The following is a 56,376-nucleotide window of genomic DNA, read 5'->3' as shown; positions in this document are numbered from 1 at the left end:
TTCCGGCGTCGGCCGGGCCAGGACGGGGACCGTGTGCTCCTGGCCCGTCTCCCGTGCCCGCAGGACGAGTTCGCTCTCCATCCGGCCGGTCCCCAAGCCCTGGATGTACGCGTGCCCCGTCAGCCGCAGCCGGCCGCCCTGCCAGGACATCGACGCCAGGTGGTGCCGGGTCTTGAGCCGGTCGGTCACGTCGAAGAGGACGTCCGGCAGAGCCGCCGCCGGATCCCGGAACAGCGGGTAGCAGCGGTACACCCGTCCGTTGTCCACGAGTTCCGCCGGTTCCGGCTCCTTCGCCGGGTCGTACTCGACCAGCTGCTCGAAGGCCGTGAGCGGCCCGCAGGCGAAGGCGTACAGCCGTATCCAGTCGATCCGGGCCAGCTCCCCGCCCATGTCCGGCGTCCAGTACGTCTCGACGAGCGCCCGCGCCCGCCCGTACACCTCGGCGGTGTAGCCGGGGTCCGTGTGGCGGGCCAGGACGGCGGGGCGCAGCGCCGTGCTCAGCAGGCTGCGGAAGTGCCGGCCGAGCATGCGGCGCCGGCCCACCGGGTCCTGCACCCGCTCGGCCACCAGCGCCATGACGCGCTCGATGTGCGCCACCGTCTCCTCGGCGCTCCGGGGCCGGGAGGTGATGTTGCGTCCGTCGTCGCGGCGGCGCAGGAAGTAGCAGTCGTAGTCGCCGACCACCGATATCTTGCCCGCGGCCAGGAACACGGAGGTCATGAAGATCTGGTCCTCGCCGTACCAGAGGTCCTCCGGGTAGCGCAGGTGCCCGTCCTCAAGGACCTGGCGGCGCATCAGCTTGGCCGAGTGCAGGGAGCGGTAGACCTCGGAGGTGTAGAGGTCGGCCTCCTCGGCGTGCCGGTACGCCTTCTCCGACACGGTCCGGCCCAGGCCCACCTGCCGGGCGAGCACCAGGTCGCTGCCCTGTGCCTCGGCCATCGCCACCAGCCGTTCCAGGGCCTCGGGTCCGAGGTAGTCGTCGGCGTCGAGGACGAAGACGTACCGGCCGCGGGCCAGGTCGAGGGCCCGGTTGCGCGGGGCGCCCGGCCCTCCGGAGTTCGGTTGGTGCAGCACCCGCAGCTGCGGGTACCGGGCGGCGTAGCGCTCCAGCTCGGCGCCGCTGCCGTCGGTGGAGCCGTCGTCGACGGCGATGACCTCCAGGCGCTCCATCCCGATGCTCTGCTGCACGACGGATTCGAGGCAGTCGCTGAGGTACGGCAGCGCGTCGTAGACGGCGATGATCACGGATACGTCGGGAGTGGGCTGGCGGTGCATGCCCCGAGCATAAGGTTCCTCATCCGGCGCCCCGGGGGACGGTCCGGCGCAGCGCCTCGCCGAGGAGGCCGATGCCCTCCTCCAGTTCGCTCGGCGGGCCCGCCGCGTAGCCCAGGACCAGGCCGGGGGCGCCCGGGCGGATGCGGTGCCAGGACAACGGGTGCGCCTTGACGCCCAGGGCCAGGGCCTCCGCCGCGAGGACGGTGTCCTCGAAGGCGGCCCCCTCGAAGGTGACCATCAGGTGCAGACCCGCCGCCGCGCCGTGGACCCGGGCTCCGGGCAGGTGCGCGGCCACCGCGCGCAGGGTGGCGTCCCGGCGGTGGCGGTGGCGGCGCCGGACGAAGCGCAGGTGGCGCTCCAGCTCGCCGGAGTCCATCAGCCGCGCCAGCACGAGCTGGGCGAGGACGGGGCTGCCGAGGTCCGCGTAGCGCTTCGCGGCGACCACGGCGTCCCGCAGCCTCGGGGGGACCAGCAGCCAGCCCAGCCGCAGGGCGGGCGCGAGGAGCTTGGACACGCTCCCGGCGTAGCAGACGCCCTCGGGGAGCAGGGAGCGCAGCGCCGGGACGGGAGCGCGGTCGTAGCGGTGCTCGGCGTCGTAGTCGTCCTCGATCACCACTCCCCCGGCCGCCGCCCAGCCGAGCAGCTCGCGGCGGCGCTCCCCGTCGAGTACGACGCCGGTGGGGAACTGGTGCGCCGGGGTCAGCAGCACCGCCTCGGCGCGGCTCGTCCGGAGCGCGGCGGTGTCGAGCCCGGCCTCGTCCACCGCCACGGGCACCGTCGCCAGCCGCCCGTACTCCAGCTGCTGCCGGGCCCCGAGGGAGCCGGGGTCCTCCACCGCCACCCGCCGTACGCCGTCCTCCCGCAGCACGTGCGCGAGCAGACCGAGCGCTTGGGCGACCCCGGAGACGACGACCACCTCGTCGGGATCGGCCCGGATCCCGCGGTTGCGGGCCAGCCAGCCGGCGACCGCCGCCCGCAGGGCGGGGGCGCCCTGCGGGTTGCCGTAGCCGAAGTTCGCGGGGGTCAGCCCGGCCAGGACCCGGCGCTCGGCCTGGAGCCAGGCGGTACGCGGGAAGGCGGTGAGGTCGGGGACGCCGGGCGAGAGGTCGATCCGGCAGGGCACGGCGCGCAGCGCGTCCACGAGCGCCTCCGCTTCCCGCGGTGCGAACGGGTCGGCCGGGGGCCGGCCGGCGCTCCCGGACGCGGGCGGGGTGGCGGCCGCCGGGGGCGCGGCGGTGACGGGCGCGGCGACGACGACCGTCCCTGCGCGGCCGCGGCCGACCACCTGCCCGGAGTCCGCGAGGCGCCGGTAGACCTCGGTGACCAGGCCCCGGGAGACGCGGAGCTCCGCGGCGAGCACCCGGCCCGCCGGGAGCCTGCTGCCGACCGGGAGGGTGCCGTCGGCGATGGCCGCGCGGATGCGGTCCGCCAGCCACTCGGTCCGCCCGCCCGAGGGTGCCCGGCCGATGTCGAGCTGCAGGAAGTCGGACCCGGGACCGTCGGGCCGCGCACGGCCACCGCGCAGGGGACCATCCGTTTTGGACCCCTCAGACCTGCTCCGTTCGGCACTGTCCACGGGTCCAATGCTGGCAGAGCCTGGACCGTATGAACACCTCCCCGCCCTCACCGCGCCGTGCGCTCCGCGACCTCGTCCCCGGCACCCTCGGCATGGTGCTGGTGGGCAGCAGCGTCACCGTCTCCCGCTCCCTGGTGCATGCCCCGCTGTTCGCCACCCAGGCCGTCCGGTACCTGGCGGCCACCCTGCTGCTGCTCGCGTTCGCCCGGGCCGCCCGGGTCCCGGTCCTGCGGCCGCGCGGGCGCGAGTGGCTGTGGCTGGCCGGGATCGCCGCCACCGGCCTGGTCCTGTTCAACGTGGCCGTCGTCCGCGGGGTGGCGCATGCCGAACCGGCCGTCATCGCCGTCGCGGTGGCCTCCGTACCCGTCCTCCTCGGGGTGGTCGGGCCGCTGCTGGAGGGGCGGAGGCCGAGCCGCCGGATCCTGGTGGCCGCGGTGCTGGTGGTGGCCGGGGCCGTGCTGGTCGAGGGGACGGGGCGGACCGATGCGGCCGGGGTGGCCTGGGCCGGGCTGGCGCTGGCGTGCGAGGCGGGGTTCACCCTGCTCGCGGTGCCGGTGCTGCGCCGCCACGGCCCGTGGGGGGTGTCGGTGCACGCGGTGTGGCTGGGGGCGGTGATGCTGACGGTGGTGGCCCTGCTCACCGGGAGTCCGGCCGGTCTGCTCACCCTCGGCCCGGCCCAGTGGGCGGCCGCCGGGTACCTCGCGGTCATGGTGACCGCGGTGGCCTTCCTGCTCTGGTACCGCACGGTGGCCGCGGTCGGTGCGGGACGCGCCGGGCTGCTGACCGGCGTCGCGCCCCTGTCGGCGGCGGCCGTCGGAGCCCTCTCGGGCGGCGGGATGCCCGGACCGCCGGTCTGGCTGGGCCTGGTCGTGGTGGTCGCCGGGCTGGCCGCGGGGCTGCGCCCGCAGCGGGCCGCTGCCCTGCGCCAGGAGCCGGGCGCACAGGACCGGGCTCCCACGTCCCCTTGAGGGGCACGGCCGGTTGGATCACCATCCGCAGATGGCGACGCCCCCGTACAGCGCTTCCCGCTACAACGGTTCCCCCGACGGCGCTTCCCCGTACGGCGGTCCCCGTACACCGGTTCGATGCGGTACTTCTCCCCCACCGCCAACCACCCCTCCGCCAGCAGGCGGTGAGGCACGGGCCGGTAGGCCGCTGCCCTCAGGGCCGCCGCGCGTAGCAGAAGAGGTGCTCCTCGGGGTCGGCGAGACCGCCTTCCGGCCGGAACAGGCGCGTGTGCCGGTGCAGCAGTTCCAGGCCGGCCGCCTCGATCCGCTGCACGTACTCCTGCGCGGACAGGCTGCTGACGGTGACCTGATGGTCCATCCACTCGATGGCGAGGTCGCGGATGTCCCCCGGCACCGTGGCCACGAGGAGATGGCCGCCCGGCGCGACCCACGAGGCCACCCGCTCCAACGACGCGGCCACCTCCTGCTGTTCCATCATCAGCAGCGGGAAGAAGGCGCACACCGCGTCGAAAGCCTCCCCGGGCGTGTACGTGCGGACGTCCGCCTGCTCGAAACGAGCCTGCGGGACCCGCTCGCGGGCGAGGGCGACCATCGCGGCCGAGACGTCGATCCCGGTCACCGAGTGGCCGGCCGCCGCCAGCGTCTCGGCGGTGGGGCGGCCGGTTCCGCTGCCCACGTCCAGCACCCGGGCGCCGCGGGGCAGCCGGGCGGTGAGCCAGTCGAGGGCCTCCTGCTGGGCGGGGATCCGCCCGAAGGCCTCCTCGTAGCGCTCCGCCAGTGCGTCGAACACCTCTGCCGCCGACTTCCCACCGCTCATCGCGCTGCCCTCGTTCCTTCTCATGTCCAAGGCCGGCGGCCGACGTTGAGCTCGGCCGCCGAGGTCCAGGGGTTGCCGTTCCCTTCGCTCGTGGCCCTGAGTCTGACGTACCGGGCGGCCCTCGGCGAGAAGGAGGCGTCCTGCCGGGCGGGGGTGTCCGCGAAGCTGCCGGTCGTGGCGGCCGTCCCGTTGACGAGGAGCGCGCCGATGGTGTCCTCCTTGCCGGGCAGCAGGTCCCCGGTGGTCGCGCCGCGTGTAGTCGATGACGCGGGGGGACGCGCTGTCCAGGCGGACGGAGAGCTCGGGCGAGCTGATCGTCACGGGCGCGGCGGCCGCCGGGCCCCCGGGCGGGAGGCAGGTGTCAGGTCGAGGCGGGCGCGAGGACGACGGCCGTCCCGTACGCGCACACCTCGGTGCCGACGTCGGCGGCGTCGGTCACGTCGAAGCGCATCATCAGCACGGCGTTGGCGCCGCGGGCCTTGGCGTGCTCGATGAGGCGTTCCATGGCCTGGTTGCGGGTCTCCACCAGGGTCTTGGTCAGCCCTCTGAGCTCGCCGCCGATCATGGATTTGAGGCCCGCGCCGATCTGGCTGCCCAGGTGGCGGGAGCGGACGGTGAGGCCGAACACCTCCCCGATGACCTGTTCGACCCGGTAGCCGGGTGCGTCGTTGGTCGTGACGACCAGGACGCCGGTCTGCTGGGCCCCGGGGCCGCCGCCGAAGTCTTCGATACCCATGGGGCCACTGTGGCCGCGTACGGGGACCCCCGCATCCGCAGGAGGCACGGTCAGGGCCGATCGGGCACCAGGGCCGACGGGTCCCTCGGCCGGCGGGTCCGGTGTCCGGCTCGGGGTGTCAGCCCGGACGGCGGGGGCGGCGTACGCCTCGATGATTCCGCGCCGCGCCCAGGGGCTGAACAGCATCTCGCCGGCGTGCGAGGTGGCGATGGCGGCGAGCAGCCGCTCCGGCGGCGTGTCCTTCAGGAGGAACCCGGCGGCCCCCACGCGCAGGGCCCGCAGGACGTACGCATCGGAGGAACTGGTCGTCGACGACGAGCACGCGCGGCATCCCCCGCCCCCTTCTCCCGTGTGTGGGGTGTGTGCAGTCTGCGCGGTGTGTGCGGTGGCCGCGGAGTTCGCGGAGCCGGTGAGGCCGTCCGCGGCGGCCTCTCGGCCACCCCGCGGCACCGGAACCCAGGCGCAACTCGAAGCCCCGCCCGCGGCCGGTCCGGCGCTCACCGTGCCGTGGTAGATCGTCGCCCGCTCGCGCATGCCGATCAAGCCCTGGCCGGCGGACGCGGAGGCGGCGGAGCACCAGCAGCATGCGCCGCATCTCTGCCAGGGCCTCGTGGGCGCTGTCGCCGATGGTGTCGAGGGCCCGGCGGGCCGTCGGCGGGTCGGAGGGAAGACGTATCCGGCGAGCCCGGTCTGGACGGAGATCACCGAGACGTGGTGGGCGATGACGTCGTGCAGCTCGCGGGCGATCCGGATGCGTTCCTCCCGTACGCCCCCGCGGGCCTCCTCTCCTGTTCCAGGCGGAGTTGCAAGGTCAGCTCGCGCAGCCGCCGGGAGCCGCCGCCCGTAACCCAGCAGCCGGTGGTCGTGACGGTCACGAAGCCGACGCAGAGCGCCGTGCTGATCAGGACGGCGACGGGCAAGCGCCGGCGCAGCACGAGCGGAAGGTACGCGGCGGCCGGCAGGAGGTAGGCGAGTGCGCCGGTGTCCCGCCAGTAACCATGTGGATCAGGCCAGTTGCCCAGCATGGTGGCCGAGATCCAGAGGGAGCCGAGGGCGTACACGATCTCGGCGACGGCCGGAAGCACGGCGCGGAGCCGGATCACGGCCGGATGTGCGGACACCTCCACGTCAACCCCCTTGTGTACCGCCGAGGTTGTACAGGGTCACCTCCTCGGGGTGTAGGCGGGTCTCACCCTGTGGATGGGCGACATCCCCGGCGTCCGCTGCTTGGATTTCCCTCGGCCGACCGGGAGTAGGCCACGGCCCTGCCCCTGTGGGCCCAGCGAGGCCGTGCCCGTTCGGGGGCGGGCACGGCCCCGCCCCCGACCCCGGGCGCCTCCCGGCGACTCTGGCCGAAACCCATGCACGAGAGATTGGCACGCCCCGCCCGACTCCCTACGATGGGCCGCCACCCCGGCCGCAGGGCCTTGGACGAGGTCCACCAGGAGGGCACATGGAGTCAGGGCAGACCCCCGGGACACCCTCGCCGCTCATCGACATGCACACCCCGAGCGTCGCCAGGATGTACGACTGGCTCCTGGGCGGGGTGGAGAACTACGCCAGCGACCGCGAGGCCTGCGCCCGGCTCCTGGAGATCGCCCCCAGCACCCAGCTGCTGGCCCGCAACAACCGGGCGTTCCTGCGGCGTGTCGTCCGCATCCTCGTCGAGGACTACGGAATCAGGCAGTTCCTCGACCACGGGTCCGGTCTGCCCACGCAGGACAACGTGCACGAGGTGGCCCAGCGGGCCGACCCCCGGTGCCGGGTGGCGTACATCGACAACGACCCGATGGTCCTCGCGCACGCCCAGACCACCCTGCACGAGGACGGCCGCACCCTGGTCCTGTCGAAGGACATGCGGCGGACCGCGGAGATCCGGCAGGAGACGGACGGCTTCCTCGACTGGGACCAGCCGATCGCCGCCCTGTTCGTGTCCGTGCTGCACTGCCTGAAGGACACGGGCGACGAGAACGACCCGGCCGCGGTCGTCCGCAACACGGCGGCCCTGCTGCCGCCGGGCAGCTTCATGGTGATCTGCCAGCTGGTCAGCGAGGACCCGGTCGTTCGCGACGAGGTGACCCGCCTGATGGACGTCACCACGCACGGCACGTGGGGCCGGGTCCGCGAACCCCACGAGGTACGCCGGTACTTCGACGGCCTGGACATCCTGGTCCCCGGCCTGGTGGACGTGGTCGACTGGCGCCCCGACGCCGCACCCCCGCCCCCGGCCCACCGCCCCTGGGACTGGGTCGAGTGGGGCGGGGTCGGCCGGCTCCGGGCCTTCTAGGACCCCGCGTCGCCGAAACGGTGCTGGGCCTGGAGGATCAGGTCGATGCTCTCGTCCTTGGACGCCGCCGCGTTGCGGAGGTTGCTCAGGGCGTTGCGGTAGTCGTCGAGGGCCCGCGGCTTGGTGACGTAGTTCGCGCCGTTGATGTGTTCCACGTAGGCGAGCTCCGACTGCTCGCCGTTGCTGAACTTGAGATGCGTGATCGGGTACGGGGGTGTGACACCCCACTCCCGTGACATCTTCAAGATGCGGATGCTGACCTTGTCGGTGTCGCCGGCGTGCAGCAGGTGCTTCAGCTGCTCCTGCATCACCTCGGCGTCACCGCACCGGCGGTGGAGGATGCTCTCCTCCAGCAGGGCGACCACCCGGGGCAGCGGGCCGTCCAGCAGGCGTAGCTGCCGCTCGGCCCGCAGCTCGACCACCCGCTCGACCTCTTCCGGCTCGGCGCTCGGCATGACGGCGCGGACCATATGGCGGGCGTAGGCGCGGGTCTGGAGGATTCCGGGGACGACCAGGTTCTCGTAGACGCAGATCTCCTCGGCGTCGCCCTCCAGCTGGATGAGGCGCTTGAGGAAGCCGGGGGTGACGTCGCTGAACTGCTCGTACCATTCCGCGTCCTGGGCATGCTCCAGGAGCCGCTCGATCACCCGCATCTCCTGCGCGTCGACCTCGTAGAACCTGGCCAGGGCGAGCACGTCCCGCGGCCGGGGCGGGCTCTCGCCCCGCTCCAGGCGGCTGATCTTCGAGACCGACCCGTGGATGACCGGGGCGACCTGCCTGAGGGTGAGGCCTCGGGCCTCACGGCACCTCCTGAGCTCCTGCCCGAGCAGGCGGTCGGTCGCCGCCCGTCCCGGATCCTGGCCCAGCGGCACGACGGGGGCGACCGGGTCGGGCAGCGGCTCGGGGAGGGCAGGCATAAGAACTCCCATATGACCGGGGTGGACGTCCGTCCCAGAATGAGGTGCGCCCGCCTGCCACTCCAAGCCTTGGCCCAAGCCTTGGGCTCCTTCAGGTCAACCGGTCGAATTCCGAGCGCTTGGCACCTTCGATGAAGGCCGCGATCTCGGCGGCCGTGAAGACCAGCGCCGGACCGTCGGGGAAACGGGAATTCCGCACCGCCACGGCGCCCCCGCCCAGCGCCGCGAGCTCCACGCAGTTCCCGTTGCCCACACTGGCACTGCTCTTCACCCAGACCGCACCGGGAATCCCGCTCGCCACCACGCCATTGCCCACCTGCATGATTCGACCCCTCCTCGCCGGACGTGCATGATCATGCAATCCCATATGGGATTGCATGAAAAAGCGCTCATGGAAATGCTAGCCAGCCTCCGGGGATGCGGCAGTCCCCCGATGGGGTGCACCGACCCCCCATTCTTCATATGATCTGACATCAAATCATCGCTACGCATATATTGGGCATTTCGGGTTAAACGGCGGTGCGTCACCCGGGCACCACGACCCGCCCTCGCCATAGTCGTCCCTGGCAGCCGCCCGGCTGCCGCCCCGCGCCGCGGACGGACCGCGGGCGGGCGGATGTCTTCGTAGAGGAGCCTGCACATGCAGAAGCCCACCAGGAACATCCTCGCTCTCACCGCCGGAAGCCTGGTGCTCGGCTTGATCGGCGCGGGCGCCGCCGTCGCTGACGACCACGACACGAGGGGCGACTCGGATTCACAGGAGATCGTTCTTTTCAAGCCGGACGACGACAAGTCCGGCAACCACTCCGGCCGCGAGTACACCGTCGGCAGGGTCGTCTCGCGCGTTCCGCTGACGGTCCGCAGCAAGCCGACCACCCGCTCGTCCGCCGTGGGCCACCTGAAGCCGCAGGACAAGGTCGGCCTCGTGTGCAAGCAGCACGGTGAAGAGGTCGACGGCAACAGCCTGTGGTACCGCCTCTACCTCAAGCACGACGACGAGGGCAGGACGGGGGACGACGAGGCCCGGGACGACGAGGCCGGGGACGAGGAGTCCGGCGACGACGAGTCGAAGGAGGATTCGTCCAAGGACAAGGGGTCCAAGGAGGACTCGTCTAAGGAGGACTCGGCCGAGGAGGACGGGTCCAAAGAGGACGGCCGGAAGCACAACGAGGGCAAGCACGACGAGGGCGGCGGCAAGCACGAGGGAGGCAAGCCCAACGGGGGCAAGCACGACGGCGGCAAGCACAACGAGGGCAAGCACGACGGCGGCAAGGGCAAGCAGGACGAGTCCAGGGAGGACGAGTCCGGGGAAGACGGGGCGCAGGAGGGCGGACGCGAGGACGAGAACGCGGACGGCACCGAACAGGAGGGCACGGAGGCCCGCGCCCTCGGCGAGCACCAAAAGGCCTGGGTCTCCGCCCGTTACGTCAAGAACCTGGAGAGCGTGAAGTGGTGCGACTGACCGGCTGAACGCCTTCAGTCCACTGGGCGTACGGCACGCGGACCCACGCATTCCGCACCGTACGCCCGAACCCGCTCACGCAGTTCCCGGTCGGCCGTGACCACCACGCAGCCTCGGTCCGCGAAGGACGCGGCCAGTTCCACGATCCGGTCGTCGCCGCTGCCGGGCGCCGGGTCCACCCGTACGCCGGGGACGGACTCGACGCCCCGGGCGGCGCCTTCGACGACGAGCACGATCTCCTCGCTCCCGCCCTCCGCGGGGCAGGTGCCCCGGGACGACGCCCGCTCCGCCAGCCGGTCGCGCAGCCGCTCGGCCGCACCGCGCCGGTCCCGCCACCAGCCGTCCGGCACGGACCCGACGACATTGGCAGCGTCCACGATCAACACCTTCATGCCCCCAGTATGGGCGGCACACCCGGCAGCGCTCCCGGCGGCGGCCCCGCGGCTAGAAGGCGCCGTAGTTGACCTGCCAGGTGGGCAGCCCCATCCGGCGCCACACCGCGACCACCCGGTCGCGGTCGTCCAGCGACACCCGCACCGCGTACCGGTGGCGCACATGCGCGTCGAACAGCTCAGCCTTGACCACGTCGTCGCGCCGGGTGTCGCCGAGCGGACGCATCCACAGCTCGTCGTACGGCACCGCGTGCCGCCGCAGCCATGCCTCCGTCTGCGGACGGTGCTCCTCCCCGCGCCCGGACAGCAGCACGATCGTGTCGCCGTCGGCGCGCCGGAAGGCGTCCAGCGCGTAGCGCACCGGTTCGTTCAGCGCGTCGATCTCGCAGCGCGTGAAGTCGTACGGGCTGCGGTCGCCGGTGAGCGCCAGCGTGCCGTCGATGTCGCACATCACCGCCGAGGGCAGTGCCGGGTCCGGCACGTACGGTTCGACGGCCGGCTGGTCGTTGAACCACTCCGCGGTGAGCCGCCAGCCGCCCTTCTTGGCGCCGGCGTGCTTGGAGGCCAGGATGCGGATGACCTCCTCACCGACCGGCCGCTCGCGGGCGGCGTCCCGGCGCAGGCACTCCTCCAGCGGCACGTCCGTGAAGTCGTGCACGACGAAGGTGGCGAGTCCGCCGACCGCGGCCTTCAGCCGCTTGGGGATCCGCGAGGTCAGGTGCGTGTTGTCCACGACCACGTCGAAACCGTCCTCGACGGCCGCGCGCACCGCCGCGTCCTGGACGGCCAGCACGGTCTGCTCGTGCCGGTGGGAACGGCCCCGTTCGGGGTCGGGTACGTCGAGCATGGCCCTGAGGTCGTCCAGGTTGACGCGGCGCATCCGGCCGCCGGCCTCGGCCTGCAGGGCGCGCGCCGCGGTCGTCTTACCGGAGGCGGGCAGCCCCGTCATGACATGGACGACGGGGCGGGCGGGCTCTTCGGACACGGGTCAGTTCTCCTCATCGGTCGTGAACGGGTTGGACGCCTCCGGCCGCAGCTGCCGCCATACGAGGAGCTCGGTCGGCCGGCCGTCCAGCCGCAGGAACATCGCGGCGCGGATGTCCCGGTCGGGCACGGCCTGCACGGCGCGCGCGAACGCGGCGCGGTCGCCGGCCAGGTGCGCCAGTTCCCCGAAGGCCGCGTCGATGGCGCGCCCGCGGCGGGCCGCCGCGTCCTCCAGTCGGGCGATGACCTCGCGCACCCAGGTGTCGAACTCGTCCGGGACCTGCTCCAGCAGGGCGTCGAGCGGCTTGCCACCGCTCGCCTCGATCTCCTCGGGCGAGCAGCCGAGGCCCTGCCGGAGCACCTTGGCCGGCAGGCCGGCGAAGCGCTGGATGCCGTGGGCGCGCCAGAGGTCCCGCTCGGTCACGCCGGTGAGCACCTTGTGCAGGCGTACGTACTCGGACAGCTTGGCCTTCGCGCGCACCCCGGAGGCGAACCGGAGTACGAAGCCTTCGGCGTCGGTGCCGGTGGTGCTCCGGCCGCCGGGCAGGGTGTTGGACTCGGTCAGTGCGATCAGCTCGTCGAGCGGCATGGCCGGCCAGACCGTGACGACGGCTCCGATGCCCTCCCAGTGGGCTGCGGCCTCGGTGAGCTCCACCTCGGTGCCGTCCGGCCCGAAGGCGGCGAGGAGCACCAGGTCGCGGCGGTCGCCGTAGTCGACGACGATGCGGTTCTGCGGGTACAGGATCTCCGCGAGGTAGGTCACTCCGGGGACGAGGGCCGTGGTGTCCCGGCTGTCGAGCCGGCGCTGTGCCCAGGCCGCCTGCGTGCTGGTGAAGGACCCGCGGGTGGCGGCCCGCCAGCGGCCCGCGTAGTGGAAGACCACCGCGAGGCTGCCGTCGACCTTGTCGTACACCTCGAAGGGCTCGTCGGGCAGGGCCGGGGCGTAGGGCCGGCCGGACTCGTGCTCGCCGACGTTGAAGAACTTCGGCAGCGGGAGGGCGACGACGGCGCCGGTGGTGTCCTCGGCGACCAGTCCGCGACAGCGCATGGTCGCCCGGTTCCAGGCGTGTTCGTACTGGGCCGTCCTCGTGTACGAGTAGAGGGACAGCGGCAGTTCGGGGTGCGGCTTGCGGATCACGTGCCCGGCCTCGATGGCCGCCGCGAGGTCCTGCGGCGGTATGAGGTCGTGCAGCGTCAGGTAGGCCTGGGGGCCCATGGGTTCCTCCCGGTTCGAGATGCTCCATTCTCACGTGCGGGAGGACGGGTCCGGTACCGAATTACCCCTGGTCCGGGTGGGTGTGGGGTGGGCGGCCGACGGGGCCCGGGGCAGGGTCTAGGCGGAGACGCAGAGTTCGTTGCCCTCGGGGTCGGTGAGGGTGGTCCAGCTGTGGGGGCCCTGACGGCCGTCGTGGAGGCGCTTGGCGCCCTTGGAGATCAGGCGTTCGACCACCTCGTCCGGGTCGTCGGGGCCGGTGCGCACGTCGAGGTGGACGCGGTTCTTGACGGCCTTGGGCTCGGGGACGAGCTGGAACAGGAGGCGCGGCGCGCGTTCGAGGCCCTCGGGGTGGCGGATGACGGCTCCGGTCTTCCAGACGAGGGTGCCGCGGTGGGTGGTGGTGTCGTCCTCGTCGGCGTGCCCGGCGGCGATCAGGCCGCGGATGAAGCCTTCGTCGCTGGGCTCCACTTCCCAGCCGAGGGCCTCGGCCCACCAGTCGGCGAGGGAGTGCGGGTCGGCGCAGTCGATGGTCACCTGGAACGTGTAGGCCATGGCGGGACCCTACTCCGGGTCCGGCGCGTGCGCGGCCCGAGGAAGCGTTGAGATGCGATCCACCCGGCGCGGGCTCCTGCGGACGCTGGCCGCGCAGTTGTTCCCGCCCGGACCGGAGGGCGCGGAGGGGCCGCACGGGGTGCTGCCGCCCCTGCTGGTCGTGCTCACCTTCGTGAGCGGGCTGGTCGACGCCGTGAGCTATCTGGCCATGGACCACGTGTTCGTCGCCAATATGACCGGCAATGTGGCGTTCCTCGGCTTCGCGCTCGCCGGCGAGCGCGAACTGTCCATCTCCGCCTCGCTGCTGGCGCTCCTCGCCTTCCTGGCCGGGGCGGCCGCGGCCCGGCGGCTGCGGGGCGACCGTGCGGCGCCCCGGATGTTCGGCCCGCTGGTGGCGGTCCAGGCGGGGCTGGTGGCCGCGGCCCTCGCCGTGACGACGGGCGGGGCGGGGCGGCTCGCGGTCGTACTGCTGCTCGCGCTCGGCATGGGGCTGCAGAACGCGGTCGCGTACCGCAACGCGGTGCCGGACCTGACCACCACGGTCGTCACCCGGACGCTGACGGGCCTGGCCGTCGCTCCGTGGGGGCGGGCCTCGCTCCGGCGGGTCGTGTCGGTGGCCGCCTTGTTCCTCGGCGCCCTGACGGGCGGCCTGCTGACCCTGCATCGCGGGCCCCGGTGGACGCTGGCGGTGGCGGTGGTCCTGCTGCTCGGGGTGGCCGCTGCGGCGCACCGGCACCGCCGGCGGGGAGGGCCCGCGTAGCGCTGTGGCCCGGCCTAGCCGTGCCGGCGCGCTGCCCGGCGGGCGCCGAGGAAGGCCGCGAAGGTCAGCAGCCAAGCCCCGACCGCGATCCAGAGCAGTACCTCGCCCAGCCGGCCGAGCCAGCCCACCCCGGTCGGCCCGGCCGCCGAGAGGCAGGCCGTGGCCGTCATGCCGAGCGGGAAGACCGTCGCCCAGCGGCGGATGTCGTAGTGCGGGCGCCACAGGTGCAGTTCGGCGGCGAGGAGGAGCACGTACCAGGCGAGGGACAGGGTCAGCGTCACCAGCGTGGCGGTACGCAGGGCCGTGTGGACCGTATCGGTCCACACCGGGGAGGCGGTGAGCCTGGACGCCGTCAGGGCGCAGATGGCCAGCGCGCCGCCCGCCACCCACTGGTCGCCCGCGCCCCGGACCACCTCGCGGACGTCGAAGCGGGCGCGGGCCACGCCGTAGAGCACCAGGCCGAGGCAGAAGGCGGCCAGGGCGGCCCGGGCGAGCCAGTCGAGGTGGAGGGCGGCGGCCAGGACCGCCGCCAGGACGGCGAGGCCCTGGGTGGCCACGCAGACGAGGAACACCGCCCCCGGCATCCGCCGCTTCCATCGGCGTACGACGTTGAGCAGCAGCACTGGCCACAGCGCCGCGGCCAGCGCCAGCAGCGCGGCGGCGGCCGTCTGCCGGCCGAGCAGGGAGACCCGGGCTCCGAGCACCGTGGTCGCGGCGACCGCGGTGAGGGCGGCCGGGGTGTCGGCCTCGGCGCGGAAGCGGCCCCGGTCGCGCACCAGCCGGGCCGCGAGGGTGCCGGCGAGGACGAGCCACAGCAAGGCGGCGATGGCCAGGGCCGCCGCCGACAGCACCTCGTGCCCGGTCAGGTGCAGTCCGACGGAGAGGATGCCCGCGGCCATGACCGCGGCGCCCGCTGCCGGGGGCAGTCCGGTCCACCGGCAGCGGGCGGGGCGGCGGGTCGGGTGGGTCACCCTTCGAGCGGACACCGCACCGGCGCGGCCCGCGAGCGCGGTGGTCCACCCGGGCCAGGGTTTCAGTCCGAGCGGACGGCCGTGAGGATGAACATGGCCCCTTCGGGGTCGCGCAGGGTGACGCAGCGCTCGGTGGGGCTCGGGATGATGGTCGAGAGGGTGGTTCCGCCGGCTGCGACGGCCGCGGCGATCGCCTCGTCGAGGTCGGCGACGCGGAAGTGCACGTGCCAGCGGGGACGGGTCTCCTGGCCGCAGACCGGGCTCTCCTCGCTCCCGCCGTTGAGGCGGGCGACGGGTTCGCCCGCCTGCCGCAGGACGACCTGGGCGTCCTCGTAGGAGACCTCGCAGCAGCCGGGGCGGCCGGTGGCCCATTCGAGCACCTCGCCGTAGAAGATCGCGGCCTCGAAGGCGTCCCTCGTCCGTAGCTCCAGCCAGGCCGGCGCGGGTCCGACACCCACCCTCCAGTCCGCCGAGACCCCGCCCTCCCAGATCCCGAAGGCCGCACCGTCCCGGTCGGCCACCAGCGCACCCCGGCCGCCCGTGGGGAAGGACACCGGGCCGACGGCAATGGTGCCACTGCGCTCGCGGATCCGGTCGACCGCGACATCGGCGTCGTCGACGGCGAAGTACGGGGTCCAGGCGGCCGCCACCGCCAGGTCCTCCGCCAGGGCCCCGATGCCGGCCACCGGCACCCCCTCGACCACGGCGACCGTGAAGTTCTCCCCCAGGCGGGCCGGCCGGAACTTCCAGCCGAGGACCGCTCCGTAGAACTGCTGTGCTCCCAGGAGATCGCGCGCCATCAGGCTGACCCAGCACGGGGCGCCGAAGACCTCCCTCGTAGAAATCTCCACCACTCACGCTCCGTCCATCGACCGGCCCGTGCCCGGGTTCCCGCGGCGGGTGCATTTCCATGATGCGCCACAGGTGATGTGCACCGTGTCTGCATTGATCCGCAATTATCACTTTAGGTAGCGTTGCCCACACTCCGGGCGACTCGCTCGACCTCCCGCCACGTCATGGCGAGGGCTCAGACAGGAGGTGCACGCGGGTGCTGGGGTCGACACGCAAGACGGGCCCGAAGGCCGGGACGCGGCGAGCGGCGCTGCGGAGCGGGGCGTGGCTCGACGATCGCCTGCCGCTCGTGGAGACGACCCGGGGCGTGCTGCGCAAGGTGTTCCCGGACCACTGGTCCTTCCTGCTCGGCGAGCTGGCGCTCTACAGCTTCGTCGTCCTGCTGCTGACCGGCGTGTTCCTGACGTTCTTCTTCGAGCCCTCGATGGCGGAGTCGGTGTACCGCGGCTCGTACGCGGAGCTGCGCGGGGTGCGGATGTCCCGGGCGTACCTGTCCACGCTGAGCATCAGCTTCGACGTGCGCGGCGGGCTCTTGATCCGGCAGATCCACCACTGGGCGGCGATCCTGTTCGTCGCGGCCATCGGGGCGCACATGCTGCGCGTGTTCTTCACCGGTGCCTTCCGTCGCCCGCGTGAGGCCAACTGGACGATCGGGGTCACCCTGTTCATGCTTGCGCTGCTGGAGGGGTTCGCCGGCTACTCGCTCCCGGACGACCTGCTGTCCGGGACGGGCCTGCGGATCGCCCAGGGGATCATGCTCTCGGTTCCGGTGGCCGGGACGTACGTGAGCATGTTCGCCTTCGGCGGCGAGTTCCCCGGGCAGGACATCGTGTCCCGGCTGTACCCGGTGCACATCCTGCTCGTCCCCGGTCTGCTGCTGGCGCTGATCACCGTGCACGTCCTGCTGGTGTTCGTGCTCAAGCACACCCAGTGGCCCGGGCGCGGCAGGACCGGCCGCAATGTCGTCGGGCTCCCGTTCTTCCCCCAGTACGTGGCCAAGTCGGGCGGGCTCTTCTTCAGCGTCTTCGCCGTGCTGGCGCTCCTGGGTGGCGTGGCGCAGGTCAATCCCATCTGGGTGTACGGCCCCTACCGGCCCGACCTGGTCTCCACCGGGTCCCAGCCGGACTGGTACATCGGTTTCCTGGAGGGGGCGCTGCGGCTGATGCCCGGCGTGGAGACCCGTGCGGGGGGCCACACGGTGAGCTGGAACCCGCTGGTGACGGGTGTGCTGTTGCCCGGCCTGCTCTTCATGGTGCTGTACGCCTATCCGTTCTTCGAGCGCTGGATCACGCGCGGCGCCGGCGAGCGGCACGTGTGCGACCGGCCGCGCGACCGGCCGGTGCGGACGGGGCTGGGGGTCGCGGCGCTCTCCTCGTACGGCGTGCTGCTCGTCGCCGGCGGGCAGGACATCGTCGCGTTCGTCTTCGACCTGCCGGTGGGCGCGGTGACCTGGGTGCTGCGCGTGGCGTTCCTCGCCGTGCCGGTGGCGGCGTTCTGGCTGACGAGACGGCTGTGCCTGGCGTTGCAGGCGCAGGAGCGGGAGCGGCTGGTCGAGGGGGCCGAGTCGGGGCTGGTGCGCCAGGGCGTCGAGGGCGGTTTCCACCCGGAGCACCTGGCCCTGCCGGCCGAGGAGGCCTACGCCCTGCTGGTACGGGAGCGGCCGCGGCCCGTGGAGCCGCCGCCTGCGGCCGGCGGCGGTCGGTTGCGGGCGCTGCCCGGCCGGGCGCGGGCGGCGATCAGCTCCTGGTACTACCGCGACCGGGTCCCCTCCCCCGCGACCGCCGAGCAGCAGCAGCGGATCGCAGCCCTCATCGCGGGCCCGGACCGGCCCGAGCCGCCGCCCGGGCAGGAGGACTGAGCGGGGCGGCTGCCGGGGCGGCCGGGGCGCGGCCGAGCGGGGCGGCTACTCCGGGTGGTCGAGGTTCTGGAAGGAGAAGCCGAGGACGGCGGGCAACAGGACGCCGAGTCCGATGAGGCAGATCCACAGCCCCTGCACCACGCCCAGGCCGATCAGCGCGCTCCCCGCGGCGGCCATCACCGGGAAGTAGCTGCGGGCCGGGAAGAAGCCCCGCCGACCGCCCGCGTCCCGGACCTCCGCCGCCTTGCGGTCCTCCGGCCGCTCACCGCCGCGCCCGTACTGCCGCCAGAAGAAGGCGGCGACCAGGCTCGACATGAGGAAGGAGACGCCCAGGGCCGCGGTCCCGGCGGGCTCCAGGGAGAACCAGGCGTAGACGAGCGTGGTGGCCGCGAAGAACAGGGCCGTACCGGTGAAAAGCCAGGCTTCACCCTTCACGGGTCACCTCCGGGTGGTGCAGGTCGAAGGCCGGGGACTCGGAGCGGATCCGGGGCAGGGCGTGGAAGTTGTGCCGGGGCGGCGGGCAGCCGGTCGCCCATTCGAGCGAGCGGCCCCAGCCCCAGGGGTCGTCGGCGGTGACGTGCTCGCCGTACCGCGCGGTCTTCCAGACGTTGTAGAGGAAGGGCAGCGTCGACAGGCCCAGCAGGAACGCCCCGATGCTGGAGACGGAGTTGAGGGTCGTGAAGCCGTCCGCGGCCAGGTAGTCGGCGTACCGGCGGGGCATGCCCGCCTCGCCGAGCCAGTGCTGGACGAGGAAGGTGGTCTGGAAGCCGATGAACAGCGTCCAGAAGTGGATCTTCCCCAGGCGTTCGTCGAGCATCCGGCCGGTGAGCTTGGGCCACCAGAAGTAGAAGCCGGCGAAGGTGGCGAAGACGATCGTGCCGAAGAGGACGTAGTGCAGGTGGGCGACGACGAAATAGCTGTCCGTCAGATGGAAGTCCATCGGCGGGGAGGCCACGACGACGCCCGTCAGACCGCCGAGGAGGAAGGTGACGAGGAAGCCGAGGGACCACAGCATCGGGGTCTCGAAGGAGATCGACCCCTTCCACATCGTGCCGATCCAGTTGAAGAACTTCACCCCGGTCGGGACGGCGATCAGGAAGGACAGGAGCGAGAAGAACGGCAGCAGCACGGCTCCCGTCGCGAACATGTGGTGGGCCCACACCGCGGCGGACAGGCCGGTGATGGCGATCGTCGCGCCGATCAGGGCGGCGTAGCCGAACAGGGGCTTGCGGCTGAAGACCGGGAGGATCTCGCTGACGATCCCGAAGAACGGCAGCGCCACGATGTAGACCTCCGGATGCCCGAAGAACCAGAACAGGTGCTGCCACAGCAGGGCGCCCCCATTGGCGGGGTCGAAGACGTGGGCGCCCAGCTTGCGGTCCGCCTCCAGGGCGAGCAGGGCGGCCGTGAGGACGGGGAAGGCCAGGAGCGCCAGGATGGAGGTGAAGAGCACGTTCCAGGTGAAGATGGGCATGCGGAAGAGGGTCATGCCCGGTGCGCGCAGGCAGACGATGGTCGTGATGAAGTTGACCGCGCCGAGGATGGTGCTCAGGCCGGACACCGCCAGTCCCATGACCCACAGGTCGGATCCGGAGTTCGGGGAATGCACGGCGTCGTTCAGCGGGGCGTACGCGAACCACCCGAAGGGCGCCGCCCCGTCGGGGGTCAGGAACCCCGAGACCACCAGGAGCCCGCCGAAGAGGTACACCCAGTAGGTGAAGGCGTTGAGCCGGGGGAAGGCGACGTCGGGCGATCCGATCTGCAGGGGCATGATCGCGTTGGCGAAACCCGTGAAGGTCGGAGTGGCGAACAGCAGCATCATGACCGTCCCGTGGACGGTGAACAGCTCGTTGTACTGCTGGTTGGACAGGAGCTGCGTCCCCGGGCGGGCCAGTTCGGCCCGCATGAGCAGGGCCAGCACCCCGCCGAAGAGGAAGAAGGCGAACGCCGTCACGAGGTAGAGGTTGCCGATCACTTTGTGGTCGGTGGTCGAGAGCCAGCGCAGTACCGCCGAGCCCTGGCCGACCCGCCGCTCGCTGCGCCGTTCGGCGCGTTCGGCGGCCGGCGCCTGCTGCGGTGAGCGGTCCACTGACGTCATCCGTCCTCCAGAACCTCGCCTGTACCCCCTCCCCTACAGGCTGGGGCGGCTCGCCACCGGGCGGCGCGCCGCTGAGGGCTCCGGCCGGGCCCGGATTCCGGGCCGTTCAGGCGTCGCGGCGCCGCTCGTCGCTGTCGCGGCGGAGCTGGTGGGTGTGGCGGCTCATCGCGTCGATGCGGTCGGCGAGCTCCGCGTGCTCGGCCCGCAGATGGGGCGGGTGCCGGCGAGGGGACGGACGAGCCGTGCGGCGTCGTCGTCCGCCGGCGCCCGGTCGAGGTCGCCCAGCTGCCGTGCGGCGGGGGCGGGGAGGTCGGTGAGCGCGGTGATCTGTCCGGCCGGCCGGCGCAGCCCGGCGGCGTTGGCGCGAGCCCATGCGGTGACCGAGCGGTCGGCTGCGCGCAGGAGCAGGAGCGAGGCGAGCGCCTGCTCCGGGCCGGCCGCGGATGCCGCTGCCGGGCCGCCGCCGGGTGCGGTCGGGTCGGGGCCCTGTGCCGCCCGGACCGCCTGCTCGATGGCGGTGAGGGCCGCCGCGACGGCGAGCGGGGAGGCCGTCCGGCCGGCGGCCCGGCCTGGTCCTGTGGCATGGGGCCCCTCCGCTCCGGTCACCCCCGAGGCGGCGGGTTCGGTTGTCGCCCTGGGGTTGGCGCGTGCCAAGAGGAGGGGCGTACCCGTCAGCGCGCGGCCGCCTCCGACGTGATCAGGCTGCACAGACCGGGCATGCCCCCTTCTGCCAGAGCGCGGCGCTGGCGGTCCGCCGGGGTGCCCTGCTGGAGGAGCCGGTGGAGCAGGGCGCCCACCTCGCGCTGGTCCCCCGCCTCCTCCAGGGCGGGCCCGATGTGCCGCATCAGCATGCACAGGACGTCTCCGGCGCTGCGGCTGCGCCCTTCGGGGTCGACGAGGGTGCTGTCGAGGCCGTGCCGGGCGGCGTGCCAGTTCGCCGCCTGGAGCAGTTCGGGGCTGCACACGGCCGACGGGGCCCCGGCCTTCTCCTCGGCGATCGCCGTGCTGACCAGCGCGCGGGCGATTCCGGCGAGCAGGACCGCATCGGTCGCCTCCAGCTGCACGTCGAGGCAGCGCACCTCGACCGTGGGATACCGCTCCGACAGCCGTGCCTGCCAGTACAGCTGCCCCCGGTCGGCGATCACCCCGGACTCCAGCAGCGCGTCGACGCGCTGCTCGTAGTCGGCGAGGGCGGTGAAGCACGGGGGCGGGCCGCTGACCGGCCAGCGTCCGAAGACGATCGTGCGCCAGCTCGCGAATCCGGTGTCGCGCCCGTCCCACAGGGGCGAGTTCGCCGACATGGCCAGCAGCGTCGGGAGCCAGACGCGCAGTCGGTTCAGGACCGCCACGCCCATTTCCCGGTCGGGTACGGCCACGTGCACGTGCATGCCGTTGATCAGTTGTTCGTCGACCAGCCGGCGGGCCTCCTCGCGCATCTTCAGGTAGCGCAGCTTCTGCGTGACCGGGACCGGCTCCACGTCCTTCAGCGGAGCCGTGGCGGAGGCCGCGATCCGGCATCCGCTGTCCTCGGCCGCTGCTCCGACCGCGTGCCGCAGCCGCAGCAGGTGGCCGCCGACCTCTTCCAGGTCGGTGCAGATGGGGGTGGCGACCTCGACCTGGGCCTGCAGGAGTTCGTTCTGCACTTCCCCCTCGTCCGCCCAGGAGCCGAGGCCGGCCGCGGCCCGTACCTCCTCCGCCCGCGGGAGGGGCAGGAAGGTGGTGGGATCCAGCAGCACGTACTCTTCCTCAACCCCGACAGTGATCATGTCCGACGGCTCCTTATGCCGCTGGGCGTGTGACCGTGCCGCAGCCCGGTCAGCCGCCGAACTCCTTGACGAACGCCTTGCAGAAGGCGTCCAGGTCGTCCGGCTTGCGACTGGTGACCAGGGTGGAGGGCCCTTCGTGGCTCACGTGCACCTGCTCGTCCACCCAGGTGCCGCCCGCGTTGCGGATGTCGGTGCGCAGGCTGGGCCAGGAGGTCAGCGTCCGGCCGCGTACGACGTCGGCCTCGACCAGCGTCCACGGGGCGTGGCAGATCGCCGCGACGGGTTTGCCCGCCTCGAAGAAGGACCGGACGAACCCGACGGCCTGCTCGTCCATCCGCAGGGCGTCCGGGTTGGCGACGCCGCCGGGCAGGACGAGGGCGTCGAAGGCATCCGCCGTGTCCCCGGCCAGGACGTGGTCGACGGTGAAGCGCCCCGCCTTGTCGAGGTGGTGGAAGGCCTGCACCTGGCCCGCCCGGGTCGAGACGAGCTGAGGGTTCCATCCGGCCTCGGTGGCGGCCTTCCAGGGTTCGGTGAGTTCGATCTCCTCGACGCCTTCCGGCGCCGTCAGGAACGCGATGCGCACCAGGGTCACTTCCTTCCGGAGTGGGGACGTGGTCACGTACGGGTTGTCCGTAGGCCCTGCGCCTGCCCGGAGAGGTTCGCCTCAAGCAGGCCGGGGGCCGCGCGCGTACTGCGCGTACTGCACGAGGGAGAAATGCCCGAGTAGAATCACTTTCAAAGCATTTGACCGTTTTTATAATCTCTTTATGGCCTTGAGTCGGGGCCGTTCAGGGCTCCCGGCCTCCCTCCCGGAGGCGACATGGACGAGCCCGTCGGCGTGCCGGACCCAGCGTCCGCGAGCGACTCCGGAGCCCTCCTGCGTGCGGTGCGCGCCCTGACCGCGGAGATCGCGGAGCTCCAGGCCGAGTGCGCCGACCGGCATCTGCTGGATCTGGCGACCGGCGTACTGGTCGCCCAGCTCTCCGTGCCCCCGGCCGACGCCGCCGACCATCTGCGCCGCCTCGTCGCGCAGACGGGCCTGGGCACCCGCGACGTCGCCGCGGACATCGTGAACGCCGCCGCCGGAACCGCGGCCGCCGCCGGGGCGGATCCGGCTGCGCCGCGCCGCTTGCGGCGTACCGACGCCGCCGTGACCGCGGCCGCGACCGCCGGGCAGGCCGCCGCGGCCCTGCTGGACGCCGGGCTCGGCCACCTCGGCGCACAGGAGGTGTGGCTGTGGCGGCGGACCGCGACCGACTGCCTCCAGCTCGCCGCCCAGGCCGGAGGCAGCACCCTGGCGTCCTCGCACTGGCAGTGGCTGCTGCCCCAGCTCGGCGGCGCCCTGCGGGCCGCCCTCGACCACGGGGAGGCCCGGTGGCTGCCCGACGGGCCGCCGCCCGACCACCCCCTGCCCGGCCCTGCCCCCGACGCCGGGCGGGCCGTCCTGCCGCTGCGCCACAAGGGCTCGGTCACGGGGGTGCTGCTGGTGTGCTGGCCCGGACCGGTGGTCTTCGATCCACCGGTGGTGCGGGCGGTGGAGGCCGTCGGCGACACCGCGGCCGTGGTGCTGGACGCGGACCCGGGTCCCGAGGGCCCCGGCAGCGCGAGCGCGCTCGGCGCCCTGCTGGACTGCCTGGGCGAGGCGGCGCTCGTCCTGCTCCGTCCCGAGGGGGCGCCCGACTGGTCCGTCGGCCACGCCAATCCGATGGCGGCTCGGCAGCTCGCCGAGGTGCCGCGGCCCGTCGGACGGGTGCTGGCCGAGGTGCTGCCCGCGCACTGCGCAGAGCTGGCCCGGCTCGTCGAGCAGGCCCGGGCGGCCGCGGCTCCGCGCCGGGCGGACCGGCTGTCCGGCCGCGACGGGGCCGCGCTGGTCGACGTACGGGCGCTGCCGCTCGGGCCCGGGCGGTGCGTCGTCCTGTGGCATCCCTCGGACGATGCGTCCCGGCTGCTGCCCCGCGTCCTCGACCGGCTCGACCGGCTGGCGCTGTTCGAGGAGGACCTCGTCTCCGGGGTGTCGCGCTGGAGCGAGCGGGCGTACGAGGTCTTCGGCGTGGAACGGGACGCACCGCCCGTCCCGCTGTGGGACCTGATGCCCCGTATCCACCCCGACGACAAGGGCGGCATGGCCCGGCTCCTGGAACGGCTGACCGTGCATCAGGAAGGGGCGCAGGCCCTGGTCCGGGTCGTGCGCGAGGACGGCGGGCTGCGCCACGTACGGATCAGCGCCGAGCCCCTGCTCCAGGGGGCGGTCACGGCCGCGGTGACCGGCGTCTTCCAGGACGTCTCCGACCGGTACCGCACCGAGCTGGCCCTCGGGGCCAGCTTCGACCAGCTGACGGCCATGGAGGCGCAGGCGGCGGTGCGCCGGCAGTTCGTCCGTCAGCTCCAGCAGGCCATCGTGCCCGAGGTGCCGGACTCGCTCAGCCTGCCCGGGCTGCTGGCCAGCGCCCGCTACCGGCCCGCTGCGCAGGACTACAAGGTGGGCGGCGACTGGTACGACGTACTGCCCCTGGGCGGCGGCCGGGTGATGCTGGCGGTCGGTGACATCGCGGGACACGGCATCGAGTCGGCGACGGCCATGGTGGCGCTGCGCAACGCGCTGCGCGGGCTGGCGTACACCGGCGCCGCGGCGGGTCAGCTGATGGGCTGGCTCAACGACGTGGCGCTGGCCGCGCCCGGCCACCCGACGGCGACGGCCGTCTGCGCCCTGTACGAGCCGCGGGAGCGGGTGCTGCGCTGGGCCAGCGCCGGACACCCGCCGCTGGTCCTGCTGCGGGAGGGCCGGGCGTCCCGGTTGGAGCCGCCGCACGACATCCTGCTCGGGGCGGTGCCGTCGGTGTCGTACACGGAGACGGCGACCGCGCTGCGCCCCGGGGACCTGCTGGTGCTGTACACGGACGGGCTCGTCGAGCGACGCCACAGCCCGCTGGACGAGGGTGTGTCGCTGCTGATGACGGCGGTGGAGCAGCTCGCGGACGCCGGGATCGAGGAACAGGCCGACCGGCTGCTCACAGGGGCGCGGGAGAACACGGACGACGACACGAGCCTGGTGCTCGTCCGGGTGGCGCAGTAGCGCCGGGCGACCGGCCCCTGCCCGTGCTCGCCGGCCCCGGGCCCGTGCGCGCCGGTCTCACCCCAGCCAGGTGCGGATGCGGGCGGCCAGGTCGTCGGCGTCGACCGGCTTGGTGACGTAGTCGTCCGCACCGGCCGCGAGGGCCTTCTCGCGGTCGCCCGGCATGGCCTGGGCGGTGACGGCGATGACCGGGACACGGGTGTAGCCGGGCAGGGCCCGGATGGCCGCGGTGGCGGCGTAACCGTCCATGCCCGCCATCATCACGTCCATCAGGACCAGGTCCACGTCGTCGTGTTCGGACAGCAGCTCCAGGCCGGACCGGCCGTCCTCGGCCCGCAGGACGTGCATCCCCTCCCGCTCCAGGATCTCCGTCAGGGCGAAGACGTTCCGTGCGTCGTCGTCCACGATGAGCACGGTGGGCCCGGCCGGCGGTGCCTCCGCCGGGGCGCCGGCAGCCCGTGCGTCCGGGCTCGGGGCTTCGGACACCGACGGCAGGGACGGCTCCGGCCCGGTGGCCGCCGCCCGCTCCGCGGTCCCCAGCGGCAGGAAGAGGGTGAAGACGCTGCCCTCGCCGGGAGTCGAGCGGACTTCGATCGCGCCGCCCATGAGATGGGCCACCTCCCGGCTGATGGACAGGCCCAGCCCGGTGCCCCCGTAGCGGCGGCTGGTGGTGCCGTCGCCCTGCTGGAAGGCGCCGAAGACGATCTCCAGGCGGTCCTCGGGAATGCCGATGCCGGTGTCGGCCACCCGGAAGGCGAGAACGCCCGCCCGGCCCGGCCGGACGGTGGCCGGGAGCTCGTGCTCCGCCGCCGGGCCCACGCGCAGCTCGACGTGTCCCTGCTCGGTGAACTTCAGGGCGTTGGCGATCAGGTTGCGCAGCACCTGGCGCAGCCGCGCCTGGTCGGTGAACAGCATCTCGGGCAGATCACCGCCGGTGATGACCCGGAACTCCAGTCCTCGGGCGGCCGCGACCGGCTGGAAGGTGGAGTCGAGCGACTCCAGGAGCCGGTGGAGCGCGAAGGACTCGGGGTGCAGGTCCATCTTGCCCGCCTCGACCTTTGACAGGTCGAGGATGTCGTTGATCAGCTGGAGCAGGTCGGAGCCGGCGGAGTGGATCACCTCGGCGTAGTCCACCTGCTTGTCGGTGAGGTTGCCGTCGGGGTTGCGGGCGAGCAACTGGGCCAGGATCAGCAGGCTGTTGAGCGGGGTGCGCAGCTCGTGGCTCATGTTGGCCAGGAACTCGGACTTGTACATGGACGTACGGGACAGCTGCTGGGCCCTGACCTCCAGCTCCTGCCGGGCCTGCTCGATCTCCAGGTTCTTGCGCTCGATGTCCCGGTTGCGGTCGGCCAGCTGGGCCGCCTTCTCCTCCAGTTCGGCGTTGGAACGTTGCAACTCCTCCTGGCGGGCCTGGAGTTCGCTGGAGCGGGTGCGCAGTTCGGTGGTCAGGCTCTGCGAGCGCTCCAGCAGCTCGTCGGTGCGGGCGTTGGCGATCAGGGCGCTCACGCTGACGCCGACGGCCTCGATGAACTGGTCGAGGAAGTCGCGGTGGATCGCGGTGAAGGGGCTGAGCGCGGCCAGTTCGACGGCGCCGAGCACCTGGTCCTCCACCACGATCGGCAGCACGAGGAGCACGGCCGGTTCGGCGGCCCCGGCGCCCGAGGCGATCGTGGCGTACCCGGGCGGCAACCGGTCGACCTCCAGTGTTCGCCGGGTGCCGGCCGCCTGGCCGACCAGGGACTGGCCGAAGCGGAACCGGCGGGGCGGCGAGGCCGGGTCGTCGGGAGTCCCGTACGAGGCCGTCATCACCAGGTAGCCGCCCGCCTCGTCGTGTTCCGCGAGGAAGAACGCGCCGTACTGGGCGGCCACCAGCGGCGGCACCTCGGTCATGACGAGCCGGGTGAGGGCGGTCAGGTCGCGGGTGCTCTGGAGCAGGCCCGAGACCCGGGCCAGATTGGTCTTGAGCCAGTCCTGCTCCTGGTTGGCGCGGGTGGTCACGCGCAGGGACTCGACCATCGCGTTGATGTTGTCCTTGAGGTCCCCGACCTCGCCCGGCGCCTCCACCGTGATGGAGCGGGTGAGGTCGCCCTCGGCGACGGCGCTGGTGACGGCGGCGATCGCCCGCACCTGGCGGGTCAGGTTCCCGGCGAGCTCGTTGACGTTCTCGGTGAGCCGCTTCCAGGTGCCGGAGACCCCCTCGACCTCGGCCTGGCCGCCGAGCCTGCCCTCGCTGCCGACCTCGCGCGCGACCCGGGTGACCTCGGCCGCGAAGGAGGAGAGCTGGTCGACCATCGTGTTGATGGTGGTCTTCAGCTCCAGGATCTCCCCGCGGGCGGAGACGTCGATCTTGCGGGTCAGGTCGCCGCCGGCCACGGCCGTGGTGACCTGCGCGATGTTGCGCACCTGGTTGGTCAGGTTGTCGGCCATGGAGTTGACGTTGTCGGTGAGGTCCTTCCACGTGCCGGAGACGCCCTGGACGGTGGCCTGGCCGCCGAGCTTCCCCTCGGTGCCGACCTCGCGCGCGACGCGGGTCACCTCCTCGGCGAAGGAGGACAGGCGGTCGACCATGGTGTTGATCGTCTCGCTCAGTTCGAGGATCTCACCGCGGGCGTCGACCCGGATCTTGCGGGTGAGGTCGCCGTTGGCCACGGCCGCGGCGACCTGGGCGATCGAACGGACCTGCGAGGTGAGGTTGTCGGCCATCGTGTTGACACCGGTGGCCAGCTCCTGCCAGATGCCGCTCACCCGGTGCACACGGGCGTGGCCGCCGAGCAGGCCTTGGCCGCCGACCTCGCGGGCGACCCGGGTGACCTCGGCGGTCACCAGCGACAGCTGGTCGACCATGCCGTTGTAGACCGCGGCGATCTCGCCGAGGAGGCCTTCGGGGCCTTCCGGCAGGCGGGTGGTGAAGTCTCCGTCGCGAACTGCCGTCAGGCCGTCGAGCAGCCGCCTCAGCCCCTCCTCGCTGAGTCCGGGGCCCTGTCGCGCTTCGTCCATGGAGCCTCCGAGTCCACTCTGGCACCACTCTGGCACGGGCCGCGGAACGGGACACCTTCGGGCGAATCCGGCGCCGGGCGTGTGGTGCGGGCAGCCCTGCGTGGGACCTCGTAGGGAAGTACTCCCCTCCATCAGTACTCCCCTCCACCACCACTCCCCCTCCATCGGGACTCCCGTCCATCGGGCCGGTGGCCATCGGCAGAGGCGGCACCACATGACCAGGCGATCCGCGGGGCGGCCGGCGCGCCGGGCGGGGGCCCGCCCTGCCCGCGCGGTCCGCCGCGCGGGCGGACGGCCGGCGAGGCGGCCGAACGTGCCATCCGTGTCGCCGCTGCTGCGCACGGTGTCGGACTACGCGTGGCGGCTGCTGGTGGTCGGCGCCGTCGTCTACACGGTGTTCATCGTCCTCGGCCGGTTCCACGAGGTCGGGGTGGCGGTCTTCCTCGGTCTCGTCTTCACGGCCCTGCTGCGCCCGCTGACCGGTCTGCTGGCGCGGTGGATCCCGCGGGGGCTCGCCGTGGCCTGCGCGCTGCTGGGCAGCATCGTGGTGCTGCTGGGCGCGCTGGCCTTCGTCGGCGAGACGGTGGCCGCGGAGTGGAATTCGCTGGTTTCGGAGTTCCGGGCGGGGCTGGAGCGCTTGGAGCCGCTGCTGGAGCGGCCGCCCCTGCGGCTGAGCCCGAACGCGCTCCATGACGTGCAGGCCCGGATCGGGGACTACCTCTCCAGTCATCGCACGACGCTGCTCAGTACCGCGGTGAGCGGGGCGGGGCGGCTGGTGCAGGCCCTCACGGTCGCCGTGCTGGCCCTGTTCTGCTCGGTGTTCTTCATCCATTCGGGTGAGCGGCAGTGGGGCTGGGTCTGCTCCCAGTTCCCCCGGAGCCTGCAGGGCAGGCTGGCGGTCGCCGGGCGGGCGGCCTGGCGGACCTTCACGGGGTACACGCACGGCATCGTGCTCGTCGCCGGGACCAACGCGATCCTCGTCGGGATCGCACTGTTCGCTCTGGGGGTGCCGCTGGCGGTGCCGCTCGCACTGCTGGAGTTCTTCGCCGCGTTCGTGCCGCTCATCGGCTCCCCGGTGGCCCTCGCCGTGGCCGTGCTGGTCGCGCTGGCGGCCAAGGGTCCGCTGATCGCCGGGCTCGTGGTGGTGCTGATCGTGGTGATCGGCCAGATCGAGGGCCACCTGCTGCACCCGCTGCTGATGAGCTGGGCGGTGCGGCTGCATCCGGTGGTGGTCGCGCTGTCGGTGGTGGCAGGGGCCATCGCCGCGGGCGTGCTGGGCGCGGTGGTGGCGGTGCCGCTGGTGTCGGTGCTCTGGTCGGTACGGCAGGCGCTGCGCTCTCCGCCTCCGCCCTGACGGCGGCCCTGAGCTGCGGCTCTGAGCCGCCGCCCGCCCGCCGCCCCGAGCTTGTCGCACACCGGTCCGCTTCGTATCCGGTCCGGGCGGGTATATCTGTCAGGACAGCTCACGAGACGGCCGTGCCCGCACACCTGCGGCGCGACCATCCGTCGGAGGAGCCGACATGCTGCACACAGAGGTCACCGAGGGCATTCCGCAGGACACGCTCAGCGTGAGCACGGACGAGGCCCGGTTGCTGTCGGGGGCGCTGTTCCACCGGCTGCGGGCACTGGACGAGGGCAGCGCCGAGTACTCGTACGTCCGCAACACCCTCGTCGAGCTCAATCTCAGCCTGGTGAAGTATGCCGCCCGCCGCTTCCGCGGCCGCAGCGAGCCGATGGAGGACATCGTCCAGGTCGGGACGATCGGCCTGATCAAGGCCATCAACCGGTTCGACCCGGGGCGCGGTGTCGAGTTCACCACCTTCGCCATGCCGACGATCGTCGGCGAGATCAAGCGCTTCTTCCGTGACACCAGCTGGGCCGTGAAGGTCCCGCGCCGGCTCCAGGAGCTGCGGATCGACGCGGCGAAGGCCCACGACGCCCTGGAGCAGGACCTGGGCCGCGAGCCGACGGACGCCGAGCTCGCCGGGCACCTCCAGGTCACGGCCGAGGAGCTCGCGGAGGGGCAGAAGGCCGCGCACGCCTACTCGGCGCGCTCCCTGGACGCTCCGGCGCAGGAGGAGGGCGACCGCGGCGCGTACGCCGACCGGCCCTCGCTCGGCGAAGAGGAGACCGCGTACGACCGTATCGAGTGCCTGGAGTCCCTCAAGCCGATCCTTGCGGGGCTGCCCGAGCGCGAGCGGACCCTGCTGTCCCTGCGCTTCGGTCAGGAGCTGACCCAGTCCGAGATCGGCGACCGGCTCGGACTGTCCCAGATGCACGTCTCCAGGCTGCTCAGCCGGACGCTGGCCGGCCTGCGGACGAGCCTTCTCGAAGACCAGTGACCGGAGGCGGCTCCGGGGGGCCCGCCCGAGTGGGCGGGGTGGCCACTTCGGCCCAGACCTTCTTGCCGGCCCTTCCGTCGGCGTAGGGCTCCCATCCCCAGGTGCGGGAGAGCCGCGCCAGGACCACCAAGCCGTGCCCTCCCGGCAGGGCGGGGTCGGCGGGCGACTTGAGCCTGGGGCCGACGGGGCTGGCGTCCCCGACCTCCATGCGCAGCCGGCCGGAGTCGTGGTGCAGGACCAGTTCGCGGGGGCCGCCCGCGTGCAGACAGGCGTTGCTGACGAGCTCGGAGACCATGAGCAGGACGTCCTCGGCGGCCTCGGCGCCTTCGCGCCGGGCGTCTGCACCCCGGGCATCGTCGCCGTGGGCCTCGGGGCTCCCGGCGTCGGGAGCCCCGGCCATCCGGGCGGAGGCGGCACTGTCGGCGCTCGCGGGGAGCCAGTGCCAGTCCGTGAGGGCCCGGCGGGTGAAGTCGCGGCAGCGGGTGACGACGCCCGGGCTCCCGGCGTCGAGGAGCAGTCTGCGGGTCTCCTCGCTCATGGCTTCTCGCCCGCCCGAACCGAGAAACGTCGCACCATCGTCATCGTTCCCGTCTCCTGCCTGCCCCGGGATCTGCTCGGCGCCTACCCGTCGATCGGGCGGCGATTCACCGGCCGGGGCGCGTCGGCGGCATGCAACGGGCCTCCGCCCCCGGATGGGGCGGAGGCCGGTCGCACGCAGGCCCTGAGGGGCGGACTACCAGCGATACCAGCGGCCGCCGCCGCCCGACGGGCGGGCAATGAAGCCGATGAGCCACAACACCAGGACGGCGAGCGCGATCCACCAAAGGATCTTGACCGCGAAGCCGGCGCCGAAAAGGATCAGTACCAGAAGCAGAACAAGTAGCAGGGGAACCATGGCTATCAACCTCCACAGCGCCGTCTGCCCACCCCGAAGGGCGGCAATCCCCCGATCCGCTGTTTCTCCGCAGGCGGTGCCTCTGCGCAGGCGGTGCGTCACGACCCGATGGACTGCCCGAAGCTGAAGAAGCCGTCGGGGTCGACCCGTTTCTTGATCTCGACGAGCCTCGGGTAGTTGGCGCCGTAGTACGCGGTGCGCCAGTCGGGCAGGTCCGGGTCGATGAAGTTCTGGTAGGCCCCGTCGCCCGTGTACGGGGCCATCGCCTCGCGCAGTCCCGCCAGCCAGCGGAGGTTGGCCTCCACGGTGGCGGGGCTGTCGTGCTCGGCCCAGGAGGTGTCCAGGCTGACCAGGCCGAGCGCGTCCCGGTGGACGAAGGCGGTGGCCCCGGGGGCGACCCGGTTGATGGCGCCGCCCCAGGTGTACAGGGCCAGGCCGCAGCCGTCCGGGTTGCCGCTGCCGGGCCGGCGCTCCAGCCAGGCCAGGACGGTGGCGACCGCCTCGGCGGGCAGGGGCCGGGTGGCGAAGCCCGTGCGCACGGCGAACGCGCCGGCCGACGTCTCGTGCAGGAGGTAGTCCTTGGCCTCCCAGAACGTGCGGTCGGCGATGTCCTGGCGGACCGGGCGGGTCGCCGCGAGGAGCGGGGCGAGGAGTTCGCGCAGTTCGCTCGCGGGGCCGAGGTGCAGTCCGACGGCCGAGACCACCGGGTCCGTCCCGGCGGCGCTGATCCCGAGCCGGACCGAGAGTTCGTCCGGGGCGTGCCGGGTGATCTCCTGCATCAGGGAGAACACCTCGGGGGCGTCCGCGCCGTCCCACAGCAGCAGGCAGGTGGAGACGTCCGTCACCGGGGTCGCCCGGAAGGTGAAGGACAGGTTGATGCCGAAGTTCCCGCCGCCGCCGCCGCGGCAGGCCCAGTACAGGTCGGGGTTCTCCGCGGCGTCGCAGGTCAGCAGCTGCCCGTCGGCCGTCATGAGGGTGGTGCGTACGAGGGCGTCGGCGGTCAGTCCGAGCTTGCGGGAGGTGGAGGAGGAGCCGCCGCCGAGGGTGAGGCCGGCGATGCCGACCGAGGCCCCGTTCCCGAGGGCGAAGGCCATTTCGTGGGGCTGGAGGGCGGCGTAGAGATCGGCCATGCGGGCGCCGCCGGCGGCCGTGACCAGGCCGGTGGAGCCGTCTGCGGTCACGGAGTTCAGCGCGCTGAGGTCGAGGACCAGGCCGGTGCCGGCGGAGTAGCCCGCGTAGCTGTGCCCACCGCTGCGTGCGACGAGTCCGGTGCCCGTGTCGCGGGCCCATGCGAGGGCGCGGCGTACGTCGGCGGTGTCGGCCGCCCGGAGCACGCCGCTCGGGGTGGTGGTGAAGCGTTTGTTGAACGGCGCGCTGGATGCGTGGAATCCCGGGGCGCCGGGCCGAAGGACCCGGCCCGTCACGGTCTTCTCCAGACGCTGCCAGTCGGACTCGGATGCGCGGTTCACTGCACCTCTTCCCTGGAGGAGATCTCCTCTATGTAGGAGATCCCGGTCGCGGCGTGCGGGCCGTAGCGCTCCCAGACCTCGCGCAGCCGCAGGCGGCCGTCCGCGGCGAGCTCGGGCGTGTTGACCGTGCGTCCGCAGACCACCTCGCCGGTCGAGAACACGAGGGTGTATCCCATCCGCAGGGTGCCGTCCGGCTCGCAGGTGCCGACGGTCCACCCGCGGCGCACGTCACCGCCGGCGACCTCGCCCCAGACGAGGTCGTCCTGCTGGTGGTAGACGGCGACGGTGCGGACGTCGCCCTGGGGTTTGCGGAAGGTGCGGCCGTCGTAGTTGATCACGTGGCCGATTCCGCTCCGGTCGGTTCCCCGCCGTCGCGGCGCAGCTCCTCGGCGAGGAAGTCGGCCGACATGTCCCGGCCCCACCAGATGGCGTAGTAGGAGAAGTCCTCGCCGTGCTCGTTGACGACGTGGTGCTCCGTTCCGGCCTTCATCAGCGCGATGTCGCCGGCCGCCAGGGCGTGCCGGCGGCCGTTGCAGACGATCACGGCCCGGCCGGACAGGGCGATGAACATTTCGCGTTCGTGATGCGAGTGCGCATCGGACACGTCGCCGGGACGCAGAATGCACCAGGCACCTCGGAAAGGGGCGTTCAGGCCCGGCCACGGCTGGAGGAGTGCGAGATCCAGGCCGTGTTCACGGACCGCATTGTCCGGCTCTGCCTTGCGAATGGCCACGTCGGCCTGTTCCAGGTCCGTCAACGTTCCCCTCCGATCGACGTCGTGCAATTCCCGTGCGGACGACGTCGATCAGGCTATAAGCCGACGGCTCCCTTTCGACAGGGGAACTATTCCCTGTCGAAAGGGAATCTGCCGCCGATCCGCGTGCGGGACGAATCGGCGGTCAGCCGTGTCCGAGACCCGCGTCGCGTGCCATGACGATGGCCTGCGCGCGGTCCGCCACGCCGAGTTTCCCGAATATCACGGACACCCGGTTGCTGATGGTCTTGGACGCGAGGACGAGCTCCCGGGCGATGGCCGCATTCGACTTTCCGGCGGCGATGCGTTCGAGGACTTCCCGTTCCCGGTCGGTGAGCTGCGGGAACGGGTAGCCGTACCGCCCGGCCGTCCGGGACATGAGCGTGCCGAGCCGGCTGGCGATCGACTTGTCGACGATGGCCTCGCCGGCCGCGACGGCTTGGATGCCGCGCAGGATCTGCTCCGCGTCGGCCCGTTTGAACAGATAGCCGCGCGCGCCGGCCCGGAGTGCGGAGGTGACGGCTTCGTCGTCGTCGGCCGCGCTGAAGACGAGGACACCGGTCTCGGGTCTGAGTCTCAGCACCTGGCTGATCACCCGCGTTCCGGAGCACTCGTCCATCAGCGGGTCCACGACCAGCACGTGCGGTCCGCAGCGGGACGTCTGCGCGATCACCTCGTCCGCCGTGCCGGCTTCGCCGACGACCGATATGCCCCCCGTCCGTTCCAGGACGGAACGGACACCGTGCCGAATCGCGGGCTGGGCGTCGGCGAGTACGACGGTTACCGTGGTGCGGGGTCTGCGCAGTCCCGGCAGCTCGGCGTCGATCCAGCGGCTCGTGTTGTCTCTTCGCCCATCGAAATGTGACGAGAGTGGCCAGAGTAACCCCTTGATGTCCGTTTTCTGATTCATACCTTCCCCCCAACTCGGCCATTCACCATGGTCAGACCGACCTGTAACAGAATGGTGCAGGGGTCAGCTGAACCGCAACGGGCAGGGAGGCACCGCGCGCTCCGATAATTATGTCCGCGGCGGCATCGGCATTCGAGGCGTCTTCGACACGCCGCAGGGGCGTGTCAAGAATTGAATTCAGGTCAGATCACGCTCCGACCGTGCCGACCACGCCGCGGTCTTTCGCCTGGCGCAGGATGGCTTCCCGCTCACGCCAATGCGCCCAGAAAGCTCCGGTATATCCCAGTCCACTCAGGCTGGTCAGGAAGGGGTTGTCCGCATAGTTGTTGTCGTGCTCGCTGGAGCCCGCCAGCGTCGGCAGCATCACCCGGTGGTGGTCGGCAGGATCCACCAGGTCCCAGAGAAGCTCCACCGACCGGCTCCAGCGCCCGGACGGATCGGCGAGCGTGCCCGCGTCCTCCAGCAGGTCCGGGGAGAAGTAGCAGACCAGGCGGAAGTTGCCCGACTCGTCGAACATGAACTGCCGTTCGTACTCGACCGGGCCGGAGCACTTGGCCGGCGGCTTGAGCACGATCGGCTCGGTCGCGGTGTTGGACTGGAGCCCCGGCACCGTGCGCACCCCGTCGCACTGCCGGGCGAGCGACATGCCGAGCGGGGTGTGGGGGAAGAGCCTCAGCCCCAGCGAGAACCCGGTCACGGTGGCGTCCAGCGCCATGAACGCCTCGACGCACTCCCGCATGGTCTGCGGCGTCTCGCCGGGCATGCCGAACAGGGCCTCGACCATGGTCAGCATGCCGTGGGCGTGGCAGAGCCGGACCAGCTTCTCGGTGTCGGCGAAGGTGTAGTACGGGGTGCCCTTCCCGGTGACCTTCCAGTCGCGCAGCATGTCGGCGCGCAGGTGGTCCGATCCGACGTTCACCCCGCGGCAGCCCGCCGCGGCGAGCAGCTCGGCGAACTCCTCGTCGAACGGCGAGGGCTGGCAGTAGACCCACAGGCGCAGGGCGTTCAGCGGGTTGCCCGGGTCGGCGTGCCTGCGCCGGACGATCTCGCGCAGCAGCTGCTTCGCGTGGGATATGGAGAGGTTGAACTCGCTGTCGGTGGTGTGCTGGTCGAGGATCCCCTGCGCCGCGAGGGACTGCATCTCGTCGACCACGGCACGGACGTCGCGCCGGCCGAAACGCGTCCCCTTCGCGTCGGGCTCCACACAGTGCGAACAGCGGTAGGCACAGCCGTTCTTGGTGAGGATGCCCGCGAGCCCGCCGCGCTGGTAGTAGAGGAGGTTGTCCACCTTGTGGGGGGTGCCCGAGCGGCGCACGTAGGTGCCGGAGCGGTCCACCTGCCAGACCCGGTCCTCGAACTGTCCGGCCGACAGCGGCGTCGGGGTGGGCCGTGCGGAGACGGTCAGCGCCGGGGGCGGCACCCGGACGACGCCCTGCGGGGTGTTGCGCAGCAGGCCGGAGACCGTACCCGGGTCGCGGCCCGTGGCAAGCGCGTCGGCGAGGTCGCAGAGGATCTGCTCACCGGGGCCTTTGACGCCGTAGTCGATGCCGAAGTAGTCGACCAGGGCGAAGGGCATCGAGGAGAATCCGATGCCGCCACCGACGATCGGCGCGTCCGTGAGCCGCCTGATCTCGGTGATGATCTCCTTGTGCTCCCCGACGAAAGGGCGTTGCTCGAAGGCGTAGACGGTGTCGGTATTGCGGACGGTGACCCCGACGAGCAGGGGACTGCGCCCCGCGAAGTACTCGCAGAGGTACGACTTCCAGTCCTCCCGGTGAAACGTGAGGTCGACGACCTCCACCTCGAAGTCGGCGGCTTCCAACGAGGTGGTGAGCACGTCGAGCGCATAGGGCGCGATCGGCGGGTGCACCTTGTTGGGATTGACCAGTAGTACGAGTCCTCTGCCCATCGGATCTTCTCCCCCGTGGCCGGTTCTTGTCCTGTTGCCTTGTGCCTTACTTGACGATGCCGAGGCAGATCCCGAACTCGGGCTTGGAGTCCAGCAGGTAGGCGCCGGCCGACTGGAGGATGCGGTCCTGGGCCGTGGCGTGCTGGCACATGACCGTGGCGTCGCGCATCCAGCGGTCCATCGGCGAGGACCGGTTGATCGACCAGGTCTGGAGCAGGTCGTAGAGCCGGTTCACGATCGCCCGCGAGGTCCGGAAGGCGTGCACCCAGGCCAGCGGTGATGCGGCCCGCTCCACGGAGGTGAGGTCGTCGGGCGTGCCGCCCGCGGCCAGGACCTCCCACTGCCGTCCCATGCTGGAGTAGACGCCGCTGCGGGTGGCGTTGAAGTCCGCCTCGCACTCCGCGAGCGCGACCTGCACCCGGAACATGTCCGCCCACGCGGTGTCGGTCATCCGGTCCGTACGGCCCAGCACCGTCTCCCGGGTGTGGTCCAACGCCGCGCGGGCCACCCCGAGTGCCACCCCGCACATGCTGCGGGTGAAGGAGTCGGGCTGGGCGAGCGGGCTCGGGCGGCCCTTGACCTTGCCGAAGGTGAAGGTGTGCTCCTCCGGTACGAACACGTCGCTGATCGTGTAGTCGCAGCTGCCCGTGCCGCACATGCCGGTGGTGTACCAGTTGTCGAGGACCTCGACCTGCTCGCGGGGCACGAGGAACTGGCGCGAGGCGTGCGCGTTGCTGCCGTCCGGGCTCGCGTACGGCTTGCCGTCCTCGTAGAGGAACGCCCCGGAGGTCACCCAGTCCGCATGGGTGATCCCGCTGCCGAACGACCACCGGCCGCTGAGCCGGAAACCGCCGGGCACCCGCTCGGCCCGGCCGGTGGGCTGGAGCAGTCCGGCGGTGACCAGGTCCGGGGTGGGGAACATCTCCTTGGCGACCGCCGGTTCCAGGAACGCGCTGTAGACACCGGTGCTCGCTCCCATCACCGCGCACCAGGCGGCGGAGGCGTCCCCGTACGCGAGCGCCTCGACGACCTCGGTCTGCTCCATGGAGGTCAGCTCCAGGCCGCCCCACTCGCGTCCGAAGGCCATCCGGAACACCCCGGCCCCGCGCAGCAGGTCCACGACGTCGGCGGGCAGCCGCCGCGCCTGCTCGATCTCGTCGGACCGCTCCCGCAGCAGCGGCGCCAGTGCCTGCGCGCGCACGAGGAGCTCCGCCGCCGTTTCCGGCATCTGGGCGACCGGAGTCCGGACCGTGTTCATATGTGCTTCCCCCCAGCTGATTGGTCTCGCAGGTCGTTCGGGTACGAGTGGTGCGCTGCTACTTGACGAGGCCGAGGCTCATGCGGAACTTGGGCGGGCGGCCCAGCAGGTAGGCGCCGGCCGATTCGAGGATGAGGTCCGAGGCGGCGACGTGCTGGCACATGGTCGCGGTGTCGCGCATCCAGCGGTCCATCGGCGAGGAGCGGTTGATCGACCAGGTCTGGAGCAGGTCGTAGAGCCGGTTCACGATCGCCCGCGAGGTCCGGAAGGCGTGCACCCACGCCAGGGAGGAGGCGGCCCGCTCGACGGGGGTGAGGTCGTCCAGGGTGTCGCCGGAGGCCAGGACCTCCCAGTGCCGCTGCGAGCTGGAGTAGACGCCGCTGCGGGTGGCGTTGAAGTCCGCCTCGCACTCCGCGAGCGTGACCTGCACCCGGAACATGTCCGCCCACGCGGTGTCGGTCATCCGGTCCGTACGGCCCAGCACCGTCTCGCGCGTGTGGTCCAACGCCGCGCGGGCGACGCCGAGCGGTACGGCGCACAGGCTGCGCATGAAGGAGTCGGGCTGGGCGAGCGGGCTGGGGCGGCCCTTGGGCTTGTAGAAGGTGTAGGTGTGCTCCTCCGGTACGAACACGTCGCTGATCGTGTAGTCGCTGCTGCCGCTGCCGCACAGGCCGGTGGTGTCCCAGTTGCCCACGACCTCGACCTGGTGGCCGGGTACCAGGAACTGGCGGGAGGCGTGCGCGTTGCTGCCGTCCGGGCTCGCGTACGGCTTGCCGTCCTCGTAGAGGAACGCCCCGGAGGTCACCCAGTCCGCATGGGTGATCCCGCTGCCGAACGACCACCGGCCGCTGAGCCGGAAACCGCCGGGCACCCGCTCGGCCCGGCCGGCCGGCGCGATCAGCCCGGCGGTGATCATGTCCAGGCCCGGGAACATCTCCTTGGCGGTGGCCGGCTCCAGGAAGTTGCTGATCGCCCCGGTCATCGCACCGATCGCGGCGCACCAGCCCGCGGAGGCGTCCCCGTAGGCGAGCGTCTCGACGACCTCGACCTGTTCCATCGAGGTCAGCTCGGGGCCGCCCCACTCCCTGCCGAAGCACATCCGGAACACACCGGTCTCGCGCAGCTGCCGTACGACGTCCGGCGGCAGCTGCCGGGCCTCCTCGATCTCCTGCGACCGCTCGCGCAGCAGCGGGGCCAGCGCCTTCGCGCGGGCCAGGATCTCCGCGGCGGTTACCGGTGCCCCGGTGCCCGGATTGCGGGTCGTCGTGGTCATGTGGTGATCCCCCTCAGGTGACAGGCACGTGCGGTCGTCGCGGTCGTCGCGGTCATCGCGGTCATCGCGGTCATCGCGGTCATCGCCGGCGGCGGTCCTCGCGGTCATTCGTCGACGTCGAGCAGACCGGCCGGCATCGCGAACGGTGCGTCCGGTTCCGGCGGCCCGGCCGGCTCGGTGTCGAGCCGGACCAGCGCCGCCGCGGTGGCCAGGCGGTCGAGGCAGGTCCGGCTGTCGGCGGCCTCGCACACCACGAAGGAGTGGCGGGCGAGGTAGCCGCCGGGCGGCAGCCGCAGCGTGGTGCCGGGCTCCGCCATCGGCGCCGCGGCGACGAGGCCCGGTGCCCGGGTCGGTACCGTCACCGAGCGCAGGACGCAGTCCTGCGCGGGATAGCCGAAGCGGATGCCGGCGACCGCCGTGCGGGTGGGGCAGGTGTCCGGCCGCCTGCCGGTGGCCACGTCGAACAGCACTTCACCGGGCTCGATTCCGGTGGCGGTCCGGCCCAGGAAGGGGATCAGGTCCCCGCCGAGGCGGCCGTTGATCTCGATGATCAGCGGCCCGCGGTCGGTCAGCCGGACCTCGCTGTGGGTGATGCCGTCCTCGATGCCGAGCGCCTGGTGGGCCCGGGCCAGGGTGCGCATCAGCTCGCGGTCCTCCAGCAGCGGGTCGGCCGCGTCGACGAGGTGCCCGACCTCCTCGAAGTACGGCTGGTCGCTGCTGTGCTTGCGGGCCACGAACATCGGCAGGTACTCGCCCTTGTGCACGGCGCCGTCGACGCTGATCTCCGGCCCCGGGGCGTATCCCTCGACGAGGGCGCTCGCCCGGTAGGGCCCGGGGTCGACCTCGCTCGCGGCCAAGGCGATACGGAACGCCGCGTCCAGTTCGGCCTCGTCGGCGGCGAACACGACGCCGATGCTGGCCCCCATAGCCCGTGGCTTGATCACCACGGGATAGCCGATCCGCTCGGCCGCCGCCCTGGCCTGGGCGGCCGTGGTGGTCAGCTCGAACCCGGGCTGGTAGAGGCCCGCCGCGGTGAGCTCCGCCCGGGTGAGCTCCTTGTCGCGGCAGCCCCGTACGCCGGGCACGGACAGCCCCGGCACGCCGAACTCGGCGGCGAGCAGGCCGGCGTCCAGGACCAGCGGCTCGTCCCAGCACATCAGGCCCACGATGCGCCGACGGGCCGCCACCTCGCGGGCCGCCGCCCCCATCGCCTCGGAGTCGAAGACGTTGGCGACAATGATCTCGTCGAAGTACTCGCGCTGCCACGTGGGCTTGAGGTTGTTCAGCAGGACCATGTCCAGCCCGGCCTCACGGGCGCGGCGCCGGATCGGCGCGACGAGGTACTCGCGGTACACCTTCAGACCGCTGCCGATGACCAGCAGCGCGCCCGGACCGGCCGTCATGCCCTGCCCCCCGCGGCCTCGACGTCCTGCGCGGCGGCGCGGCGGGCCATGAGGTCGGTGAGGATGTCCTGTGAGCGGTGCGCGAGGACGCTGATGAGGGAGTCGGCGATGCCGTGCGTCTCCTCGTTGACACCCTGCAGGTACACCGCTCCCCAGGCCGACTCCCCCAGGTCCACCCGGTAGGAACGACTCACCGACACCTCATCCACCCCCACCTGCGCGGCCAGTTCCCGGACCAGCGCGGGCTTACGCGGGTCGTAACCGGTGCCCAGCAGCACCAGATCGCACCGCAACGGCTCCGTCTTGCCGCTCAACCGGTCCCGCAGGTCCAGCACCACCTCCTCGCCCTCCACCCGGGCCCCCACCACCTCCGTCAACGCCCGCACCGAGGAACGCTGTTCGCCCGTCATCTTCTGCCGGTAGAGCATCGTGTACAGCTCTTCCAGGAACGGCGGCGCGAGGCCGGCGTAGTTGGTGAAGCGCATCTCGTCGAGGACCTGGGAGCGCACCTCGGCGGGGCTGTTGTAGAAGTCGTCGACGAAGGAGGGGAAGAAGAGCTCGTTCACGAACTTGCTGGACTGGTAGTTCTGGAGTCCGATCGACCGTACAACCATCGTGATCTGACTGAGCGGCAGGTTCTCGTGGAGGGCGAAGAACATCTCCGCGGCGCTCTGCGCCCCGCCCACGACCACCGCCCGGACCGGCTTGTCCTTCGGAATCCCGGCGATCCGCGACCGGTACTGGGCGCTGTGGACCACCCGGTCCCCGGGCAGCCCCGCGAACACCTCCGGGATGCGCAGATCACGGCCGCCGCCGACCACCAGGTCGCGGCACCGGATCTCGTCCCCGTCGGCCAGCAGCACGCTCCAGCCGGCCACCGACCCGTCCGCGCCGCGGATCGGTTCGACCCGTGCGGCGCGGGCCCCGTGCCGGATCTGCACCTTGTGGAGGGAGGCGGCCACCCACTGGAGGTAGTCGGAGAACTCCCAGCGGAAGGGGTGGAAGGTCCCCATGTTCACGAACTCGTCCAGCCGCCCCTGCTCGTGCAGGAAATTCAGGAACGAGAACCGGCTACAGGGGTTGCGCAGGGTCACCAGGTCCTTCAGGAAGGACACCTGGCTGCGCGCCCACGGCATCAGCAGATCACGCTGCCACTTGATGTCCGGGCTTTGCTCCAACAGGAGTGTCCCCGCAGCCAGTTCGTCCGCCCCCGACTCCTCGATGGCCACTGCGAGCGCCAGATTCGCCGGACCCGCACCGATCGCCAGAACACCCACCTCGCGCACGGTCATGCTTCCCCCTCGATGTCGATCCGGACCATTCCGGCGGCGGTCTCCGCCCGCCGCAGTGCCTCGGCCGCGCTGTCGGCGGTGGCCATGACGATCCCCGCCCGGTCCCAGGAATGCCGCAGGCCCGTGAACCGGTCCCCCGGCGCGGCGGTGACCGCGACCAGGAACACGCCGTCCACCTGCCGGGCCTCCTCGACGCCGTGCACGGCCGTGACCCGGCCCGGCGCGGCCGCCAGGAACCGTACGGCGGCGCCGCCCTTGGGCCGCCGGGGCAGCTCGCCCGGCAGCTCCTCGCCCTTCATCACCGCGTAGTAGCTGCGCAGGAGCTCCACCGGGTAGGCGAGTTGGATCGTGTCGAGGATGCCGCCGCCGGCGAGTCGGCCTGCGCACTCCACCAGGTACGGGACACCGTCCGCCGCGACGATCCACTCGCAGTGCACGACTCCGTCGCGGAAGCCCACGGCGTCGATGACGCGCCGTGTCCGGGCCCCGAGCAGCGCGGCGAGTTCCTCCGGGATGTCGGCCGGCACGGTGTGGGCCATCTCCACCGGGTGCGGCCCGGGGAAGAGCTGTTTGCCGGTCACGTTGACGAACAGCGCTCCGCCGCCGCGTACGAGCATCTCGACGCTGTACTCCGGCCCCTCCACGTACTCCTCGGCCAGCATGGACAGCCCGATCGGGCGGTCGGGGACGAAGATGCCCTCGTCCTGTACGAGGCAGTCCGCCCAGGCCGTGTCGACGTCGGCCGGGTCGTGGACCACCCGGGTGCCCACCGAGGCCTGCCGGTTCGCGGGCTTGAGCACCACGGGCCCGGCCCGGCCGCGCAGGAAGGCCCGCAGGTCGTCCGGGCCCGTGACCGGGACACTGGCCGGGTTGGCGATACCGGCCGCGGCGCTGACCTGCCGCAGCAGTGCCTTGTCCCGCAGGATCTGCGCGGCGCCGAGACCGGCGCCGGGCAGGCCGTAGCGTTCGGCGAGCCTGGCGGCGAACGGCGTCGCGTACTCGATCGCCGGGATCACGGCCGAGGGCCGCAGGTCGCGGTGGGCGAGGTAGAACGCGTCGGCGGTGCCCGGGAGGTGGTATTCCCACTCGATCAGTCCGCGGACGAACGCCGCCCCCTCGATCTGCTCGTGTACGTGCCGCTTGCGGACGACGTCCGGCTCCTCGACGTAGACCACCGAGCGGTCCGGCTGGAACGCCCCGATGGCGGCGAGGGTGACGCCCACGAAGCCCACGACCAGCACGGGCCCGACGTCGTTCCGGTGCCCGGTCATGACGTGCCCCCGACGGATTCCGGCTTGGCCCGGGTGCCCGGGGCCCCGTCCGCCGCAGCGCCCGGTTCGGCGGGCTCCTTCACGCCGGCCAGGGCGAGCAGTCCGGCGATCCCGGTCACGACTCCGCACAGCAGCCAGAAGCCGCTGCCCATCCGGCTCCACAGGAAGACGCCGAACAGGGGGGCGAGTGCCGAGGCCATGCCGCCCACGGCCTGCATCGTGCCGATGTACCGGGCTTTGATCGCCGCGGGGAAGGTCGCCGGGTGGGCGAACATGCTCGGCGCAGCGATCATGATCCCGCACACGACGAGCACCGCGCCGGTGATCGTGAAGGCACCGGACCGGGAGGACAGTCCGTACGCCGCGAGGCCGACCGCCTCGACCAGGTGGCCGGTGATCACGCGAACGTGCTTGGGCATGCGGCTGAGGTACGCCGTGATCTTGAGCTCGCACGTGATCAGCACGACGGAGGAGACGGTGAGCACGGTGCTGTAGAAGCTGGTGGGGTACCCGTCCTCGACGAGCTCCAGTGGCAGGGCGATGTGCCCCTGCGCATAGGTGAGCGAGCCGAGCAGCACGGCGGCCAGGAAGTAGAGGTACGCGCGGTCCCGCAGCATGGCCGCGTACGCCGTGCGGCCGCCCGGGGCGGGCTGCGGCCCGGCACCGGCCGCCGCCCCGTCCGTGTCCGCCGCGGCCGCGTCCGCCTCGGCCGGCGCCAGTTGCCTCGGCAGCAGGGCGAAGGCCAGCAGCGCGTAGACCAGTGCGGTGGCGCCGTCGATCCAGAACAGCAGGTCCCAGTCGACCAGGATGAGCCCCGCGGCGATCAGCGGCGCCACTGCGGCGCCGATGTTCAGGGCGATCCGCATCATCGAGAAGGCCAGGACCTGGTACCGGTCCGGCATCAGGTCGCTGAGCAGTACGGCGGCCGCCGGCCGGTACGCCTGGGTGAACAGTCCCGCGAGGCCCACGACCACGAGCAGGGGCACCAGCCTCCCGGGCCCGCCCAGCCAGGGGATCGCCGCCACCAGGGGGGCCGAGGCGGCCATGGCCGTCATGATGGTGGCCCTCGGTCCGAACCGGTGGGTGATCTCCCCGCCCAGCATCGTGCCGAAGACCGAACCGGCGCTGTAGGCGACGAGGCTCAGGCCCGCCGTGCTCACCGACGCGCCGCGGAAGGTGAGGTACAGAACGAGGAATGTCTGTACGAACGCGCCGAGTTGGTTGATCAGTACGCCCCCGAGGAGATACCGGACCGGGGCGGGGGTCGCCTTCAGCGCATCGAACACACGGACCGGGGCTTCCTCCGTCATACCGCTCCTTCCCTCAAGGCATCGACGATCCGTCCCGCGACGAGCGGAGCCTGGCTGAATCCGGAACCACCGCAGGCCGCGCGCGACCAGACGGCGAGACCGACGCGGGCGAGGACGGCGCCGCCGGGGCCATCCCCGCCGGCATCGCCCGCAGCGGTGACGTCCGCGCCGACGGCGTAGTGGCACGTCCGCACGGCCGCGACGGTGTACCGCTCGATCTCGGACAGCGGGGCCGTCCGGGCCAGTTGCCCGGCCCAGGGCAGCTGGCCCTCGCCCTCCACGTCCTCGGTGGCGGCCACCTCTCGACACACCGCATCGGAGCTGATCTTCAGGAGGGTGCCGTCTCCGGGCGGTACGACCCAGCCCCGGCCGTCCGCGCCGAGTCCGCCCGCCGCGGGTGCGCCGTCCCACCACCGGGCCGTGTCCCCCGGCGGCCGCAGGTACACCATGGTCTGGCGGTACAGGGAGACCGGATGCGGGACCAGGTCGCGCGACCACGGGCCGGCCGCGACCAGTACGAGGTCGGCGACCAGCGGCTCGCCTGCCGCCGGGGTGACCTTGGCGGAGTCCGTGTCGATCTCCACCACCGGGCAGTACGGGCGCAGCGTGACCCCGTCCTGCCCGGCCAGCCACCGTGCGGCGGCCCGCAGCACCCGCCGTGCCAGCAGGACCCCGCCCTCCACGTCCAGGAGCCCTGCGGTGCCGGCCGGGAACTCCAGGTGTGGCAGCCGCTCCGGTTCCAGCGTCTCGACGGGGACGGCCGCCTCGGCCGCTGCCGCGGTGTCGGCGGCGAGCTGTTCCCGGGGTCGGGCCGTGACCACGCCGACCGGCCGGCACAGGGGGGTGGCCAGCAGGGTTTCCAGTTCCCGCCAGCGGCTGCGGGCGGCGGTCATCCGCCGGGTGGCGGCCGTGTCGTCCGGGTGGAAGGTACGGATGACCCGGTGCTGGTCGTGGGAGCTCGACCGCGGGTTCGGGATCGGCCCGCGGTCCAGTACCGTCACGCGGTGCCCGGCCCGCGCACATTCCACCGCGGTCAGCAGCCCCGTGACGCCCGCGCCCACGATGATCACCTGTCGGCGTCGGCGAGCGGCCACCGCCCTCACGGGCCGGTCTCCGCCAGCCGCGGCAGCCGTACCGGTGTGAACCGCGCGGCGTGCGGCCGGGCCGGGATCGTCCGGTCGTGCGGCAGGGCTTCGGCTGCCAGGTCGATGAGCAGGGGCGCCGCACAGCGCAGGAACACGTCCACCTCGTGGCAGAAGTCGCCCGCGTCGTCCGCTGTCACCTCCCACCGGTCCAGCCGGGCCAGCTGCTCGCAGAGGGTGAAGGCCCCGGCGGTCAGGCTGAACCGCCGGACGCCGAAGGCGGCCCCGAACCGTTCCAGGACGCGCGCGGCAGCCTCTCGGGACCGCTCGGACACCGGCAGCGGTCCGCGGCCGGTCCAGGCGGCGGCCTTGTCCGCCACCCGGTTCCACGGCTGAACCAGCCGGGCACCGGTCACCTGCGTCATGGCCTCGCGGGTGAAGTTGGTGCGCTGGAAGTCCGGTCCGGTCGCCGCCAGGTAGAAGCGGATGAGGTCCCGTGGCACCTCGGCGGCCAGTTGCCGTCCCGTCACGACGTGCCCGCGGCTGGTGGAGAACTTGTCGTGGTCCAGCTCGTAGAACTCGTTCGTGACGAAGTGCTCGGGCAGGGCGTAGTCGCCGAGGGCCAGCAGCATCGCCGCGCCGACGACCGCGAAGGCGAAACCGGCGTCGGAGCCGAAGAAGTACACGACCTTCGCCCCGGCCTCGGAGAACCACAGCTCGTCGTCGGCGGAGAGGACGGCGCCGCGCTGTTCGGCCGCGAGCGCCGTGGTGTGCATGCTCCAGGCGATGGTCTCGGCGTCCGCGTACAGCACCTGGCCCGCGACCTCGGGGAACGGCGCGGGGATGCCCCAGGAGATCGGCAGGGTCACCGGGTAGTCCGGGAGCGGCCGGGCGAGGACCTCCTCGACCATCTGGGCCAGGCGGGGCCGCATGGTCGCGCTCTGCCGGGCGAAGTACGCGGTGAGCGCCTCGCGGTACTCCTCCAACGGCAGCACGAGCACCTGCTGCTCGCGCAGTTCCACCGGATCGTCGGGGTGCAGGGTGGAGTGCGGGTCGATGAGGTCGCCGGAGGCGATCCAGTGCCCGCAGTTCTCGCAGAGTCCGGCGCACCCCTCGGCGAGGCACACCGGGCAGCCGCCGCGCACGTACGCGTCGGTGAGGTACTCGCCGGTGCGCGGCGCGTAGGGGAACGGGACCGCTTTCAGGCGCAGCCGGCCCAGGCCGTGCAGGCGCTCGAAGAAGTGCCGGACGGTCTTCACGTACCGGTCGCCGAACCGGACGAAGCCGTCGGGTTCGATGCCCACGGCCGCCAGCGTCTCCTCCACCTGGGCGGCGGAGCGGACGCGCAGGTCCTGCGGCGGGAGGCCCAGCCTGCGGGCGGTGGTCACGATGTAGTTCTGGGTGAAGTGCACTCCCGTGCCGAACAGTACGTCGCCGCCCGCCGCGCGTCCGTACCGGGCGCAGACGTCCGCGGCGAGGAAGGGGCCGGCCAGGTGCCCGAGGTGCAGGTCGCCGTTGGCGGTCGGGCCGGGCGCGATCACCAGCGTGCGCTCGTGTGCCGTCATGTGCTGCTCCCCTCGGTGACGGCGCGGCGGGCCATGAGGTCGGTGAGGATGTCCTGTGAGCGGTGCGCGAGGACGCTGATGAGGGAGTCGGCGATGCCGTGCGTCTCCTCGTTGACACCCTGCAGGTACACCGCTCCCCAGGCCGACTCCCCCAGGTCCACCCGGTAGGAACGACTCACCGACACCTCATCCACCCCCACCTGCGCGGCCAGTTCCCGGACCAGCGCGGGCTTACGCGGGTCGTAACCGGTGCCCAGCAGCACCAGATCGCACCGCAACGGCTCCGTCTTGCCGCTCAACCGGTCCCGCAGGTCCAGCACCACCTCCTCGCCCTCCACCCGGGCCCCCACCACCTCCGTCAACGCCCGCACCGAGGAACGCTGCGGTCCCAGCACTTTCTGCCGGTACAGCGTCGTGTACAGCTCGTCCAGGAACGGCGGGGCGAGACCCGCGTAATTCGTGAACCTCAGCTCCTCCAGGAGCTGTTCACGGACTTCCGCCGGTGTGTCGTGGAAATCGTCCACGAAGGAGGGGAAGAACAATTCGTTCACGAATTTGCTGGTCTGGTAGTTCTGGAGTCCGATCGACCGTACGACCATCGTGATCTGACTGAGCGGCAGGTTCTCGTGCAGGGCGAAGAACATCTCCGCGGCGCTCTGCGCCCCGCCCACGACCACCGCCCGGACCGGCTTGTCCTTCGGAATCGCGGCGATCCGCGACCGGTACTGGGCGCTGTGGACCACCCGGTCCCCGGGCAGCCCCGCGAACACCTCCGGGATGCGCGGATCACGGCCGCCGCCGACCACCAGGTCGCGGCACCGGATCCGGTCCCCGTCGGCCAGCAGCACGCTCCAGCCGGCCACCGACCCGTCCGCGCCGCGCACCGCTTCGACGCGTTCGGCCCGGGCGCCGCAGCGGATCTGCACCCGCTCCAGCGACGCCGCGACCCACTGGAGGTAGTCGGAGAACTCCCAGCGGAAGGGATGGAACGTACCCAGGTTCACGAACTCGTCCAGCCGCCCCTGCTCGTGCAGGAAATTCAGGAACGAGAACCGGCTGCAGGGATTCCTCAGGGTCACCAGGTCCTTCAGGAAGGACACCTGGCTGCGCGCCCACGGCATCAGCAGATCACGCTGCCATTTGATGTCCGGACTCTGCTCCAACAACAGTGTGCCGTCCGCCAATTCGGCTGGACCCGACTCCTCGATGGCCACTGCGAGCGCCAGATTCGCCGGACCCGCACCGATCGCCAGAACGCCAACCTCCCGGTCCGTCACACTTCCCCCTCGATCACATGGATCCCACTCGCGGACAGGCAGTAGCGAGGCTAGGTATCCGCAGTTCCCGATCGATAGGGGAAGTTCTCCCGTCAGCTGGGGAATCTGAGCCGGGAAAGGGGCTGCGGCCCGGGCACGGCGTCCAGCCGGTGCAGTGAGGTGCGCCGCTGTACGACGGCCAGCCCGGCGACCGCCGCCCCGAGCAGCAGCCAGCCCGCCGGCCCGGCCGTCATCACCGCCCCGGTGAGCAGCAGCGGCCCTGCGGACTTCTGGATGGACGGGGACATGCCCGCCACGCCCAGGTACGCGGCCCTCTCCCCGTCGGGCGCGAGGGAGACGGCGAGTTCCCAGGAGCTCACCGACCGCATCAGCTCCGCCGTGGTGGCCAGCACTGCGCTCGCGAGCAGGACGACGGAGGCGGCCCAGACCCCGTGGCCGGGTGTGAGGGCGATGAGGGTGCAGCAGGCGAGCATCGTCAGCCCGTACAGGCGGGCGACTCCCGCGGCCTGGCGCGGATCCCGGACCCGCGCCGACACCCGCAGCTGGAGGAGGAGGACCAGCACCGTGTTGATGACGAGGAAGGCAGGAACCAGGGCATGGGGGGCGTCGGTGTGGTGGACCAGCCACAGCGGCAGCCCGACGCCCAGGATCGAGTCGTCGAGGTTCATCGGGATGTCCAGCAGGACGAACCGCAGGTAGCCGCGGTCCCGCCACGGACTGGGCCCGCGCCCGGGCGCGGGTGCGGGCCGGGGGCCCGCAGCCGGCGCGTCCGCGGCCGCGGCGGCCACCCGGGTGTGGCCGGGCTGCTCCCGGGTGCGCCACACCAGCGCCGCGGCGGCGAGGAAGGACAGCGCGTTGCCGAGGATCAGCGCCTCGTAGGCCCCGCGGGTGCCGACTGCGAGGCCGAGTGCGGCGATGCCCGCCCCGAGTGCGTACCCGGCGTTCGCCGCACTGCGCGACAGCGCCTGGTACGTGGCGCGGCGCTCGCCGGCGGCGCGGGTCGCGAAGAGCATCTCCAGCGTCTTGGCCGCCCGGTCGCCCAGGGAGGTGAGGGCGACGACGGACAGCAGCAGCTCGAAGCGGGTGACGACGAGCAGGGCGCAGAGCACGACCAGGCGCAGCAGGTGACAGCCGATCAGCAGCGAGCGCACCGGGAAGCGGCCCGCGAGGTGGCCGGCGAGCGGCGAACCGGCGATGCCCGCCACTCCGGCCGCCCCCAGGAGCAGGCCCAGCCGACCGGCGTCCAGGCCCACGACGAAAGTGAAGAAGAGGACGGAGGAGGCGGCCCACACGCCGGTGCCGATGCGGTCCAGCAGCTGGGCGAGCAGCATGATCCGGGCGTCCCGGCCGCCCGGGGGGCGGCGCAGCTGCGCCACCAGCCCGGTCTCCTGCCGCCGGTCCTTGCCGGTGTCCGCGCCGCGCCGCATGTCAGGCCCCCGTATCCCTGTGCGTACCACTGGAAACCATCTCGATGTCGAGATACTTTGCGGTAGCCTGCCGCACAACAATCTTGACGTCAAGATATTTCGGCCCGTGTCGGGGCAGGCACAGGCGGACCCGCGGGCAGCCGCGGGCGGAGAATGGCGGTGTGGAAGCCCGACCGGACTACGGCGGCGCCGAGCCCGCCGTCCCCCTCGACATCCCGCCCACCGCGCGTACGGCCGTGGCGTGGATCCCTCCGCCGGAGCTCTGGCCGGCCATCCAGGACATCCGCCGGGAGCACGACCCGCAGATCCGCCGGTGGCCCCCGCACGTCAATGTGCTCTTCGGCTTCGTACCGGAGCAGGACTTCGGCCGGGCGGCCCCGCTGCTCGCCGAGGCGGCCGGGGAGAGGGAGCCGTTCGAGATCCGGCTGGAGGGGGTGCGCTTCTTCCGGCACCGGCAGTACGCCACGATCTGGTGGGACCCGGCCGCCGCGGGCGCGGCTCCGTGGACCCGCCTGTACGGCGCCCTGGCCGAGCGCTTCCCGGGCTGCCGGGGGCGGCGGGCGGGCTTCACCCCGCACCTCTCCCTCGGCCGGACCCGCCACCCCGCCGAGCTCGCCGCCGCGTGCACCGCCCGGCTGGGCAGCGGCTCGTCCCGGGTGGACCGCCTGGTGGTGCTCGCCCGGGACGCCGACGGGCCGATGCGGCCCCGGGCGGCCCTCGCCCTCGGCTCCGGCGTCCTCAGCTGGCAGCCGAAACACTCCGGCCCGGATCCGCAGGAAGCGGATCCGGGCCGGAGAGCAGGTCGGACGGACCGTCGGGATCAGACCGCCGGAGCCGGGTAGGTCGGGTACTCCACCCCGGAAACGTGCTGGACGACGCGGATGACCTGGCAGGAGTAGCCGAACTCGTTGTCGTACCAGAGGTAGAGGATGGCGTTGTCGCCGTCGACCTTGGTGGCGCCGGCGTCGATGATCGAGGCGTGGCGCGAGCCGACGAAGTCCATGGAGACGGCGTCGGGGGCGGTGGTGAAGTCGATCTGGCGCTTCAGCGGCGAGGAGAGCGAGACGTTGCGGAGGTAGTCGAGGACTTCCTCGCGGGTGGTCTCACGGCCGAGGCGCAGGCTGAGGATGGCGATCGAGACGTCCGGGACGGGGACGCGGATCGAGCTGCCGGAGATCGGCGCCTTGAGGTCGGGCAGCGCCTTGGCGACGGCGGAGGCGGCACCGGTCTCGGTGATCACCATGTTCAGCGGCGCCGAGCGGCCGCGACGGTCGGCCTTGTGGTAGTTGTCCAGCAGGTTCTGGTCGTTGGTAAACGAGTGGACGGTCTCCACGTGGCCGCGCAGCACGCCGTACTCGTCGTCCATGGCCTTCAGCGGCGGGACGATGGCGTTGGTGGTGCAGGAGGCGCAGGACAGGATGCGCTCGTCCGGCTTCACCATGTCGTGGTTGACGCCGTGCACGATGTTCGGGACGTCGCCCTTGCCCGGGGCGGTCAGGACGACCTTGTCGATGCCGGGACGCAGGTGCTTCGAGAGCCCCTCGCGGTCGCGCCACTTGCCCGTGTTGTCGATGAGGATGGCGTCCTTGATGCCGTACGCCGTGTAGTCGACCTCGGAGGGGTCGTTGGCGTAGATCACCCTGATCGCGTTGCCGTTGGCGACGATCGTGCTGTTGGCCTCGTCCACGGTGATGGTGCCCTGGAACTGGCCGTGGATGGAGTCACGGCGCAGCAACGAAGCGCGCTTGACCAGGTCCTGCTCGCCGCCGCCGCGGACGACGATGGCGCGCAGGCGCAGGCCGTTGCCGGAGCCGGCCTTCTCGATGAGCAGGCGGGCGACGAGGCGGCCGATGCGGCCGAAGCCGTAGAGGACGACGTCGCGACCCTCGCGGCGCTGCTCGATCTTGTTCTCACCCGTGGCACCGGCGACGGCGCCGGCGGTGAACTCCTCCACGGTCAGACCGCGGTCGTCACTCTTGTACATGGCCGCGAGCATGCCGATGTCGATCTGGGACGGGCCGAGATCGAGGGTGGTGAGCGCCTGCAGGAAGGGCAGGGTCTCGGTGACCGACAGCTCCTCGCCGTCGATCTGCCGGGCGAACCGGTGGGTCTTGAGGATGCTGACCACCGACTTGTTCACCAAGGAGCGGCTGTGAAGCAGGACAGTGACGTCCTGCTCCCGCTGCAGCTTCCCGATGATCGGGATCATCGACTCCGCGATCTCCTCGCGGTTTTTCCAGTTGGTGAACGAGTCCTCGTTGACAGTCACAGGATTATCTTTCGAGCTAGGCGGTGCTCATATGCTAACCCCTCCCGATTTTGGCCCATCAGGCGGTACTGCCTGAGCGGGGATACGCCCCTCCGGCGCGGCTGGATGCCCCGGTTCAGGGCGATTTGCCGGGGGTGACGGCGCGCTCGCGGGGCGGGGTGGGCTCGCCCCCCGGCGGTATGCGCCGGGGGCTCGGGCCACCGGGTGGTCGGCGGAGGCGGCGGAGGTCAGCTGCCAGGGCACGCTCATCACCATGACGCCCGGTGGGAAGAGCAGGCGGCTCTTGAGCCACAGCGCGGACTGGTTGTGCAGGAGGTTCTCCCACCAGTGGCCGACCACGTATTCGGGGATGAAGACGGCGACGACGTCCCGCGGCCCCGCACGCCGGACGGAGCGCACGTATTCGACGACGGGCTTGGTGATCTCGCGGTACGGGGAGTCGATGACCTTGAGCGGTACGTCGATTTCGAACTCCTCCCACTGCTGCCGGAGCCGGGCCGTCCCTTCGCGGTCCACGGCGACCGCCTGGCGCTGGCCGTGGTGGCCGTTTTGCTCGTCCCAGGCCGATGCGGCCTTCGTCGCCACCACGGTCGCGGTCTTCGCGCTGGTGGCCCTCATCGCCCGGGGCTGACGGTGCCGGTCGGTTCCGGCGTGGGCGCCGACCGGGCCGGCAGGCGCCCACACGCCGTCCGCAGGCAGTGAGCAGGCGCCGCAGGAGCTCAGCCGTGGCCGTGCGCCCCGGTGGGCGCCGTCTTCGCGTGACCTTGTTGGTCCCGGTGGAGGCGGTGGGAGAGCAGGCCGTGCGCCATGGCGCCTCCCGCGCTGACGGCCGCGGCGACGAAGGCGACTTCCGTCATCTCCTGGCCGGTGGCACCGGCCTCCGCGGCGCCGCGGGTATGCGTGTCGATGCAGTAGGCGCAGCGGTTGGCCGTGGCGACGGCCAGTGCGACCAGTTCGCGGTCCTTGCGGGGGACGACGCCGTCGTCGCGGAAGACGGCGGCGTGGAAGGCGAGGAAGGCGTCGGCTTCGGTCTTCGCCAGATCCCGGACCTGGCCGACGCGGTGCAGGTCAGAGGGGTGTTGGTAGGTCATGGCCTGATGGAAGCAGGCTTCGGCGAGCCGGGTCCAAGACTGCTTTGATCAGCCTGCACACCCTTTCGATATCGTCCCGGACATGGACTTGCGCAAGCTCCGGTACTTCGTCGCCGTCGCGGAGGAGGGCAATGTGGGACGGGCCGCCCGTCGCCTGCACATGTCCCAGCCGCCGCTCAGCCAGCGCATCCGCGAGCTGGAAGCCGATCTGGGCTGCGCCCTGTTCCTGCGCACGCCGCGCGGCATGACCCTCACCCCGCCGGGTGAGGTCCTGCTCGCCGAGGCCCGGAGGCTGCTCGAAGCCGCGGAGCGGGCCCGTGAGCGCGTGCGCCGGGCGGCCGGCGAACGCGTGCTGCGCGTGGGGGTGATGGGGCCCGGGGAGGCGGCGCTGTCCGCCGCGGTCGCCGAGTCCTTCACGGGCGCCCACGAAGGGGTGGCGGTCAGTCTCGTCCAGGGCGGGCTCGGGGACCCCACCCTCGGCCTGGCGGCCGGCCGGGTCGACGCGGCGATCACCTTCACGCCGTTCACCCGCTCGGGCCTGTCGATCCGCACGGTGCGGCAGGGCCCGTGCTACGCCGCCCTCCCCGCGTCCGACCCCCTGGCCACCGCCCCGCACGTGCGGCGCGCAGACCTGGCCGGCCGGGTCTGCGTGCGGCTGCCCGCCGGCACCGACCCGGTGTTCCGGGCCCACTGGGAGCCCCTCGGCACCCCGGACGGGCCGCTGGTGAGTTCACTGGACGAGTGCCTGCACGCCGTCCTGTGGCAGCGCGCGACGGCGTTCGTCCCCGAGCAGATCGCGCGCGGGCACCGGCTCCCCGGCATCGCGTACGTGCCCGTGGCCGACCTGCCCCCGGCCGCACTGGTGGTCGCGTGGCGCCGCGGCGACCGCAACCCGCTGGTCGCCGACTACGTGCGCGCCGTCTGCTCCGCTGCGCAGGACGGGCACAGGCCCCGGTAGGTGACCTCGACCTGGGACACCGTGAAGCCGAACCGCTCCTCCTCCTGGAGGCCGGCCAGCGGACTGCCGGTCGGGTGCACATCGCGGATCAAACCGCAGTGCGAGCACACGAGGTGCTGGTGCGGACGGTGGGCGTTGGGGTCGTACCGCTTCGCGCGGCCGTCCGTCGAGACTTCCACGACCTCGCCGAGGGAGACCAGCTCTCCCAGGGCGTTGTAGACCGTTGCCCGGGAGATCTCGGGCAGCCGCCGCATCGCGAGGGCGTGCACCTCGTCGGCCGTGAGGTGCACATGGTCGCCGTCGAGGACCTCCGCGACGACGCGCCGCTGGGACGTCATCCGCCAGCCGCGCGCCCGCAGCCGCTCCAGAAGGTCACTCATGTCGACTCACCTCTTCAGGTCGGCGGGACACCCCCGAATGTACCGGGGACCGTCCGGGATCCGATCGGATATGGGTTTGGTGTTCTTCTTGACTTGGATTCTGTCCATCGTAGGATCGGCTTCGTTGACAGCCAAGGGACAGGCAGACACCGGAGCGGCAGGAGACGGGACGTGGCGGACCTCCGCCGAGGAACCACGCGGGGCCGGCAGTTAGGCGCGCCCACCCGCATCCCGCTCCCCTGGACCCTCCGGGACGGTGACCACCCCGGCGTCACAGCGATCGACCGGCCGGGGCCACCACCTGCGGCCCCGTGCCCCGACTGTTCCACCCCACGCAGTTACTGAGCACCGTGATCCGCCTGGTCCGGAAGGATTCCCATGTCTGAGAACCATGATGCAGTCGTCACAGACGCCAAGACGGAGGGCGGAGGTGGCTGCCCCGTCGCGCACGAGCGCGCCCCGCACCCGACGCAGGGCGGCGGAAACCGCCAGTGGTGGCCGGATCGGCTCAATCTGAAGATCCTCGCCAAGAACCCCGCCGTGGCCAATCCGCTGGGCGAGGGGTTCGACTACGCCGCGGCGTTCAACACCCTGGACCTCCCGGCCGTCAAGCGGGACATAGCCGAGGTGCTGACGACCTCCCAGGACTGGTGGCCCGCCGACTTCGGCCACTACGGCCCGTTCATCATCCGCATGGCCTGGCACAGCGCGGGCACCTACCGGATCAGCGACGGCCGCGGCGGCGCGGGGGCCGGCCAGCAGCGCTTCGCCCCCCTCAACAGCTGGCCGGACAACGCGAACCTCGACAAGGCCCGCCGCCTGCTGTGGCCGGTCAAGAAGAAGTACGGCCAGAGCCTCTCGTGGGCCGACCTCATGATCCTCGCCGGCAACGTGGCCCTGGAGTCGATGGGCTTCGACACCTTCGGCTTCGGCGGCGGCCGGGCGGACGTCTGGGAGCCCGACGAGGACGTGTACTGGGGTCCCGAGACCACCTGGCTGGACGACGAGCGCTACACCGGCGACCGTGAGCTGGAAAGCCCCCTCGGCGCCGTCCAGATGGGCCTCATCTACGTCAACCCCGAAGGCCCGGGCGGCAATCCGGACCCGCTCGCCGCGGCCCGCGACATCCGCGAGACGTTCCGCCGCATGGCGATGAACGACGAGGAGACCGTCGCCCTCATCGCAGGCGGCCACACCTTCGGCAAGACCCACGGCGCCGGCCCCGCGGACCACGTGGGCGACGACCCCGAGGCCGCCTCCATGGAGGAGCAGGGCCTGGGCTGGAACAACACCTTCGGCAGCGGCAAGGGCGGCGACACCATCACCAGTGGCCTCGAAGGCACCTGGACGAACACGCCGACGGCCTGGGACAACAGCTTCTTCGAGATCCTCTTCGGCTACGAGTGGGAGCTGTTCAAGAGCCCCGCCGGCGCGCACCAGTGGCGGCCGAAGAACGGCGCCGGGACCGGCACCGTGCCCGACGCCCACGACCCGTCCAAGAGCCACGCGCCCACGATGCTCACGACCGACCTGTCGCTCCGCTTCGACCCGGCCTACGAGCAGATCTCCCGGCGCTTCCTGGAGAACCCGGCCGAGTTCGCGGACGCCTTCGCCCGCGCCTGGTACAAGCTGACCCACCGTGACATGGGCCCGGTCGTGCGCTACCTCGGCCCGGAGGTCCCGGCCGAGACGCTGCTGTGGCAGGACCCCCTCCCCGCGGTGGAGCACGAGCTCGTCGGCGCCGACGACATCGCCTCGCTCAAGAGCCGGGTCCTCGCCTCCGATCTGACGGTGTCCCAGCTCGTGTCCGCGGCCTGGGCGTCGGCCTCGTCCTTCCGCGGGAGCGACAAGCGCGGCGGCGCAAACGGCGCGCGCGTCCGCCTCCAGCCGCAGAGCGGGTGGGAGGTCAACGAGCCCGACCAGCTGGCGAGGGTGCTGCGCACCCTGACGGAGATCCAGGAGGGCTTCAACGCCGCCCAGAGCGGGGGCAAGCGGATCTCCCTCGCCGACCTGATCGTCCTCGCCGGCGCGGCGGCGGTCGAGCAGGCCGCGAAGGACGCCGGGTTCGAGGTCGAGGTCCCGTTCACGCCGGGCCGCGTGGATGCCTCGCAGGAGCAGACGGACGTGGAGTCGTTCGCCGCGCTCGAACCGACCGCCGACGGGTTCCGCAACTACCTCGGCAAGGGCAACCGCCTGCCGGCCGAGTACCTGCTGGTCGACCGGGCGAACCTGCTGACCCTGAGCGCCCCCGAGATGACGGTCCTCCTCGGCGGCCTCCGCGTCCTGGGCGCGAACCACCAGCAGTCGCAGCTCGGCGTCTTCACGAACACCCCGGGGGCGCTGACCAACGACTTCTTCGTCAACCTGCTCGACCTGGGCACGAAGTGGAAGGCGACCTCCGAGGACCAGCACACCTTCGAGGGGCGCGACGCCTCCACGGGCGAGCTCAAGTGGACCGGCACCCGCGCCGACCTCGTCTTCGGCTCGAACTCCGAGCTGCGCGCGCTCGCGGAGGTCTACGCGAGCGACGACGCGAAGGAGAAGTTCGTGAAGGACTTCGTCGCCGCGTGGGACAAGGTGATGAACCTGGACCGGTTCGACCTCGTCTGATCACACCTCCGTCCGGGCCGGCCCCCACGGGCCGAACTAGGCTCGGACCCGCGATACCGAGGTGTCCGGACGGC

General features: G+C 72.1%; 49 protein-coding genes and 1 pseudogene (1 of these 50 only partly in view). 11 read left to right on the top strand and 39 right to left on the bottom strand.

Annotated features, from left to right (window positions below; all coding sequences use genetic code 11):
* Together AB0B01_RS03330 and AB0B01_RS03325 are read right to left on the bottom strand one after the other, a co-directional pair.
* On the bottom strand, nt 1-1,275 hold the 5' portion of the coding sequence (locus AB0B01_RS03330) for a glycosyltransferase family 2 protein (protein WP_361712364.1). Its footprint begins 312 nt before the window's first position; the window shows 1,275 of its 1,587 coding nt (coding positions 1-1,275); the start codon lies at nt 1,273-1,275; the stop codon falls past the left edge of the window.
* A 19-nt stretch (nt 1,276-1,294) separates the two neighbouring features.
* The gene (locus AB0B01_RS03325) at nt 1,295-2,800 is read right to left on the bottom strand and encodes a PLP-dependent aminotransferase family protein (protein WP_361712589.1); all 1,506 of its coding nucleotides are present in this window, start codon (nt 2,798-2,800) and stop codon (nt 1,295-1,297) included.
* Nucleotides 2,801-2,880: 80 nt separating this feature from the next.
* Between AB0B01_RS03325 and AB0B01_RS03320 the strand changes: the two genes are divergently transcribed.
* Complete coding sequence (locus tag AB0B01_RS03320; RefSeq protein ID WP_361712362.1) at nt 2,881-3,819, top strand: DMT family transporter; 939 nt, start codon at nt 2,881-2,883, stop codon at nt 3,817-3,819.
* 193 nt (nt 3,820-4,012) lie between these two features.
* Here the strand turns inward: AB0B01_RS03320 and AB0B01_RS03315 are convergent, their stop codons facing one another.
* Both AB0B01_RS03315 and AB0B01_RS03310 read right to left on the bottom strand, forming a co-directional pair.
* A complete protein-coding gene (locus AB0B01_RS03315) occupies nt 4,013-4,636 on the bottom strand; it encodes a class I SAM-dependent methyltransferase (protein ID WP_361712360.1) in 624 nt (207 codons plus the stop codon).
* A 361-nt stretch (nt 4,637-4,997) separates the two neighbouring features.
* On the bottom strand, nt 4,998-5,372 hold the full coding sequence (locus AB0B01_RS03310) for a YbjQ family protein (protein WP_361712587.1): 375 nt from the start codon (nt 5,370-5,372) through the stop codon (nt 4,998-5,000).
* Between the two features lie 1,453 nt (nt 5,373-6,825).
* On the opposite strand from AB0B01_RS03310, the gene AB0B01_RS03305 reads away from it, so the two are divergent.
* Nucleotides 6,826-7,659 (top strand): SAM-dependent methyltransferase, encoded by an 834-nt coding sequence (locus tag AB0B01_RS03305; protein WP_361712358.1) that lies wholly within the window; start codon nt 6,826-6,828, stop codon nt 7,657-7,659.
* Here AB0B01_RS03305 and AB0B01_RS03300 read toward each other — a convergent pair.
* Together AB0B01_RS03300 and AB0B01_RS03295 are read right to left on the bottom strand one after the other, a co-directional pair.
* On the bottom strand, nt 7,656-8,576 hold the full coding sequence (locus AB0B01_RS03300) for a helix-turn-helix transcriptional regulator (protein WP_361712356.1): 921 nt from the start codon (nt 8,574-8,576) through the stop codon (nt 7,656-7,658). The two genes, AB0B01_RS03305 and AB0B01_RS03300, sit on opposite strands and share 4 nt — an antisense overlap.
* A gap of 91 nt (nt 8,577-8,667) precedes the next feature.
* Nucleotides 8,668-8,898: a DUF397 domain-containing protein gene (locus tag AB0B01_RS03295; protein WP_361712354.1), complete on the bottom strand. Its 231-nt coding sequence runs from the start codon at nt 8,896-8,898 to the stop codon at nt 8,668-8,670.
* Nucleotides 8,899-9,216: 318 nt separating this feature from the next.
* Between AB0B01_RS03295 and AB0B01_RS03290 the strand changes: the two genes are divergently transcribed.
* Nucleotides 9,217-10,038: a hypothetical protein gene (locus AB0B01_RS03290; protein ID WP_361712352.1), complete on the top strand. Its 822-nt coding sequence runs from the start codon at nt 9,217-9,219 to the stop codon at nt 10,036-10,038.
* A 14-nt stretch (nt 10,039-10,052) separates the two neighbouring features.
* Here AB0B01_RS03290 and AB0B01_RS03285 read toward each other — a convergent pair whose 3' ends face one another.
* The 4 genes from AB0B01_RS03285 to AB0B01_RS03270 form a co-directional block, all read right to left on the bottom strand.
* Entirely contained in the window at nt 10,053-10,430 is a 378-nt protein-coding gene (locus tag AB0B01_RS03285) for an NTP pyrophosphohydrolase (RefSeq protein WP_361712350.1), read from the bottom strand.
* A gap of 52 nt (nt 10,431-10,482) precedes the next feature.
* On the bottom strand, nt 10,483-11,415 hold the full coding sequence (locus AB0B01_RS03280) for an AAA family ATPase (protein WP_361712348.1): 933 nt from the start codon (nt 11,413-11,415) through the stop codon (nt 10,483-10,485).
* Between the two features lie 3 nt (nt 11,416-11,418).
* Nucleotides 11,419-12,630 (bottom strand): RNA ligase, encoded by a 1,212-nt coding sequence (locus AB0B01_RS03275; RefSeq protein ID WP_361712346.1) that lies wholly within the window; start codon nt 12,628-12,630, stop codon nt 11,419-11,421.
* Between the two features lie 117 nt (nt 12,631-12,747).
* The gene (locus AB0B01_RS03270; RefSeq protein ID WP_361712344.1) at nt 12,748-13,182 is read right to left on the bottom strand and encodes a VOC family protein; all 435 of its coding nucleotides are present in this window, start codon (nt 13,180-13,182) and stop codon (nt 12,748-12,750) included.
* Nucleotides 13,183-13,234: 52 nt separating this feature from the next.
* Between AB0B01_RS03270 and AB0B01_RS03265 the strand changes: the two genes are divergently transcribed.
* A complete protein-coding gene (locus tag AB0B01_RS03265; RefSeq protein ID WP_361712342.1) occupies nt 13,235-13,942 on the top strand; it encodes a YoaK family protein in 708 nt (235 codons plus the stop codon).
* Nucleotides 13,943-13,956: 14 nt separating this feature from the next.
* On the opposite strand, the gene AB0B01_RS03260 is transcribed toward AB0B01_RS03265, so the two are convergent.
* Complete coding sequence (locus tag AB0B01_RS03260; RefSeq protein ID WP_361712340.1) at nt 13,957-14,913, bottom strand: hypothetical protein; 957 nt, start codon at nt 14,911-14,913, stop codon at nt 13,957-13,959.
* A 62-nt stretch (nt 14,914-14,975) separates the two neighbouring features.
* Nucleotides 14,976-15,713, bottom strand: a complete 738-nt coding sequence (locus AB0B01_RS03255; RefSeq protein ID WP_361712585.1) for a VOC family protein — start codon at nt 15,711-15,713, stop codon at nt 14,976-14,978.
* 302 nt (nt 15,714-16,015) lie between these two features.
* On the opposite strand from AB0B01_RS03255, the gene AB0B01_RS03250 reads away from it, so the two are divergent.
* A complete protein-coding gene (locus tag AB0B01_RS03250; RefSeq protein WP_361712583.1) occupies nt 16,016-17,623 on the top strand; it encodes a cytochrome bc complex cytochrome b subunit in 1,608 nt (535 codons plus the stop codon).
* 45 nt (nt 17,624-17,668) lie between these two features.
* Here the strand turns inward: AB0B01_RS03250 and AB0B01_RS03245 are convergent, their stop codons facing one another.
* The 5 genes from AB0B01_RS03245 to AB0B01_RS03225 all read right to left on the bottom strand — a co-directional run bounded on the left by AB0B01_RS03245 (nt 17,669) and on the right by AB0B01_RS03225 (nt 22,070).
* Nucleotides 17,669-18,058 carry a cytochrome c oxidase subunit 4 gene (locus AB0B01_RS03245; RefSeq protein ID WP_361712338.1) on the bottom strand — a complete coding sequence of 130 codons (390 nt, stop codon included), beginning with the start codon at nt 18,056-18,058 and terminating at the stop codon, nt 17,669-17,671.
* Entirely contained in the window at nt 18,048-19,721 is a 1,674-nt protein-coding gene (ctaD, locus tag AB0B01_RS03240) for a cytochrome c oxidase subunit I (RefSeq protein WP_361712336.1), read from the bottom strand. The genes AB0B01_RS03245 and ctaD overlap by 11 nt, the downstream gene beginning before the upstream one ends.
* A 162-nt stretch (nt 19,722-19,883) precedes the next feature.
* Nucleotides 19,884-20,375 (bottom strand): hypothetical protein, encoded by a 492-nt coding sequence (locus AB0B01_RS03235; protein ID WP_361712334.1) that lies wholly within the window; start codon nt 20,373-20,375, stop codon nt 19,884-19,886.
* 17 nt (nt 20,376-20,392) lie between these two features.
* Nucleotides 20,393-21,487 (bottom strand): glutamate--cysteine ligase, encoded by a 1,095-nt coding sequence (locus tag AB0B01_RS03230; protein WP_361712332.1) that lies wholly within the window; start codon nt 21,485-21,487, stop codon nt 20,393-20,395.
* 49 nt (nt 21,488-21,536) lie between these two features.
* Complete coding sequence (locus tag AB0B01_RS03225; protein ID WP_361712581.1) at nt 21,537-22,070, bottom strand: type 1 glutamine amidotransferase domain-containing protein; 534 nt, start codon at nt 22,068-22,070, stop codon at nt 21,537-21,539.
* Between the two features lie 237 nt (nt 22,071-22,307).
* On the opposite strand from AB0B01_RS03225, the gene AB0B01_RS03220 reads away from it, so the two are divergent.
* Entirely contained in the window at nt 22,308-24,560 is a 2,253-nt protein-coding gene (locus tag AB0B01_RS03220) for a SpoIIE family protein phosphatase (protein WP_361712330.1), read from the top strand.
* A 57-nt stretch (nt 24,561-24,617) separates the two neighbouring features.
* On the opposite strand, the gene AB0B01_RS03215 is transcribed toward AB0B01_RS03220, so the two are convergent.
* Nucleotides 24,618-27,557 (bottom strand): HAMP domain-containing protein, encoded by a 2,940-nt coding sequence (locus tag AB0B01_RS03215; RefSeq protein WP_361712328.1) that lies wholly within the window; start codon nt 27,555-27,557, stop codon nt 24,618-24,620.
* Nucleotides 27,558-27,870: 313 nt separating this feature from the next.
* Here AB0B01_RS03215 and AB0B01_RS03210 point away from each other — a divergent pair, with 313 nt between their 5' ends.
* Both AB0B01_RS03210 and AB0B01_RS03205 read left to right on the top strand, forming a co-directional pair.
* Nucleotides 27,871-28,911 (top strand): AI-2E family transporter, encoded by a 1,041-nt coding sequence (locus AB0B01_RS03210; protein WP_361712326.1) that lies wholly within the window; start codon nt 27,871-27,873, stop codon nt 28,909-28,911.
* Between the two features lie 166 nt (nt 28,912-29,077).
* On the top strand, nt 29,078-29,899 hold the full coding sequence (locus AB0B01_RS03205; protein WP_361712324.1) for a SigB/SigF/SigG family RNA polymerase sigma factor: 822 nt from the start codon (nt 29,078-29,080) through the stop codon (nt 29,897-29,899).
* Here the strand turns inward: AB0B01_RS03205 and AB0B01_RS03200 are convergent.
* The 17 genes from AB0B01_RS03200 to AB0B01_RS03120 all read right to left on the bottom strand — a co-directional run bounded on the left by AB0B01_RS03200 (nt 29,850) and on the right by AB0B01_RS03120 (nt 48,994).
* Nucleotides 29,850-30,437 carry an ATP-binding protein gene (locus AB0B01_RS03200; RefSeq protein ID WP_361712322.1) on the bottom strand — a complete coding sequence of 196 codons (588 nt, stop codon included), beginning with the start codon at nt 30,435-30,437 and terminating at the stop codon, nt 29,850-29,852. The genes AB0B01_RS03205 and AB0B01_RS03200 overlap by 50 nt on opposite strands.
* 195 nt (nt 30,438-30,632) lie before the next feature.
* Complete coding sequence (locus AB0B01_RS03195; RefSeq protein WP_356852486.1) at nt 30,633-30,794, bottom strand: hydrophobic protein; 162 nt, start codon at nt 30,792-30,794, stop codon at nt 30,633-30,635.
* Nucleotides 30,795-30,892: 98 nt separating this feature from the next.
* Nucleotides 30,893-32,263, bottom strand: coding sequence for an FAD-binding oxidoreductase (locus tag AB0B01_RS03190; protein WP_361712320.1), 1,371 nt, complete (start codon nt 32,261-32,263; stop codon nt 30,893-30,895).
* Nucleotides 32,260-32,601 (bottom strand): hypothetical protein, encoded by a 342-nt coding sequence (locus AB0B01_RS03185; protein WP_361712318.1) that lies wholly within the window; start codon nt 32,599-32,601, stop codon nt 32,260-32,262. The genes AB0B01_RS03190 and AB0B01_RS03185 overlap by 4 nt, the downstream gene beginning before the upstream one ends.
* Nucleotides 32,598-32,834 (bottom strand): cupin domain-containing protein, encoded by a 237-nt coding sequence (locus AB0B01_RS03180; protein WP_361712316.1) that lies wholly within the window; start codon nt 32,832-32,834, stop codon nt 32,598-32,600. Before AB0B01_RS03180 ends, AB0B01_RS03185 begins: the two co-directional genes overlap by 4 nt.
* Nucleotides 32,835-33,162: 328 nt before the next feature.
* Nucleotides 33,163-33,927: a response regulator transcription factor gene (locus AB0B01_RS03175; RefSeq protein WP_361712315.1), complete on the bottom strand. Its 765-nt coding sequence runs from the start codon at nt 33,925-33,927 to the stop codon at nt 33,163-33,165.
* A 187-nt stretch (nt 33,928-34,114) separates the two neighbouring features.
* Nucleotides 34,115-35,836 carry a tryptophan 2-C-methyltransferase gene (gene tsrT / locus AB0B01_RS03170; RefSeq protein WP_361712313.1) on the bottom strand — a complete coding sequence of 574 codons (1,722 nt, stop codon included), beginning with the start codon at nt 35,834-35,836 and terminating at the stop codon, nt 34,115-34,117.
* A gap of 46 nt (nt 35,837-35,882) precedes the next feature.
* Nucleotides 35,883-37,094, bottom strand: a complete 1,212-nt coding sequence (locus AB0B01_RS03165; RefSeq protein ID WP_361712312.1) for an acyl-CoA dehydrogenase family protein — start codon at nt 37,092-37,094, stop codon at nt 35,883-35,885.
* A gap of 58 nt (nt 37,095-37,152) precedes the next feature.
* Nucleotides 37,153-38,367, bottom strand: coding sequence for an acyl-CoA dehydrogenase family protein (locus AB0B01_RS03160; RefSeq protein WP_361712310.1), 1,215 nt, complete (start codon nt 38,365-38,367; stop codon nt 37,153-37,155).
* A 104-nt stretch (nt 38,368-38,471) separates the two neighbouring features.
* Nucleotides 38,472-39,770, bottom strand: coding sequence for an ATP-grasp domain-containing protein (locus AB0B01_RS03155; RefSeq protein ID WP_361712308.1), 1,299 nt, complete (start codon nt 39,768-39,770; stop codon nt 38,472-38,474).
* Nucleotides 39,767-41,062: a SidA/IucD/PvdA family monooxygenase gene (locus tag AB0B01_RS03150; RefSeq protein ID WP_361712306.1), complete on the bottom strand. Its 1,296-nt coding sequence runs from the start codon at nt 41,060-41,062 to the stop codon at nt 39,767-39,769. Before AB0B01_RS03150 ends, AB0B01_RS03155 begins: the two co-directional genes overlap by 4 nt.
* Nucleotides 41,059-42,333, bottom strand: coding sequence for an ATP-grasp domain-containing protein (locus tag AB0B01_RS03145; RefSeq protein WP_361712304.1), 1,275 nt, complete (start codon nt 42,331-42,333; stop codon nt 41,059-41,061). The genes AB0B01_RS03150 and AB0B01_RS03145 overlap by 4 nt, the downstream gene beginning before the upstream one ends.
* Nucleotides 42,330-43,643: an MFS transporter gene (locus tag AB0B01_RS03140; RefSeq protein ID WP_361712302.1), complete on the bottom strand. Its 1,314-nt coding sequence runs from the start codon at nt 43,641-43,643 to the stop codon at nt 42,330-42,332. Before AB0B01_RS03140 ends, AB0B01_RS03145 begins: the two co-directional genes overlap by 4 nt.
* Entirely contained in the window at nt 43,640-44,704 is a 1,065-nt protein-coding gene (locus tag AB0B01_RS03135) for an FAD-dependent oxidoreductase (protein ID WP_361712300.1), read from the bottom strand. Before AB0B01_RS03135 ends, AB0B01_RS03140 begins: the two co-directional genes overlap by 4 nt.
* A gap of 38 nt (nt 44,705-44,742) precedes the next feature.
* Entirely contained in the window at nt 44,743-46,290 is a 1,548-nt protein-coding gene (locus AB0B01_RS03130; RefSeq protein WP_361712298.1) for a class I tRNA ligase family protein, read from the bottom strand.
* A complete protein-coding gene (locus AB0B01_RS03125) occupies nt 46,287-47,567 on the bottom strand; it encodes a SidA/IucD/PvdA family monooxygenase (RefSeq protein WP_361712296.1) in 1,281 nt (426 codons plus the stop codon). Before AB0B01_RS03125 ends, AB0B01_RS03130 begins: the two co-directional genes overlap by 4 nt.
* A 92-nt stretch (nt 47,568-47,659) precedes the next feature.
* Nucleotides 47,660-48,994, bottom strand: coding sequence for an MFS transporter (locus AB0B01_RS03120; RefSeq protein ID WP_361712294.1), 1,335 nt, complete (start codon nt 48,992-48,994; stop codon nt 47,660-47,662).
* Between the two features lie 161 nt (nt 48,995-49,155).
* Between AB0B01_RS03120 and AB0B01_RS03115 the strand changes: the two genes are divergently transcribed.
* The gene (locus AB0B01_RS03115) at nt 49,156-49,836 is read left to right on the top strand and encodes a 2'-5' RNA ligase family protein (RefSeq protein ID WP_361712293.1); all 681 of its coding nucleotides are present in this window, start codon (nt 49,156-49,158) and stop codon (nt 49,834-49,836) included.
* On the opposite strand, the gene AB0B01_RS03110 is transcribed toward AB0B01_RS03115, so the two are convergent.
* The 3 genes and pseudogenes from AB0B01_RS03110 to AB0B01_RS03100 all read right to left on the bottom strand — a co-directional run bounded on the left by AB0B01_RS03110 (nt 49,815) and on the right by AB0B01_RS03100 (nt 52,354).
* Entirely contained in the window at nt 49,815-51,263 is a 1,449-nt protein-coding gene (locus AB0B01_RS03110) for a glyceraldehyde-3-phosphate dehydrogenase (protein ID WP_361712291.1), read from the bottom strand. The two genes, AB0B01_RS03115 and AB0B01_RS03110, sit on opposite strands and share 22 nt — an antisense overlap.
* 27 nt (nt 51,264-51,290) lie before the next feature.
* Nucleotides 51,291-51,785, bottom strand: a pseudogene (locus AB0B01_RS03105) (DNA-binding protein); the annotation flags it as partial.
* A gap of 197 nt (nt 51,786-51,982) precedes the next feature.
* Nucleotides 51,983-52,354, bottom strand: a complete 372-nt coding sequence (locus tag AB0B01_RS03100) for a carboxymuconolactone decarboxylase family protein (protein WP_361712289.1) — start codon at nt 52,352-52,354, stop codon at nt 51,983-51,985.
* Nucleotides 52,355-52,436: 82 nt separating this feature from the next.
* Here AB0B01_RS03100 and AB0B01_RS03095 point away from each other — a divergent pair, with 82 nt between their 5' ends.
* Nucleotides 52,437-53,312, top strand: a complete 876-nt coding sequence (locus AB0B01_RS03095) for a LysR family transcriptional regulator (RefSeq protein WP_361712287.1) — start codon at nt 52,437-52,439, stop codon at nt 53,310-53,312.
* On the opposite strand, the gene AB0B01_RS03090 is transcribed toward AB0B01_RS03095, so the two are convergent.
* On the bottom strand, nt 53,261-53,692 hold the full coding sequence (locus tag AB0B01_RS03090; protein WP_361712285.1) for a transcriptional repressor: 432 nt from the start codon (nt 53,690-53,692) through the stop codon (nt 53,261-53,263). The two genes, AB0B01_RS03095 and AB0B01_RS03090, sit on opposite strands and share 52 nt — an antisense overlap.
* 378 nt (nt 53,693-54,070) lie before the next feature.
* Between AB0B01_RS03090 and katG the strand changes: the two genes are divergently transcribed.
* Entirely contained in the window at nt 54,071-56,302 is a 2,232-nt protein-coding gene (katG, locus tag AB0B01_RS03085; protein ID WP_361712283.1) for a catalase/peroxidase HPI, read from the top strand.
* Nucleotides 56,303-56,376: the final 74 nt, after the last annotated feature.

The organism is Streptomyces sp. NPDC044571 (assembly GCF_040647115.1).
GTDB lineage: Bacteria > Actinomycetota > Actinomycetes > Streptomycetales > Streptomycetaceae > Streptomyces.
Note: the sequence above shows the minus strand (reverse complement) of the source record. Positions and strands in the feature narration are given on the sequence as shown.

Excerpts from the sequence above, each read along its gene's own strand:
- AB0B01_RS03145 (WP_361712304.1), bottom strand. The coding sequence starts at position 42,333 with ATGACCGGGCACCGGAACGACGTCGGGCCCGTGCTGGTCGTGGGCTTC.
- AB0B01_RS03200 (WP_361712322.1), bottom strand. The coding sequence starts at position 30,437 with ATGAGCGAGGAGACCCGCAGACTGCTCCTCGACGCCGGGAGCCCGGGC.
- AB0B01_RS03150 (WP_361712306.1), bottom strand. The coding sequence starts at position 41,062 with ATGACCGTGCGCGAGGTGGGTGTTCTGGCGATCGGTGCGGGTCCGGCG.
- AB0B01_RS03165 (WP_361712312.1), bottom strand. The coding sequence starts at position 37,094 with ATGAACACGGTCCGGACTCCGGTCGCCCAGATGCCGGAAACGGCGGCG.
- AB0B01_RS03305 (WP_361712358.1), top strand. The coding sequence starts at position 6,826 with ATGGAGTCAGGGCAGACCCCCGGGACACCCTCGCCGCTCATCGACATG.
- AB0B01_RS03320 (WP_361712362.1), top strand. The coding sequence starts at position 2,881 with ATGAACACCTCCCCGCCCTCACCGCGCCGTGCGCTCCGCGACCTCGTC.
- AB0B01_RS03180 (WP_361712316.1), bottom strand. The coding sequence starts at position 32,834 with ATGTTCATCGCCCTGTCCGGCCGGGCCGTGATCGTCTGCAACGGCCGC.
- AB0B01_RS03100 (WP_361712289.1), bottom strand. The coding sequence starts at position 52,354 with ATGACCTACCAACACCCCTCTGACCTGCACCGCGTCGGCCAGGTCCGG.
- AB0B01_RS03140 (WP_361712302.1), bottom strand. The coding sequence starts at position 43,643 with ATGACGGAGGAAGCCCCGGTCCGTGTGTTCGATGCGCTGAAGGCGACC.
- AB0B01_RS03160 (WP_361712310.1), bottom strand. The coding sequence starts at position 38,367 with ATGACCACGACGACCCGCAATCCGGGCACCGGGGCACCGGTAACCGCC.
- tsrT (WP_361712313.1), bottom strand. The coding sequence starts at position 35,836 with ATGGGCAGAGGACTCGTACTACTGGTCAATCCCAACAAGGTGCACCCG.
- AB0B01_RS03205 (WP_361712324.1), top strand. The coding sequence starts at position 29,078 with ATGCTGCACACAGAGGTCACCGAGGGCATTCCGCAGGACACGCTCAGC.
- AB0B01_RS03120 (WP_361712294.1), bottom strand. The coding sequence starts at position 48,994 with ATGCGGCGCGGCGCGGACACCGGCAAGGACCGGCGGCAGGAGACCGGG.
- AB0B01_RS03265 (WP_361712342.1), top strand. The coding sequence starts at position 13,235 with ATGCGATCCACCCGGCGCGGGCTCCTGCGGACGCTGGCCGCGCAGTTG.
- AB0B01_RS03195 (WP_356852486.1), bottom strand. The coding sequence starts at position 30,794 with ATGGTTCCCCTGCTACTTGTTCTGCTTCTGGTACTGATCCTTTTCGGC.
- AB0B01_RS03255 (WP_361712585.1), bottom strand. The coding sequence starts at position 15,713 with ATGGCGCGCGATCTCCTGGGAGCACAGCAGTTCTACGGAGCGGTCCTC.
- AB0B01_RS03155 (WP_361712308.1), bottom strand. The coding sequence starts at position 39,770 with ATGACGGCCGGTCCGGGCGCGCTGCTGGTCATCGGCAGCGGTCTGAAG.
- ctaD (WP_361712336.1), bottom strand. The coding sequence starts at position 19,721 with ATGACGTCAGTGGACCGCTCACCGCAGCAGGCGCCGGCCGCCGAACGC.
- AB0B01_RS03230 (WP_361712332.1), bottom strand. The coding sequence starts at position 21,487 with ATGATCACTGTCGGGGTTGAGGAAGAGTACGTGCTGCTGGATCCCACC.
- AB0B01_RS03130 (WP_361712298.1), bottom strand. The coding sequence starts at position 46,290 with ATGACGGCACACGAGCGCACGCTGGTGATCGCGCCCGGCCCGACCGCC.
- AB0B01_RS03215 (WP_361712328.1), bottom strand. The coding sequence starts at position 27,557 with ATGGACGAAGCGCGACAGGGCCCCGGACTCAGCGAGGAGGGGCTGAGG.
- AB0B01_RS03175 (WP_361712315.1), bottom strand. The coding sequence starts at position 33,927 with ATGAATCAGAAAACGGACATCAAGGGGTTACTCTGGCCACTCTCGTCA.
- AB0B01_RS03270 (WP_361712344.1), bottom strand. The coding sequence starts at position 13,182 with ATGGCCTACACGTTCCAGGTGACCATCGACTGCGCCGACCCGCACTCC.
- AB0B01_RS03290 (WP_361712352.1), top strand. The coding sequence starts at position 9,217 with ATGCAGAAGCCCACCAGGAACATCCTCGCTCTCACCGCCGGAAGCCTG.
- AB0B01_RS03090 (WP_361712285.1), bottom strand. The coding sequence starts at position 53,692 with ATGAGTGACCTTCTGGAGCGGCTGCGGGCGCGCGGCTGGCGGATGACG.
- AB0B01_RS03275 (WP_361712346.1), bottom strand. The coding sequence starts at position 12,630 with ATGGGCCCCCAGGCCTACCTGACGCTGCACGACCTCATACCGCCGCAG.
- katG (WP_361712283.1), top strand. The coding sequence starts at position 54,071 with ATGTCTGAGAACCATGATGCAGTCGTCACAGACGCCAAGACGGAGGGC.
- AB0B01_RS03315 (WP_361712360.1), bottom strand. The coding sequence starts at position 4,636 with ATGAGCGGTGGGAAGTCGGCGGCAGAGGTGTTCGACGCACTGGCGGAG.
- AB0B01_RS03095 (WP_361712287.1), top strand. The coding sequence starts at position 52,437 with ATGGACTTGCGCAAGCTCCGGTACTTCGTCGCCGTCGCGGAGGAGGGC.
- AB0B01_RS03300 (WP_361712356.1), bottom strand. The coding sequence starts at position 8,576 with ATGCCTGCCCTCCCCGAGCCGCTGCCCGACCCGGTCGCCCCCGTCGTG.
- AB0B01_RS03220 (WP_361712330.1), top strand. The coding sequence starts at position 22,308 with ATGGACGAGCCCGTCGGCGTGCCGGACCCAGCGTCCGCGAGCGACTCC.
- AB0B01_RS03295 (WP_361712354.1), bottom strand. The coding sequence starts at position 8,898 with ATGCAGGTGGGCAATGGCGTGGTGGCGAGCGGGATTCCCGGTGCGGTC.
- AB0B01_RS03310 (WP_361712587.1), bottom strand. The coding sequence starts at position 5,372 with ATGGGTATCGAAGACTTCGGCGGCGGCCCCGGGGCCCAGCAGACCGGC.
- AB0B01_RS03285 (WP_361712350.1), bottom strand. The coding sequence starts at position 10,430 with ATGAAGGTGTTGATCGTGGACGCTGCCAATGTCGTCGGGTCCGTGCCG.